The sequence below is a fragment of the Phenylobacterium sp. genome (assembly GCF_036821595.1).
Classification (GTDB): Bacteria; Pseudomonadota; Alphaproteobacteria; order Caulobacterales; family Caulobacteraceae; genus Phenylobacterium.
The window spans coordinates 1-54,636 of sequence record NZ_DAISJG010000004.1 but is presented as its reverse complement, the minus strand read 5'-3'; the positions used below and the strand labels follow the sequence as shown (position 1 = coordinate 54,636).

Annotated in this window: 54 protein-coding genes and 2 tRNA genes (1 of these 56 only partly in view); 34 read left to right on the top strand and 22 right to left on the bottom strand. The window is 71.9% G+C overall.

The genetic code is table 11. The features are described 5' to 3' along the window. Window positions 1-809 carry the start of a lysine--tRNA ligase gene (locus V7Z97_RS03670; RefSeq protein ID WP_334161503.1) on the bottom strand. Its footprint begins 871 nt before the window's first position, so 809 of the gene's 1,680 nt are visible here — the first part of the coding sequence; the start codon lies at window positions 807-809; its stop codon lies off the left edge, out of view. 106 nt (window positions 810-915) lie between these two features. Here V7Z97_RS03670 and V7Z97_RS03665 point away from each other — a divergent pair, with 106 nt between their 5' ends. Then, a complete protein-coding gene (locus V7Z97_RS03665; RefSeq protein ID WP_334161502.1) occupies window positions 916-1,296 on the top strand; it encodes a hypothetical protein in 381 nt (126 codons plus the stop codon). Between the two features lie 73 nt (window positions 1,297-1,369). Continuing rightward, window positions 1,370-2,365 (top strand): phosphate/phosphite/phosphonate ABC transporter substrate-binding protein, encoded by a 996-nt coding sequence (gene phnD / locus V7Z97_RS03660; protein ID WP_334161500.1) that lies wholly within the window; start codon window positions 1,370-1,372, stop codon window positions 2,363-2,365. Here phnD and V7Z97_RS03655 read toward each other — a convergent pair. Then, window positions 2,362-2,778, bottom strand: coding sequence for a PaaI family thioesterase (locus V7Z97_RS03655; protein WP_334161499.1), 417 nt, complete (start codon window positions 2,776-2,778; stop codon window positions 2,362-2,364). The genes phnD and V7Z97_RS03655 overlap by 4 nt on opposite strands. Continuing rightward, window positions 2,775-3,212: a PaaI family thioesterase gene (locus V7Z97_RS03650; RefSeq protein WP_334161498.1), complete on the bottom strand. Its 438-nt coding sequence runs from the start codon at window positions 3,210-3,212 to the stop codon at window positions 2,775-2,777. The genes V7Z97_RS03655 and V7Z97_RS03650 overlap by 4 nt, the downstream gene beginning before the upstream one ends. A 353-nt stretch (window positions 3,213-3,565) precedes the next feature. Between V7Z97_RS03650 and V7Z97_RS03645 the strand changes: the two genes are divergently transcribed. The 3 genes from V7Z97_RS03645 to V7Z97_RS03635 are packed head-to-tail and all read left to right on the top strand — an operon-like array spanning window position 3,566 to window position 6,498. Then, window positions 3,566-4,576 carry a ligase-associated DNA damage response exonuclease gene (locus V7Z97_RS03645; RefSeq protein ID WP_334161497.1) on the top strand — a complete coding sequence of 337 codons (1,011 nt, stop codon included), beginning with the start codon at window positions 3,566-3,568 and terminating at the stop codon, window positions 4,574-4,576. 48 nt (window positions 4,577-4,624) lie between these two features. After that, the gene (locus V7Z97_RS03640) at window positions 4,625-4,837 is read left to right on the top strand and encodes a hypothetical protein (protein ID WP_334161496.1); all 213 of its coding nucleotides are present in this window, start codon (window positions 4,625-4,627) and stop codon (window positions 4,835-4,837) included. Between the two features lie 38 nt (window positions 4,838-4,875). Next, window positions 4,876-6,498 (top strand): cisplatin damage response ATP-dependent DNA ligase, encoded by a 1,623-nt coding sequence (locus tag V7Z97_RS03635; protein WP_334161495.1) that lies wholly within the window; start codon window positions 4,876-4,878, stop codon window positions 6,496-6,498. A 4-nt stretch (window positions 6,499-6,502) separates the two neighbouring features. Here V7Z97_RS03635 and V7Z97_RS03630 read toward each other — a convergent pair whose 3' ends face one another. Further along, window positions 6,503-7,036, bottom strand: a complete 534-nt coding sequence (locus V7Z97_RS03630) for a D-glycero-alpha-D-manno-heptose-1,7-bisphosphate 7-phosphatase (RefSeq protein WP_334161494.1) — start codon at window positions 7,034-7,036, stop codon at window positions 6,503-6,505. A 95-nt stretch (window positions 7,037-7,131) separates the two neighbouring features. Between V7Z97_RS03630 and V7Z97_RS03625 the strand changes: the two genes are divergently transcribed. From V7Z97_RS03625 to argE, 4 genes are all read left to right on the top strand, one after another. Then, a complete protein-coding gene (locus V7Z97_RS03625) occupies window positions 7,132-8,946 on the top strand; it encodes an ABC transporter ATP-binding protein (protein WP_334161493.1) in 1,815 nt (604 codons plus the stop codon). Window positions 8,947-9,027: 81 nt separating this feature from the next. Continuing rightward, complete coding sequence (locus tag V7Z97_RS03620; RefSeq protein ID WP_334161492.1) at window positions 9,028-10,236, top strand: threonine ammonia-lyase; 1,209 nt, start codon at window positions 9,028-9,030, stop codon at window positions 10,234-10,236. Window positions 10,237-10,239: 3 nt separating this feature from the next. Further along, the gene (locus V7Z97_RS03615; RefSeq protein WP_334161490.1) at window positions 10,240-10,731 is read left to right on the top strand and encodes an FKBP-type peptidyl-prolyl cis-trans isomerase; all 492 of its coding nucleotides are present in this window, start codon (window positions 10,240-10,242) and stop codon (window positions 10,729-10,731) included. A 45-nt stretch (window positions 10,732-10,776) separates the two neighbouring features. After that, entirely contained in the window at window positions 10,777-11,946 is a 1,170-nt protein-coding gene (gene argE / locus V7Z97_RS03610) for an acetylornithine deacetylase (RefSeq protein WP_334161488.1), read from the top strand. Here the strand turns inward: argE and V7Z97_RS03605 are convergent. After that, the gene (locus V7Z97_RS03605; protein WP_334161486.1) at window positions 11,909-12,994 is read right to left on the bottom strand and encodes a glycosyltransferase family 2 protein; all 1,086 of its coding nucleotides are present in this window, start codon (window positions 12,992-12,994) and stop codon (window positions 11,909-11,911) included. The two genes, argE and V7Z97_RS03605, sit on opposite strands and share 38 nt — an antisense overlap. On the opposite strand from V7Z97_RS03605, the gene rfbC reads away from it, so the two are divergent. Then, window positions 12,981-13,535, top strand: coding sequence for a dTDP-4-dehydrorhamnose 3,5-epimerase (gene rfbC / locus V7Z97_RS03600; protein ID WP_334161484.1), 555 nt, complete (start codon window positions 12,981-12,983; stop codon window positions 13,533-13,535). The two genes, V7Z97_RS03605 and rfbC, sit on opposite strands and share 14 nt — an antisense overlap. Here the strand turns inward: rfbC and queG are convergent. From queG to V7Z97_RS03580, 4 genes are all read right to left on the bottom strand, one after another. After that, on the bottom strand, window positions 13,532-14,668 hold the full coding sequence (queG, locus tag V7Z97_RS03595) for a tRNA epoxyqueuosine(34) reductase QueG (RefSeq protein ID WP_334161482.1): 1,137 nt from the start codon (window positions 14,666-14,668) through the stop codon (window positions 13,532-13,534). The genes rfbC and queG overlap by 4 nt on opposite strands. Beyond that, window positions 14,649-15,335: an FtsZ-binding protein FzlA gene (gene fzlA / locus V7Z97_RS03590; protein WP_334161481.1), complete on the bottom strand. Its 687-nt coding sequence runs from the start codon at window positions 15,333-15,335 to the stop codon at window positions 14,649-14,651. Before fzlA ends, queG begins: the two co-directional genes overlap by 20 nt. Window positions 15,336-15,419: 84 nt before the next feature. Continuing rightward, entirely contained in the window at window positions 15,420-16,355 is a 936-nt protein-coding gene (locus V7Z97_RS03585; protein WP_334161479.1) for a cation diffusion facilitator family transporter, read from the bottom strand. A gap of 80 nt (window positions 16,356-16,435) precedes the next feature. Beyond that, on the bottom strand, window positions 16,436-17,515 hold the full coding sequence (locus tag V7Z97_RS03580; protein WP_334161478.1) for a citrate synthase/methylcitrate synthase: 1,080 nt from the start codon (window positions 17,513-17,515) through the stop codon (window positions 16,436-16,438). A gap of 83 nt (window positions 17,516-17,598) precedes the next feature. On the opposite strand from V7Z97_RS03580, the gene V7Z97_RS03575 reads away from it, so the two are divergent. After that, window positions 17,599-18,762 (top strand): citrate synthase, encoded by a 1,164-nt coding sequence (locus tag V7Z97_RS03575; protein WP_334161477.1) that lies wholly within the window; start codon window positions 17,599-17,601, stop codon window positions 18,760-18,762. Here V7Z97_RS03575 and gltB read toward each other — a convergent pair. Together gltB and V7Z97_RS03565 are read right to left on the bottom strand one after the other, a co-directional pair. Next, complete coding sequence (gene gltB, locus V7Z97_RS03570; protein WP_334161476.1) at window positions 18,759-23,300, bottom strand: glutamate synthase large subunit; 4,542 nt, start codon at window positions 23,298-23,300, stop codon at window positions 18,759-18,761. The two genes, V7Z97_RS03575 and gltB, sit on opposite strands and share 4 nt — an antisense overlap. Window positions 23,301-23,305: 5 nt before the next feature. Then, window positions 23,306-24,754: an NAD(P)-dependent oxidoreductase gene (locus tag V7Z97_RS03565; protein ID WP_334161474.1), complete on the bottom strand. Its 1,449-nt coding sequence runs from the start codon at window positions 24,752-24,754 to the stop codon at window positions 23,306-23,308. A gap of 214 nt (window positions 24,755-24,968) precedes the next feature. On the opposite strand from V7Z97_RS03565, the gene V7Z97_RS03560 reads away from it, so the two are divergent. Next, window positions 24,969-25,769 carry an undecaprenyl-diphosphate phosphatase gene (locus V7Z97_RS03560; protein WP_334161473.1) on the top strand — a complete coding sequence of 267 codons (801 nt, stop codon included), beginning with the start codon at window positions 24,969-24,971 and terminating at the stop codon, window positions 25,767-25,769. Here V7Z97_RS03560 and V7Z97_RS03555 read toward each other — a convergent pair. Continuing rightward, the gene (locus V7Z97_RS03555; RefSeq protein ID WP_334161472.1) at window positions 25,766-26,740 is read right to left on the bottom strand and encodes a complex I NDUFA9 subunit family protein; all 975 of its coding nucleotides are present in this window, start codon (window positions 26,738-26,740) and stop codon (window positions 25,766-25,768) included. The two genes, V7Z97_RS03560 and V7Z97_RS03555, sit on opposite strands and share 4 nt — an antisense overlap. A gap of 167 nt (window positions 26,741-26,907) precedes the next feature. Between V7Z97_RS03555 and V7Z97_RS03550 the strand changes: the two genes are divergently transcribed. The 5 genes from V7Z97_RS03550 (at window position 26,908) to lptB (ending at window position 29,621) form a co-directional block, all read left to right on the top strand. Then, a tRNA-Leu gene (locus V7Z97_RS03550) sits at window positions 26,908-26,994 on the top strand. A 27-nt stretch (window positions 26,995-27,021) separates the two neighbouring features. Next, window positions 27,022-27,666, top strand: a complete 645-nt coding sequence (locus V7Z97_RS03545; RefSeq protein ID WP_442958004.1) for a ribonuclease D — start codon at window positions 27,022-27,024, stop codon at window positions 27,664-27,666. A gap of 12 nt (window positions 27,667-27,678) precedes the next feature. Next, window positions 27,679-28,302 carry an LPS export ABC transporter periplasmic protein LptC gene (gene lptC / locus V7Z97_RS03540; RefSeq protein WP_334161470.1) on the top strand — a complete coding sequence of 208 codons (624 nt, stop codon included), beginning with the start codon at window positions 27,679-27,681 and terminating at the stop codon, window positions 28,300-28,302. Between the two features lie 12 nt (window positions 28,303-28,314). Next, the gene (locus V7Z97_RS03535) at window positions 28,315-28,851 is read left to right on the top strand and encodes an LptA/OstA family protein (protein WP_334161469.1); all 537 of its coding nucleotides are present in this window, start codon (window positions 28,315-28,317) and stop codon (window positions 28,849-28,851) included. Between the two features lie 2 nt (window positions 28,852-28,853). Beyond that, a complete protein-coding gene (lptB, locus tag V7Z97_RS03530) occupies window positions 28,854-29,621 on the top strand; it encodes an LPS export ABC transporter ATP-binding protein (protein ID WP_334161467.1) in 768 nt (255 codons plus the stop codon). Here the strand turns inward: lptB and V7Z97_RS03525 are convergent. Beyond that, entirely contained in the window at window positions 29,614-30,330 is a 717-nt protein-coding gene (locus V7Z97_RS03525) for a helix-turn-helix transcriptional regulator (RefSeq protein WP_334161466.1), read from the bottom strand. The two genes, lptB and V7Z97_RS03525, sit on opposite strands and share 8 nt — an antisense overlap. A gap of 90 nt (window positions 30,331-30,420) precedes the next feature. Here V7Z97_RS03525 and V7Z97_RS03520 point away from each other — a divergent pair, with 90 nt between their 5' ends. The 5 genes from V7Z97_RS03520 to ptsN all read left to right on the top strand — a co-directional run bounded on the left by V7Z97_RS03520 (window position 30,421) and on the right by ptsN (window position 34,663). After that, on the top strand, window positions 30,421-31,158 hold the full coding sequence (locus V7Z97_RS03520) for a glutathione S-transferase family protein (RefSeq protein WP_334161465.1): 738 nt from the start codon (window positions 30,421-30,423) through the stop codon (window positions 31,156-31,158). Between the two features lie 87 nt (window positions 31,159-31,245). Further along, on the top strand, window positions 31,246-32,751 hold the full coding sequence (rpoN, locus tag V7Z97_RS03515) for an RNA polymerase factor sigma-54 (protein ID WP_334161463.1): 1,506 nt from the start codon (window positions 31,246-31,248) through the stop codon (window positions 32,749-32,751). 78 nt (window positions 32,752-32,829) lie between these two features. Then, on the top strand, window positions 32,830-33,453 hold the full coding sequence (locus V7Z97_RS03510) for an exopolysaccharide biosynthesis protein (protein ID WP_334161461.1): 624 nt from the start codon (window positions 32,830-32,832) through the stop codon (window positions 33,451-33,453). A gap of 31 nt (window positions 33,454-33,484) precedes the next feature. Continuing rightward, window positions 33,485-34,114 carry a ribosome hibernation-promoting factor, HPF/YfiA family gene (hpf, locus tag V7Z97_RS03505; protein WP_334161460.1) on the top strand — a complete coding sequence of 210 codons (630 nt, stop codon included), beginning with the start codon at window positions 33,485-33,487 and terminating at the stop codon, window positions 34,112-34,114. A 72-nt stretch (window positions 34,115-34,186) separates the two neighbouring features. After that, the gene (gene ptsN, locus V7Z97_RS03500) at window positions 34,187-34,663 is read left to right on the top strand and encodes a PTS IIA-like nitrogen regulatory protein PtsN (protein WP_334161458.1); all 477 of its coding nucleotides are present in this window, start codon (window positions 34,187-34,189) and stop codon (window positions 34,661-34,663) included. An 86-nt stretch (window positions 34,664-34,749) separates the two neighbouring features. On the opposite strand, the gene V7Z97_RS03495 is transcribed toward ptsN, so the two are convergent. Continuing rightward, on the bottom strand, window positions 34,750-35,004 hold the full coding sequence (locus V7Z97_RS03495) for a DUF1150 domain-containing protein (protein WP_325459645.1): 255 nt from the start codon (window positions 35,002-35,004) through the stop codon (window positions 34,750-34,752). 109 nt (window positions 35,005-35,113) lie between these two features. Next, entirely contained in the window at window positions 35,114-35,533 is a 420-nt protein-coding gene (locus V7Z97_RS03490; protein WP_334161456.1) for an Hsp20 family protein, read from the bottom strand. A gap of 186 nt (window positions 35,534-35,719) precedes the next feature. On the opposite strand from V7Z97_RS03490, the gene V7Z97_RS03485 reads away from it, so the two are divergent. Both V7Z97_RS03485 and V7Z97_RS03480 read left to right on the top strand, forming a co-directional pair. Then, entirely contained in the window at window positions 35,720-36,259 is a 540-nt protein-coding gene (locus V7Z97_RS03485; RefSeq protein ID WP_334161454.1) for a hypothetical protein, read from the top strand. 29 nt (window positions 36,260-36,288) lie between these two features. Beyond that, on the top strand, window positions 36,289-37,422 hold the full coding sequence (locus V7Z97_RS03480; protein WP_334161453.1) for a class I SAM-dependent methyltransferase: 1,134 nt from the start codon (window positions 36,289-36,291) through the stop codon (window positions 37,420-37,422). Between the two features lie 50 nt (window positions 37,423-37,472). Here the strand turns inward: V7Z97_RS03480 and V7Z97_RS03475 are convergent. Both V7Z97_RS03475 and V7Z97_RS03470 read right to left on the bottom strand, forming a co-directional pair. After that, window positions 37,473-37,548 (bottom strand) — tRNA-Ala (locus tag V7Z97_RS03475). A 117-nt stretch (window positions 37,549-37,665) separates the two neighbouring features. Further along, window positions 37,666-38,136, bottom strand: a complete 471-nt coding sequence (locus V7Z97_RS03470; RefSeq protein ID WP_334161452.1) for a TIGR02300 family protein — start codon at window positions 38,134-38,136, stop codon at window positions 37,666-37,668. A gap of 123 nt (window positions 38,137-38,259) precedes the next feature. On the opposite strand from V7Z97_RS03470, the gene aroA reads away from it, so the two are divergent. The 5 genes from aroA (at window position 38,260) to mscL (ending at window position 43,084) form a co-directional block, all read left to right on the top strand. Then, window positions 38,260-39,603: a 3-phosphoshikimate 1-carboxyvinyltransferase gene (gene aroA / locus V7Z97_RS03465; protein WP_334161451.1), complete on the top strand. Its 1,344-nt coding sequence runs from the start codon at window positions 38,260-38,262 to the stop codon at window positions 39,601-39,603. Continuing rightward, window positions 39,600-40,253, top strand: a complete 654-nt coding sequence (cmk, locus tag V7Z97_RS03460; protein ID WP_334161449.1) for a (d)CMP kinase — start codon at window positions 39,600-39,602, stop codon at window positions 40,251-40,253. The genes aroA and cmk overlap by 4 nt, the downstream gene beginning before the upstream one ends. 158 nt (window positions 40,254-40,411) lie before the next feature. After that, window positions 40,412-42,121 (top strand): 30S ribosomal protein S1, encoded by a 1,710-nt coding sequence (gene rpsA, locus V7Z97_RS03455; protein ID WP_334161447.1) that lies wholly within the window; start codon window positions 40,412-40,414, stop codon window positions 42,119-42,121. 191 nt (window positions 42,122-42,312) lie between these two features. Continuing rightward, the gene (locus tag V7Z97_RS03450; protein WP_325459100.1) at window positions 42,313-42,600 is read left to right on the top strand and encodes an integration host factor subunit beta; all 288 of its coding nucleotides are present in this window, start codon (window positions 42,313-42,315) and stop codon (window positions 42,598-42,600) included. A 4-nt stretch (window positions 42,601-42,604) separates the two neighbouring features. Further along, the gene (mscL, locus tag V7Z97_RS03445; RefSeq protein WP_334161446.1) at window positions 42,605-43,084 is read left to right on the top strand and encodes a large-conductance mechanosensitive channel protein MscL; all 480 of its coding nucleotides are present in this window, start codon (window positions 42,605-42,607) and stop codon (window positions 43,082-43,084) included. On the opposite strand, the gene V7Z97_RS03440 is transcribed toward mscL, so the two are convergent. Next, complete coding sequence (locus tag V7Z97_RS03440) at window positions 43,081-43,620, bottom strand: hypothetical protein (protein WP_334161444.1); 540 nt, start codon at window positions 43,618-43,620, stop codon at window positions 43,081-43,083. The two genes, mscL and V7Z97_RS03440, sit on opposite strands and share 4 nt — an antisense overlap. Window positions 43,621-43,671: 51 nt before the next feature. Next, window positions 43,672-44,226: a hemerythrin domain-containing protein gene (locus tag V7Z97_RS03435; protein ID WP_334161443.1), complete on the bottom strand. Its 555-nt coding sequence runs from the start codon at window positions 44,224-44,226 to the stop codon at window positions 43,672-43,674. A 77-nt stretch (window positions 44,227-44,303) separates the two neighbouring features. Between V7Z97_RS03435 and V7Z97_RS03430 the strand changes: the two genes are divergently transcribed. Genes V7Z97_RS03430 through V7Z97_RS03410 form a run of 5 tightly spaced genes read left to right on the top strand, consistent with a single transcriptional unit; the run spans window position 44,304 to window position 49,275 of the window. Then, complete coding sequence (locus V7Z97_RS03430; protein ID WP_334161441.1) at window positions 44,304-44,945, top strand: phosphoribosylanthranilate isomerase; 642 nt, start codon at window positions 44,304-44,306, stop codon at window positions 44,943-44,945. Window positions 44,946-44,953: 8 nt separating this feature from the next. After that, window positions 44,954-46,174, top strand: coding sequence for a tryptophan synthase subunit beta (gene trpB / locus V7Z97_RS03425; RefSeq protein ID WP_334161440.1), 1,221 nt, complete (start codon window positions 44,954-44,956; stop codon window positions 46,172-46,174). After that, window positions 46,171-47,007 carry a tryptophan synthase subunit alpha gene (trpA, locus tag V7Z97_RS03420; RefSeq protein WP_334161438.1) on the top strand — a complete coding sequence of 279 codons (837 nt, stop codon included), beginning with the start codon at window positions 46,171-46,173 and terminating at the stop codon, window positions 47,005-47,007. Before trpB ends, trpA begins: the two co-directional genes overlap by 4 nt. Window positions 47,008-47,012: 5 nt before the next feature. After that, window positions 47,013-47,939: an acetyl-CoA carboxylase, carboxyltransferase subunit beta gene (gene accD, locus V7Z97_RS03415; RefSeq protein ID WP_334161436.1), complete on the top strand. Its 927-nt coding sequence runs from the start codon at window positions 47,013-47,015 to the stop codon at window positions 47,937-47,939. A 1-nt stretch (window position 47,940) separates the two neighbouring features. Next, window positions 47,941-49,275, top strand: coding sequence for a bifunctional folylpolyglutamate synthase/dihydrofolate synthase (locus V7Z97_RS03410; RefSeq protein ID WP_334161435.1), 1,335 nt, complete (start codon window positions 47,941-47,943; stop codon window positions 49,273-49,275). Window positions 49,276-49,556: 281 nt separating this feature from the next. Here V7Z97_RS03410 and trxA read toward each other — a convergent pair whose 3' ends face one another. From trxA to V7Z97_RS03395, 3 genes are all read right to left on the bottom strand, one after another. Next, complete coding sequence (trxA, locus tag V7Z97_RS03405) at window positions 49,557-49,886, bottom strand: thioredoxin (protein WP_325459092.1); 330 nt, start codon at window positions 49,884-49,886, stop codon at window positions 49,557-49,559. An 85-nt stretch (window positions 49,887-49,971) separates the two neighbouring features. After that, complete coding sequence (gene addA / locus V7Z97_RS03400) at window positions 49,972-53,436, bottom strand: double-strand break repair helicase AddA (protein ID WP_334161432.1); 3,465 nt, start codon at window positions 53,434-53,436, stop codon at window positions 49,972-49,974. Further along, a partial coding sequence (locus tag V7Z97_RS03395; RefSeq protein ID WP_334161431.1) for a PD-(D/E)XK nuclease family protein occupies window positions 53,433-54,636 on the bottom strand: 1,204 nt, incomplete at its 5' end. The genes addA and V7Z97_RS03395, both read right to left, overlap by 4 nt.

Below are 54,636 nucleotides of genomic sequence, written 5' to 3'. Positions count from 1 at the left end.
CGGGCCGCCCAGTCGGGCCGCCACTGCAGCTTCACGTGGCCGCCGGTCACCGGGACCTCGGTGCGCTCGCCGTCCTCGTCGGCGAAGACGATGGTGCCCTTCTCGACGTTGCGCTCCAGCGTCGGCGCCTGCAGCACGCGGCCGGACTTCGGGCTGATCGGCAGGAAGGGGGAGTAGGTCGCCCGCCGCTCCTCGCCCAGCGTCGGCAGCATGATCGCCATCACCGCGTCGAACCGCTCGAGGATGCGCAGCAGCACCTCGTCGAAGCGGCCGGACCGGTAGGTCTCGGTGGACGACATGAAGGTGTAGTCGAAGCCGAAGCCGTCGAGGAAGGCGCGCAGGCGGGCGTTGTTGTGCGCCCCGAAGCTCTCGTGCTCGCCGAACGGGTCGCGCACGCTGGTGACCGGCTTGTCGCGGTCCTCCTCCAGCATCTCGCGGTTCGGCACGTTGTCCGGAATCTTCCGAAGTCCGTCCATGTCGTCGGAGAAGACGATCAGCTGCGTGGGGATGGCGTCCTCGGTCAGCGCCCGGAAGGCGTTGCGCACCATGGTCGGCCGCGCGGCCTCCCCGAACGTCCCCATGTGCGGCAGACCCGAGGCGCCGTAGCCGCACTGGAAGATCACCGGCTCGGTCAGCGCCGGCAGGGTGCGGACCAACTCGCCGAACTTCCCCTGGGCGATCAGCGTGGCCGCCAGGTCGCGCTCGGAGTCGTCGAGGCGCAGGCGCAGGACGCGGTCCAGCAGGACCCGCGCCTGTTCGAAGGGCCAGCTCTTCGCCTCGCGGGCGGCTTGGGAGAGACCTTGCAGCATGGGCGGCGCAGGTAATCCCCCAAGCGCCGGGTCACAAGGGAATTCGGGAACAAAGCGGCGCCGTAGGCGTCCTAGGGGTTCAGGATCGAACCGGGACCGCACGCCAATGAACCTCCTCGTCGCCAAGCGGGCGCTGGGCCTCCTCTCCATCGGCCTGGGCGTCGTCGCCGTGGCCGCGCCGCGCGGCATGTCGCGGCGCCTCGGCCTGCAGGCGGACGAGCAGGCGGTGAGCGCCTTCGGGGCCCGCGAGATCGCCGCCGGCGCCGGCCTGCTCTCGCCGGTGAAGCCCGGCCCCTGGTTCTGGATGCGCGTGGCCGGCGACGTCATGGACCTCGTGGCCCTGCGCGGCGCCATCGGTCGCGACAATCCGCGCCGCCGGATGGCGATCCTGGCCGGCGCGACCGTGGCGGCCATCACCGTGATCGACATCGTGGTCGCCGTGCAGGCGCTCCGCGACCGGCGCGCCAACGCCCGGGCGGCGGCCTGACACCGGACTGTCACGCGGCCGGGCGACAAGCCGGCCGCCGGGCGGCTAAGCTCCCGGGCCAGGGGAGACCTTCATGATCACGCGCCGCCTCACGCTCGCGCTCTCGCTCGGCCTCGCGCTCGCCGCCTGCGGCCAGGCGGACGATGCGAAGACCGAAAAGACCGTCATCAACTTCTCGATCCTCTCGGCCGAGGCCCGCCAGACCGCCGAGGCCGAATGGACGCCCTTCCTGGCGGACATGGAGAAGGCCACGGGCATGGAGGTCCGGCCGTTCTTCGGGACCAACTACACGGGCCTGATCGAGGCCATGCGCTTCAAGCAGACCGACGTGGGCTGGTTCACCAACCAGTCCGGCCTGGAGGCGGTCCGCCGGGCGAACGCCGAGGTCTTCGCCCGCTCGGTGAACCCCTCGGGCGTCGACGGCTACGAGGCGGTGATCATCGTCCGCAAGGGCTCGGGCCTGACGCTGGAGGACGTGCTGAAGTGCGACCGGACGCTGAACTTCGGCATGGGCGACGCCAAGTCCACCTCGGGCACGCTGGCGCCCATGACCTACCTCTTCGCGCCGCGCGGCATCGATCCGAACACCTGCTTCAAGACGGTGAAGTCGGCCGCCCACGACGCCAACCTGTTCGCGGTCGGCAACAATGTCCTCGACGCGGCGACCAACAACACCGCCTCCATGGAGCGGATGGCGATGCTGGATTCGGACGCCGCCCGCCGGACCCTGGCGAATGTGGAGGTGGTCTGGCGCTCGCCGCGCATCCCCGAGGACCCGATGGTCTGGCGCAAGGACCTCGATCCGGCGCTGAAGAAGAAGATCGCCGACTTCATGTTTTCCTACGGGGTCGGCGACACGCCGGAGGCCGCCCGCCAGCGCGCCATCCTGGTCCGCATCCAGACTCTGCCGTTCAAGCCGGCCGACGACCGCCACCTGATCCCGGTGCGGGAGATGGAGGCCACCGGGGCCATGCTGCAGGCGAAGTCCAAGGGGGACGCCGCGGCCGAAGCCGCCGCCCGGGCAGAACTCGCCAAGATCCAGCAGGAGAAGGCGGCGGCCGGCGGCTAGTCGTCCTGCGCCAGCAGGAAGTGGCCGCGCAGCGCCGCCACCGGATGGCTGCGCGCCTCCTGCCAGGCCTCCACGTGGATGTTCGCGATCCGCCGGCCGACCTTGCGCAGGTCGGCGCGGGCGTAGGTGGTCATGGCCCGGCCCGGGCGCAGGTACTCGATGGTGACGTCGATGGTCTTGGGCGGCTTCTCGGACTTCTGCACGACCGCGAGCTGGGCCAGCGCCGTGGCCTCCAGGAAGGCGCCCAGCACCCCGCCGTGCAGGGCCGGCAGCATGACGTTGCCCACCAGGTGCTCGGCGAACGGCAGCACGGCGGTCATCTCGTCGCCGGCCAGCTCCGCCCGCATGCCCAGGAACCGGATGTAGGGGACCGTCTGGAGGAAGGCCTCCAGCCGCTTCTCGGCCGCGCTCATTTCGTCGCTCCCACGAGGACGAAGGCCGCCTGGGCGGTGGCGATCGGGTCGGCCGGGTCCTCGTCCCAGGCCTGGGCGCGGACGAAGGCGATGGTGCGGGTGACCTTGTAGCAGTGCGCCTCGGCGGTGACGCCGGCCCGCGGCGCGGCGGCGCGCATGTAGTCGATGCGCAGGTCCAGGGTCGCGGTGGGGGTCCGCTCGCCGGCCCGGCTCATGATCGCCAGGCCGCAGACGTGGTCCAGGAGGGTGGTGACCACCCCGCCGGCGATGACCCCGGTCGTGGGATCGCCCACCAGGTCCTCGCGCCAGGGGACGGCGATGGCGCCCCGCGCGGGTTCGACGGAGACCAGGCGGAAGCCGAGGGCCGCGGCCTGGGGGGCGCCTATGGCCATCAGCTCGGCCATCTCGCGCAGGTTCGTGGGGTCGGCGCTCATCCCCTCAAGCGGGTAGGGCCGAGCCGGCCCGCGGTCAATCCGCAGGCCGCAGGCGCGGTCCTAGAGCGCGAGGGAGCCCATCCAGGCGACGACGGCCAGAAGCGGCACGGCGGCCATGGCGATGTTGAAGACGCCGAGAAGCGGAGACATGGAATTCGACATGGTGACCCTCGTGTGTTCTGAGTATTGGCGGAAGCGTCTTGTTCGACGAGGGCGGGTATATGAAAGCGGCGTCTTGAATACACGTTAAGCTTCAGTCATGACGCCGAATTAACAACATGAAGCGCCGGTAATATTCTGATCACCCTGCTGGAGGGATCGCGCCGGCCGCGGCGGCGCTTATATTTCCCGTGATGATCCGGCCCCAGGACCTGCTCTGCCCGAAGCCCGAGGGGCTCTACTGCGCCCCCGGCGACTTCTACATCGACCCGGTGCGCCCGGTGGCGCGCGCGGTGATCACCCACGGCCACGCCGACCACGCCCGCGCCGGCCACGGGGCGGTGCTGGCGACGCCCGAGACCCTCGACATCATGGCCGAGCGCTACGGCCTGGCCTTCGCCGAGGGGAGGCAGGCGGCGGCCTATGGCGAGGTCGTGGCCCGCGACGAGGTGGAGGTGGCCCTGGTCCCCGCCGGCCATGTGCTGGGCTCCGCCCAGGCGGTGGTGCGCTGGAAGGGCCTGACCATGGTGGTCAGCGGCGACTACAAGCGCCGGCGCGATCCCACCTGTCCGGCCTTCGAGCCGGTGCCCTGCGACGTCTTCATCTCGGAGGCGACCTTTGGGCTTCCCGTGTTCCGCCATCCGCCGGACCGGGAGGAGATCGCCCGCCTGCTGCGTTCCGTCGCCCAGTTCCCGGAGCGCGCGCACCTCGTCGGCGCCTATGCGCTCGGCAAGGCTCAGCGCGTGATCCGCCTGCTGCGGGAGGCCGGCTGGGACCGGCCGATCTACGTGCACGGCGCGCTCGAGCGGCTGAACGCCCTCTACGAGAGGCACGGCGTCGACCTCGGGCCGCTGGAGCCCGCCACCACCGGCAAGAAGACCGACTTCGCCGGCCAGATCATCATCGCGCCGCCCTCGGCGACCCAGGACCGCTGGAGCCGCCGCTTCCCCGATCCGGTTTCGGCCTTCGCCTCGGGCTGGATGCAGGTTCGCGCCCGCGCGCGCCAGAGGGGCTGCGAGCTGCCGCTGGTGATCTCCGATCACGCCGACTGGGACGAGCTCACCGCCACCGTCGACGAGATCCGGCCCGGCGAACTCTGGATCACCCACGGCCGCGAGGAGGCGCTGGCCCGCTGGGCCGAGCTCCACGGCGTCCCCGCCCGCGCGCTGGCTCTCGTCGGCTACGAGGAAGAGGGCGACGACTGAACCGACGCCGCCACCGCACGTTCGCCCCTCGAACGGAGGAGCCACGCCATGTCCGAACCCCTGAAGCCCGGCAGCGCCGGCGGAATGACCGGCGGCGACGGCATGGGTGGCCCGGCCTCGCGGCCCGATGGCGACGGCCTGCCGCCGAAGACCGGCACGGGGACCACCCATCCCGGCGGCGACGACATCCCCGACCCCGCCGGCGAGGTGGACGGCGACCGGGGCCGCGACACCGATGGCGGCATGATCGGCGAGGGCTGATTTGAAGCTCGGCCGCGACGCGCCTACGTCTTGAGCCCATGCGCGCCTTCGCCGAGCTCCTGGACCGGCTGTCGCTGACGCCGTCGCGGAACGCCAAGCTCACCCTGGTGCGCGACTACCTGCGCGACACGCCCGACCCCGACCGGGGCTGGGCGCTGGCGGCGCTCACCGGCGACCTCACCTTCGCCGCGGCCAAGCCCACCTTCATCCGCAAGGCGGTGGAGGAGCGCATGGACCCGCAGCTCTTCTGGTGGTCCTACGACTATGTGGGCGACCTCGCCGAGACCGTCGCCCTGGTCTGGCCGCGGCGTCCCGGGGCCAACCGAGAGCCCGAGCTGAACGAGGTCGTCGAGGGCCTGCGCACCGCCACCCGGGCCGAGGTCCAGCGGCGGATCGAGGGCTGGCTCGACGCCATGGACGAGCCCCGCGAGCGCTGGGCCCTGCTGAAGCTGATGACCCGCGAGCTGCGCGTCGGGCTCACCGCGCGGCTGGCCAAGCGCGCCGCCGCGGAGATGGGCGGGGTCGATCCCGCCGAGATCGAGGAGCTGTGGCACGCGCTCCACCCGCCCTACGAGGACCTGTTCGCCTGGCTGGAGGGCCGCTCCGAGAAGCCGTCGGCGGACAACCCCGGCCGCTTCCGGCCGGTGATGCTCGCCCAGGCGATCGACGAGGCGGTGGACTTCGGCAAGCTCGATCCCGCCGACTACGCCGCCGAGTGGAAGTGGGACGGCATTCGCGTCCAGGCCGTCCACGAGGGCGGCGTGCGCCGGCTCTACACCCGCACCGGCGACGACATCTCCCGCACCTTCCCCGACATCCTCGACGCCCTGCGGGACGAAGGCGTGCTCGACGGCGAGCTGCTGGTCATCCGCGATGGCCAGGTGGCGCCCTTCGCCGACCTCCAGCAGCGGCTGAACCGCAAGGTGGTCGACGCAAAGCTGATGGCCGCCTACCCCGCCGCGATCCGCGCCTACGACATCCTGGCCGAGGGCCGCGAGGACACCCGCACCCTGCCGTTCGCCGAGCGCCGCAGGCGGCTGGAGGCCTTCGTCGCCAAGGAGCACAGCCCGCGCATCGACCTGTCGCCCGTGCAGCCGTTCGGGAGCTGGGAGGCGCTCGCCGACCTGCGCGGCCGGCCCCCGCCCGGCGACCCGCAGGTGGCGGAGGGCCTGATGCTGAAGCGCTGGGATTCCATGTACGAGGCCGGCCGGCCCAAGGGCCCATGGTTCAAGTGGAAGCGCGACCCGTTCCTGATCGACGCAGTGCTGATGTACGCCCAGCGCGGCCACGGCAAGCGGTCCAGCTTCTACTCCGACTACACCTTCGGGACCTGGACCGGGGCCCCCGAGGGCGGGCGCATGCTCACCCCGGTCGGCAAGGCCTACTTCGGCTTCACCGACGAGGAGCTGAAGCAGATCGACAAGTTCGTCCGCGACAACACCGTGGAGCGCTTCGGGCCGGTCCGCTCGGTGCGCGCCGAGCCGCACTTCGGCCTGGTGTTCGAGGTGGCCTTCGAAGGCCTCCAGCGCTCCGGCCGCCACAAGTCCGGCGTCGCCATGCGCTTCCCGCGCATCAACCGCATCCGCTGGGACAAGCCCCCCGGCGAGGCCGACGAACTCGCCACCCTCGAGCGCATGCTGGAGAAGATGGAGGGTCGGTGAGCCGCTAGGGCAGCAGCCCCTCGCGGTCCAGGAACGCCCGCAGGTCGCCGCCGGTGAACAGCACGCCGCGCACGCCGGCCCGCAGCGCCGCTTCCAGGTCCGAGGGCTTGTCGCCGACCAGGAAGGACGCCTCGCGGTCGATCGGCCATTCCTGCAGGGCCTTCAGGATCATGCCGGGATTGGGCTTGCGGTCCGGGTGGTCGGGGTGGCGGTAGCGCTCCAGCTTCGATTCCGGATGATGCGGGGCGAAGTAGAAGCCGTCGATGTGGCCGCCGGCCGCCGCCAGCTCCTCCAGCATGCGCGCGTGCAGGGCGTGCATGTCGTCCTCGGTGTAATAGCCGCGGCCGACCCCCGACTGGTTGGTCACCACGATCACCAGCCAGCCGGCGCGGTTGAAGGCCGCCACCGTCTCGCGGGCGCCCTGGATCCACCGGAAATCCTCCCAGCGGGCCACGTAGCCGCGGTCCTCGTTCAGCACCCCGTCGCGGTCGAGGAACAGGGCGGGCTTGAGCGGCTGGTCGGCGTCGTCGCTGGGCACGGCCCGCGGTTACAACAAACCTGTCGTCCGCGCGATTTCAAAAAGCCCCGATCCCGGTCTAGGGTCGGCGTTTCGTTCAGCCCGAGGGCCTCCGCTTGTCCGCTTCCCCGCCCGCCGTCCTGACCCTGGATGACCTGAAGGTCGACTTCGAGACCCACGACGGGACGGTGCGCGCGGTGCGCGGCGTCTCCCTCTCCATCCCCCGCGGCGAGACCCTGGGCGTGGTGGGCGAGAGCGGCTCGGGCAAGAGCCAGACCTTCATGGCGGTGATGGGCCTCCTGGCCCGCAACGGCCGCGCCACCGGCTCGGCGAAGTTCCTCGGCCAGGAGCTGCTGGGCCTGAAGCCCCGGGCGCTCAACCGCATCCGCGGCTCGAAGATGACCATGATCTTCCAGGACCCGCTGACCGCGCTCACCCCGCACGTCCGCATCGGCGAGCAGATCGCCGAGCCGCTGCGCCTCCACGACGGCCTCTCCGACGCCGACGCCAGGGCGCGGGCCCGGGAGTGGCTGGAGCACGTCCGCATCCCCGACGCCGCGCGCCGCATGCGCCAGTACCCGCACGAGCTCTCCGGCGGCATGCGCCAGCGGGTGATGATCGCCGCGGCCATGGCCGGCGGGCCCGAGCTGCTGATCGCCGACGAGCCGACCACCGCGCTCGACGTCACCGTCCAGGCCGAGATCCTCGACCTGATGGCCGAGCTGCAGCGCGAGACCGGCACGGCCATGGTGCTGATCACCCACGACATGGGCGTCATCGCCCGCCTCGCCGACCGCGTCTGCGTGATGAAGGACGGGGCCTATGTGGAGGAGGGCCCGGTGGGCGAGATCTTCTCCAACCCGCAGACCGACTACACGAAGGCCCTGCTGGCCGCCGTGCCCAGGCTCGACCGCTCGGACCGCGGCGGCCGGCCGACGCTCGCGCCGGTGCCGGCGGATGCGCCCGTCGTCGTCGAGGGCCACGACCTGAAGGTCCACTTCCCGATCCACGAGGGCCTGTTCGGCCGCCAGAAGACCCTGCGCGCCGTCGACGGCGTCTCCTTCGCGGTGCGCCAGGGCGAGACCCTCGGCGTCGTGGGCGAGAGCGGCTCGGGCAAGTCCACCCTGGCCCGCGCCGTGCTGAACCTGCTGCCGGCCACCGAGGGCGCGGTCACCCTGCTGGGCCGCGACCTCACCCATGCGGACAGGGAGACCTGGCGGAGCGCGCGCAAGGACCTGCAGATCGTCTTCCAGGACCCGCTGGCCAGCCTCGACCCGCGCATGACCATCGGCGATTCCATCGCCGAGCCGCTGCAGGTCTTCCAGGGGCATCTCGGGCGCGACGCCCGCGAGGCCGAGGTCCGCGCCATGATGGCCCGGGTCGAGCTCGATCCGGCGCTGATCAACCGCTATCCGCACGAGCTCTCCGGCGGCCAGAACCAGCGGGTCGGGATCGCCCGGGCCATGATCCTGAAGCCGCGGCTGGTGATCTGCGACGAGGCGGTCTCGGCCCTCGACGTTTCCATCCGCGCCCAGATCATCGACCTCTTGATCAACCTGCAGAAGGACATGGGCCTGGCGATGATCTTCATCAGCCACGACCTCGCCGTCGTGCGGGAGATCAGCCACCGGGTGCTGGTGCTCTACCTGGGCCGGGTGGTCGAGCTCGCCGACCGCGACCGGCTCTATTCGGCCGCCGAGCACCCCTACACCAGGGCCCTGCTCTCGGCCGCGCCGATCCCCGATCCGGCCATCGAGCGCAACCGCCAGCGCCTGAAGCTCGTGGGCGAGCCGCCCAGCCCCATGGACCCCCGCTCGGCCCTGCGGTTCCTGCCCTCGCGTCTGCCCGCCGACCCCAACGCCCCCATCCTCGCGCCCGAACTCAAGGAGGTCGCCCCCGGCCACCTCGTCGCCGAGTTCGACCCGGCCTGAGCCGGGCTGGAACATGTTGCGTTGCGGTAGAGGCGTGCGGCCGTTAGGTTGCCCGCCTTTCTCCGCCCGGCGTTTCCGACAATGAGCCTTTCCTTCGACGCCATCCTCGCCGCGAAAGAGCGGTTGCAGGGTCACATCGAGCGCACCCCCTGCCGTCACTCGAAGACCCTGTCGGAGATTACGGGCGCCGAGGTGTGGGTGAAGTTCGAGAACCTGCAGTTCACCGCCGCCTACAAGGAGCGGGGCGCGCTCAACAAGCTGCTCCAGCTCACCGAGGCGGAGAAGAAGCGCGGCGTCATCGCCGCGTCCGCCGGCAACCACAGCCAGGGCCTGGCCTACCACGCCGCCCGCCTGGGCATTCCGGTGACCATCGTCATGCCCCGCGGCACCCCCTTCGTGAAGGTGCAGCAGACCCGCGCCCACGGCGCCGAGGTGGTGATCGACGGCGACGGCTACGACGAGGCCTCGGCCTTCGCGCGCCGGCTCTGCGACGAGCGGGACCTGGTCTTCGTCCACCCGTTCAACGACCTGGACGTCATGGCCGGCCAGGGCACCGTGGCGCTGGAGATGCTGGAGGACGTGCCGGACCTCGAGGTCCTGCCGGTCCCGATCGGCGGCGGCGGGCTGATCGCCGGCATGGCGACCGCGGCCAAGCAGGTGAAGCCGGACGTCCGCGTGGTCGGCCTGGAGCCCGCCATGTACCCCTCCTTCACGGCCAAGATGCGCGGCGTGAACGCCGGCGTCGCCACCGGCGGCGCGACCATCGCCGAGGGCATCGCGGTCAAGCAGGTGGGCGACCTGAGCTACGCCGTCGCCCGGCCGCTGATCGATGAGGTGCTGCTGATCGAGGAGCCGTTCTTCGAGCGCGCCGTGGCCCTCTACTGCAACGTCGAGAAGACCGTCACCGAGGGCGCGGGCGCGGCCTCGCTGGCCGCCCTGCTGGCCTATCCGGAGAAGTTCCGCGGCAAGAAGTGCGGCCTCGTCATCACTGGCGGCAACATCGACACCCGGCTGCTGGCCTCCGTGCTGACCCGCGAGCTGGTCCGCGACCAGCGGCTCGTCAGCCTGCGGATCATCGGCGACGACCGGCCGGGCCTGCTCGCCACGGTCTCCGCCGTCATCGGTCAGATGGGGGCCAACATCATCGAGGTGGCGCACAACCGCCTGGCGCTGGACGTGCCGGCCAAGGGCGCCGAATTCGACATCATGATCGAGACGCGCGACGCCCAGCACACCCAGGAGATCATGGATGCGCTGCGCGAGCGCGGCTATCCGCCGAGGGCCGTCTAGACAATGTTCCGTATCCTGATCATCGCCGCCGCGGCCCTGTCGCTGGCCGCCTGCGGCCAGAAGCCGGCCCTGCCCGACCAGGCCGGCCCCTCCAAGGCCTTCATCGAGAAGACCGCCAAGGAGCCCGGCGTCCAGCGCCTGCCGTCCGGCGTGCTCTACAAGGTGGTGAAGCAGGGGCCCGCCACGGGCATCCGGCCGCAGCTCACCGACGAGGTGAAGGTCCACTACGAAGGCAAGCTGATCGACGGCAAGGTCTTCGACTCGTCCTACGAGCGCGGCCAGCCGGCGGCCATGCCGCTGCGCGGGCTGATCCCCGCCTGGCAGGAGGCCCTGCAGCAGATGCGGCCGGGCGACGAGTGGATCCTCTACGTGCCGCCCGAGCAGGGCTACGGCGCCGAGGGCGCCGGCGGCGAGATCCCGCCCAACGCCGCCCTCATCTTCCGCGTCGAACTGATCGCCGTCCTCGAAGGCCCCGGCCGCACCGCGATGGGCTGAGACGGGGGGGTTGGGCTGGCGCCCCGGCCGGTCTACCACTGCCCCATGGCCCGCGACCTCACACCCGCCGCGCTCGGCATCCTCGAGACCCTGGTCGGCTTCGACACCACCTCCCGCGGCTCGAACCTGGAGCTGATCGGCTGGGTCGAGGCCTACCTCGACCGCCACGGCGTGCCGCACCGCCGGGTGCCCAACGCCGAGGGCGACAAGTCCAACCTCCTGGCCACCATCGGCCCGGCCGAGCCGGGCGGCGTCGTCCTCTCCGGCCACACCGACGTGGTGCCGGTGGACGGCCAGCCCTGGAGCACCGACCCCTGGACGCTCACTGAGAAGGGCGGACGGCTCTACGGGCGCGGGACCTGCGACATGAAGGCCTTCCTGGCCCTGGCGCTCGCCGCCGTGCCCGACCTCGTCGCAGCCGGCCCGAAGAAGCCCGTGCACCTCGCCTTTTCCTACGATGAGGAGATCGGCTGCCTGGGCGCGCCGGCGATGATCGAGGTGATCCGCCGCGAGCTGCCGAAGCCCGCGGTCGTGGTGGTCGGCGAGCCCACGGACATGGAGGCGGTGAACGGCCACAAGGGCATCGCCACCTTCCGCGTCACCGTCACCGGCCGCGAGGCCCACTCCAGCCAGACCCACCAGGGCGTCTCGGCGATCATGGAGGCGGTGAAGCTGATGAGCTTCCTGGGCGACCTCGCCCAGCGCCTGGACCGCGAGGCCGACCCCGCCTCGCCGTTCACGCCCAAGGGCGCGACGCTGACCATCGGCCTGGTCGGCGGCGGCACGGCGCACAACATCATCGCCCGCGAGTGCGGCTTCACCTTCGACCTGCGCTGCCCGCCGGGGTTCGAGGTGGAGGACGTCCTCGCCCCCTTCTACGCCGAGGCCCGCGCCCTCGACGCCGCCCTGAAGGCCCGCGCGCCGGAGGCCGGCGTGGTGGTGGAGAAGAAGACCGACGTCCCGCCCTTCGCCCCCGAGCCCGGCGGGGCGGCCGAGGCCTTCGCCCGCCGGCTCACCGGCGACAACGGCCCGCCGCGCGTGGTGGCCTTCGCCGCCGAGGCCGGCCAGTTCCAGCGCGGCGGCTTCTCCACGGTGATCTGCGGGCCGGGCTCCATCGCCCAGGCTCACCAGCCCGACGAGTTCCTCGAGATGAGCCAGCTGGAGCGCGGCGCGGCCTTCATGCGCCGCCTGGCGGAGTGGGCCGCAGAGGCCTGATCACCGGCCGGCGTCCTGTGAGGTCCCGCGGGTCCCAGGTCATGGCCCGGGCGATCCGCCAGGCCGACACCCGCCGGCCCTTCTGCACCCGCGCCCGGCTGCGCATCACCTGCGGAAGCCCCTTCATCGCCGCCAGGAAGGCCCGCCAGACGAGGCCGGCGTGGGGCCGGTTCGGTCGCCGGAGCGAGATGTAGACCACCGCCGCCAGGTGCAGCGGCACGACCAGCGGCAGGAGCAGGGCCGGCGTGTCCTTGGCCACCACCCAGAAGCGGTTGCGGGTGCCGTGGAAGACGGCGAACTCCGACTTGCGGCCCCCCGACGACGCCGAGCCCACGTGGCGCACCACGGCGCGGGGGACCACCACCGTGGGCTCGCCGGCGAGTTGCAGGCGGTAGCCCAGGTCCACGTCCTCCCCGTAGCAGAAGAACTGCTCGTCGAAGCCGCCCAGGTCCAGGAACAGCGCCCGGTCGATCATCATCGCCGCCCCGCACGGCGAGAACACCTCGCCCTCGGCGGTGTCGCCGGGGTCCGGGCCGAGGTAGCCCCCGCGGTAGGGGATGCCATAGCCGCTCATCACGTCGCCCAGGCCGTCCAGCACGCCCGGCTGGTCGGCCATCAGCTGGCGGGAGGTGAAGGCCTTCACGCCCGGGTGCCGCCGCGACGCCGCCACCAGCTCCGCCAGCCAGTCGGGGTCGGCGTCGGCGTCGGGGTTCAGCAGCACGAACCACCGGCCGCGGGCCAGCCGCGCCGCCTGGTTGCCCGCGCCCGCGAAGCCCAGGTTGGCTTGGTTGCGCACCAGCCGTACGCCGGGGAACTCCGCGGCGATCGCCGCGTCGCCCGCGTCCGGCGAGGCGTTGTCGATCACCAGGGTCTCGAAGTCGGTGAAGGTCTGGGCCGCCAGGCTCGCCAGGCAGGCCCTGAGCGTCGGGCCGGAGTTGTAGGCGATCACGCAGACGCTCAAGCCCGGCGCTTGCGTCTTGTCTTCCGGCGCGGGCTCGTCCATGCGGTGGCGGTTTTCCAGTCCCTCAGGCGCCATGACCACGATCACGCCGCTCTCGCTTCCCGAGCTCCTGCTTATCACGCCCAAGCGCCATGGCGATGCGCGCGGCTGGTTCTCCGAGACCTGGAGCCGCCGGGCCTTCGAGTCAGCCGGCCTCTCGGTGGACTTCGTGCAGGACAACCAGGCCTTCAGCGCGCGGAAGGGCACCATCCGCGGCCTGCACTTCCAGGCCGCGCCCCACGCCCAGGCCAAGCTGGTCCGCGTGCTGAAGGGCGCGATCTTCGACGTCGCGGTGGACGTGCGGCCGGGCTCGCCGACCTACGGCCAGTGGGCCGGCGCCACCCTCACCGCCGAGGTCGGCGAGCAGCTCTTCGTGCCCCGCGGCTTCGCCCACGGCTACTGCACCCTCACCGACGACACGGAGCTCTTCTACAAGGTCGACGGCCTCTATGCGCCGCAGACCGAGGGCGGCCTCCTCTGGAACGACCCGGACCTCGCCATCGCCTGGCCGCTCGACGGCGAGCCGGTGCTCTCCGACAAGGACAGGGTGCTGCCCCGGCTGAAGGACCTCGCCCCGGTCGCCTTCTAGTCGAGGTCCGGCGGGTCGAACCACTCGGCGCGGACCTCCGGGTCCGGCTCGGCGGTCATCCGCTCGGCCCGCAGCCGCTCGAACTCGGCATAGCTGGTGAGCTGCGCCAGCGCCCAGACCGCCGCCCCGCGCACCAGCGGGGAGGGGTCGTCCAGCAGCCGCCGGGCCTCGGCGGCCAGCCCGCGCTCTCCGGAATTGCCGATGGCGTAGAGCACGTTGCGCAGGAACCGGTCGCGGCCCAGCCGCTTGACCGGGCTCTTCGAGAACAGCGCCCGGAAGGCCGGGTCGTCGAGCCGCGCGAGTTCGGCCAGCGAGGGCGCGCGCAGCGCCTCGCGGGCCGCCAGCTTCTGCTCCCGCGCGCCCTGCGCGAACTTGTTCCAGGGACAGACCGCCAGGCAGTCGTCGCAGCCGTAGATCCGGTTGCCCAGCGCCTCGCGGAACTCCAGCGGGATCGGCCCCTTCAGCTCGATGGTCAGGTAGGAGATGCAGCGCCGCGCATCGAGCTGGAACGGCGCCGGGAAGGCGTTGGTCGGGCAGACCTGCAGGCAGGCCGTGCAGGAGCCGCAGCGCATGTCTTCGGCTGCGTCGGGCGCCAGCTCCAGGGTCGTCAGGATCGAGCCCAGGAACAGCCAGGAGCCGAACTCGCGGCTGACCAGGTTGGTGTGCCGGCCCTGCCAGCCGACGCCGGCCCGCTCGGCCAGCGGCTTCTCCATCAGGGGCGCGGTGTCGACGAACACCTTCAGCTCGCCGCCGAACCTCTGCTGCATCCAGCGGCCCAGCGCCTTCAGGCGCGACTTGATCAGGTCGTGGTAGTCGTCGCCCTGGGCGTAGACGCTGATCGCCCCCCGGTCGCGCCGCGTCAGGGTCTCCATCGGGTCGGTGTCGGGTCCGTAGTTGACGCCCAGCACGATGGCCGAACGGGCGTCGGCCCACATGCCGCGGGGATGGCGGCGGCGCTCCAGCGTCTCCGCCATCCAGCCCATCTCGCCGTGGCGGCCGTCCGCCACATAGGCCTCCAGCCGCGCGGCGGCGGGCCAGGCGTCGTCCAGGTCTGTGAAGCGGCAGAGGTCGAAGCCGAGGGCCAGGGCCTCGGCGCGGATCAGGTCTTCGGGTCTAGAAGTCGAGATCGTCATAGTGCCTGGCGGGCGTCAGGCCCGGCCAGCGGTCCAGAAGCAGGGGCCGGAAACACGGCCGGGATTTCAGCTTCATGTACCAGGTCTTCACCGCGGGGAAGTCGGCCCAGGGCACGTCGCCGAAATAGTCGATGACCGACAGATGGGCCGCCGCGGCGAAATCCGCCAGGGACAGGCGCCGGCCGGCCAGCCAGTCGCGGACCTGCAGCAGGCTGTCCAGGTAGTAGAGGTGGGCCTTCACCCCCTCGCGGCCCTGGCGCAGGTTGGCGAGCTCGGGCGCGCCCAGGCCCAGCAGCCGCTTCTCCATCTTCTCGTGCAGGATGTAGCCGCCGGCCTCGAACTCGAACTTGCGGTCGAACCACTGCAGCAGCCGGCGCGCCTCGGCCCGCTCGGCGGCGTCCTGGCCCAGCAGCCCCGGCTCCGGGTGGGCCTCTTCCAGGTACTCGAGGATGGCGCGCGCCTCGCACAGCACCAGCCGCTCGTCGCCGTCGGTGACCACCAGCACGGGGACGACGCCCGACGGGTTGAGCGCCGCCAGCTCCTTCGGCCGTTCCCAGTATTTCACCGTCGCCTCGGCGAACGGCAGCCGCTTCTCGCCCAGCGCCAGGCGCACCTGCCGCGAGGCGGGGTCGAGCGGGAAGTGGTGGAGGGTGCGTTCGACGCTCATGACCGGCTAACGCGCGAGGCGGGCAGGCGATTCAGGAAGAGAATCGCTGGGCTCCAAGTGAGCCTCCACCCCTTAAGGTCGCGTTTACTGTGCCATGGATTCGGCGAAGGCGCCGCCGTGCGGCTCCGCCCGGCCCCGCGGGTCGGCGTGGATGATGATGTCGGCCTGGGGAAACGCGGTCAGCAGCCGCTTCTCCGCCGCCACGATCACCTCGTGCGCGGCCTCCAGGGACAGCTGCGGGTCCAGGTCCACGTGCATCTGGATATGCACATAGGGCCCCGAGGCGCGGGTCCTGAGCTGGTGGACGTCGGTCAGCCGGCCGTCCTGGGTCATCAGTTCGACGATCCGGGCGCGTTGCTCGTCGGGCAGCTCGCGGTCCATCAGCTGGCTGGCGGCCTCGCGGAACACGCCCACCGCGCCCCAGAGCAGCAGGGCGGCGATGACGATCGCCGCCGCGGCGTCCATGCCGTTCACGCCGAGCCAGGCGGAGGCCGCGATGCCGATCAGGGCGATGACGTTGGACGCCAGGTCCGAGGCGTAGTGCGCCCGGTCGCCGGACACTGCCACCGACGACGTCCGCCGCAGCACCCGGGTCTGGGCCATGATCAGCAGGCCGGTCAGCGCCGTGGAGACGATCATCACCGCCACCGCCCAGCCTTCCGCGCGCAGCGGATGCGGGTCCAGCAGGTCGCCCACCGCCTCGCGGGCGATCAGGGCGGCGGAGGCGAACACCAGGCCCGCCTGGACGAGGCTCGCGAACGCCTCCGCCTTGCCGTGGCCGAAGCGGTGTTCGGCGTCCGGCGGGGCGACGGCGTAGCGCACGGCGAAGAAGGTGACGAGGCTGGCCACCAGGTCGAGCCCGGAGTCCGCCGCCGAGGCCAGCAGGGCCGTGGAGCCCGACACCAGCCAGACCCCCGCCTTGAGCGTCACCAGCACGGCCGCCGTCGCCACCGACAGCAGGGTGACCCGCCGCGTCAGGGCCGCCGTCTCGGCGGGGCTCAGGCCGTGGACCGTGTTCATCCGCCGCTAGATAGCGCGCTCCGGCCCGCCGCTGGAGCGCAAACGACTCTCATGTCCTATCCCGCGTCGTGGGAAAGGGCTCACGCCGCCTGCCGGGGCAGGGGGCCCACATAGCGCGACTGCGGGCGGATCAGCCGGCCGCCGGCGAGCTGCTCGCGGGCGTGGGCGATCCAGCCCGTCACCCGGCCCATGGCGAAGACGCAGGTGAAGGCCGACGGCGGCAGGCCCAGGGCCTCCAGCAGCAGCGCCGTGTAGAACTCCACATTGGTGTCCAGCGGCCGGTCCGGCTTCTTCTCGCGCAGGATCGCCAGCGCCGCCTGCTCGACCGCCTCGGCGAATTCCAGCCGGCCGGCGTTGGCCCCCTCGCTCAGCCGCCGCACCGCCCCCTTGAGGGCGTCGGCCCGCGGGTCGCGCACCCGGTAGATCCGGTGCCCGAAGCCCATCAGCCGGTCGCCGCGCGCCACCGCCGCCTCCAGCCAGGCCCGGGCGTTGGCCGGCTCGCCGATGGCGTCCAGCATCTCGATCACCGGGCCCGGCGCGCCGCCGTGCAGCGGCCCCTTGAGCGCGCTGATCCCGCCGAGCACCGCCGAGGTCAGGCCCGCCCGCGTCGAGGCGATCACCCGGGCGGCGAAGGTGGAGGCGTTGAGGCCGTGGTCGCTGACGGTGACGAGGTAGGTGTCGAGGGCGGCGGCCTGGCCGCGCTCCGGCGCCCGGCCGGTGATCATCTGCAGGACGTCGGCGGAATGGCCGAGCGCCGGGTCCGGCCGCACCGGCGCCTCGCCGCCCTGCGCCCGCACCACCGCGGCGGTGAACACCGCCGGCGCCGCCGCCAGCCTGAGCGCGGTCGCCAGGTCGTCGCCGTCGGCCAGCCGGGCGGTGAGCGCCCGCATCGCCTCGACCGGCGTGCGGTCCAGCAGGCCGGTGTCCAGCGCCGCCACCTCGGCGAACACCTCCGCCCGCGCCGCGGCGAGCGGGGCGGTGAGGTCGTCCGGCAGGTCGTCGAAGAAGCCGTCCCACAGGAGGCGCGCCACGTCCTCGAAGCGGGTGCGGCCGGCCAGCTCGTCCAGGGAGCGGCCGCGGATGATCAGGCGGCCGGCGCGGCCGTCCACCTCGGACAGCACGGTTTCGGCGGCGACGACGTCTTCGAGGCCATCGGACATGGCGGATCTCCATCAACTGTCTTGCGGCCCGCAACATTTGCCCGCAAGCTGGAACGGTCAATCTTGATCAACATGATCAACATATGTCGCAACTTGACTGGATCGCCGCCGAGGAAGCCCGCGACCGCCTGGGGGTCCGCCCCCAGACGCTCTACGCCTATGTCAGCCGCGGCCGGGTGCAGGTCCGCCCCGACCCCGGCGACCCGCGCCGCAGCCTCTACCGCGCCGCCGACATCGCCGCCCTCGCCCAGCGCAAGTCGCGCAGCCGCAAGGTGTCCGACGTGGCCGCCGGCGCCATCGCCTGGGGCGAGCCGGTGCTGGCCTCCGAGATCACCACCGTCGCCGGCGGCCGGCTGTTCTACCGCGGCCGCGACGCCATCCGGCTGGCCGAGACCGAGACCCTGGAGGCGGTGGCCCGCCTGCTGCGCGGCGGCCACGGCGCGGCGCTCAAGCGCACCGAGCGGCCGGCCCCGCCGCAGGCCCCGGACATGCGCGCCCGCGCCTTCCTGGCGCTCGCCCTCCGCGCGGGAACCGACCCGCCGGCCCGCGGCCGCCAGCCGCTGGCGCTGGCTGTCGAGGCCGCGACCCTGCTCGACGTGGTCACCGACGCCATCGCCGGCGAGGTGGGCGGCGGGGCGATCCACAACCGGCTGGCCCTGGCCTGGGGGCAGGGGCCCGGGGGCCCCGGCGCCGACCTGATTCGCCGCGTCCTGGTGCTGGTCGCCGACCACGAGCTGAACGCCTCGGCCTTCGCCGCGCGGGTGGCGGCCTCCACCGGCGCCTCGCTGTCGGCCGCGGCGCTCGCGGGATTGTCGACTCTTTCCGGCCCCCGGCATGGCGGCGCGACGGCGGCGGTGCGCACCTTCGCCGCCGAGGCGGCCCGGCTCGGCCCGCGTCAGGCGATCGCCGAGCGGCTGGTGGAGGACCGCGCCCTGCCGGGCTTCGGCCATCCGCTCTATCCGGACGGCGATCCGCGCGCCGCCGCCCTGCTCGACCGCTTCCGGCCGCCGCCGGAGCTGGCGGCCCTGAGCGAGGCGGTGCGCGCGGTGACGGGGCTGGCTCCCAACATCGACTTCGCCCTGGTGGCCGTCTGCGAGGCGCTGCGGCTGCCGCCCGACGCGCCCTTCGCCCTCTTCACCGTCGCCCGCTGCGCCGGCTGGATCGCCCACGCCATTGAGCAGGGCCAGACCGACGCCCTGATCCGGCCCAGGGCGCGCTACGTCGGTCCGGAGCCGGAGTTCGGCTAGGCGCGCCGATGCACGGCCTCCTCGGCCTCGAGGGCGTGGTCGAGGCGGCCGACCATCTCCTTCGGGCAGACCTGCCAGAACCGCGCCCGCGCCCGCTCCCAGTCGCGCAGCAGCGCCTCGGCGAGGCCGGAGCCGGTCTCGCGGGCGTGCTCCTCGACCAGCGCCTTCAGCACGCCTTCCCAGTGGGGGCTGGACACCCGGCAGGTGACCACGCTCTCGCGGTTCAGCGCGGTGTGGAAGCTGTCGTCGGGGTCGTGGACGAAGGCCATGCCGCCCGTCATCCCGGCCGCGAAGTTGAAGCCCACCGGCCCCAGGATCACCGCCGTCCCGCCGGTCATGTACTCCAGCCCGTTGGCGCCGCAGCCCTCGACGACGGTCACGGCGCCGGAGTTGCGCACCGCGAACCGCTCGCCGGCCAGGCCCGCCGCGAACAGCCGGCCCGACGTCGCCCCGTACAGCACGGTGTTGCCGAGGATGGCGTTCTTCTCGGGCCTCGCCAGGTGCGGCGAGGGCCGGATCGCGATGGTCGCGCCCGACAGGCCCTTGCCGACATAGTCGTTGGCCTCGCCGGTCAGCTCGATCCGCAGCCCCTGGACCGCGAAGGCCCCCAGGCTCTGGCCGGCCGAGCCCTTGAGCTGGACCGTCAGGTGCCCGGGCGCGAGCCCGTCCATCCCGAACCTGCGCACGATGTGAGAGCTGGTCCGGGCCCCGATCGAGCGCGCCGTCGACGCCACCGTGTAGGTGAGCTGCATCTTCTCGCCGCGCTCGAACACCGGCGCGGCGTCGCGCACGATCTGGGCGTCCAGGGTGTCGGGCACCTCGTTGCGGCCGACGACCGTGCAGTAGGGCCTGTTCTGGCCCGGGTCGGCCTTCACCAGCAGCGGGTTCAGGTCGAGGTCGTCCAGGTGCTCGCCGCCCCGGCTGACCTGCATCAGGAGGTCCGTGCGCCCGACGATCTCCTGCAGCGACTTGGCGCCCAGCGACGCCAGGATCTCGCGCACCTCCTCGGCGATGAAGGTGAAGAGGTTGATCACCTTGTCCGGCGTGCCGGTGAACTTCGCCCGCAGCGCCTCGTCCTGGGTGCAGACCCCCACCGGGCAGGTGTTGGAGTGGCACTGGCGCACCATGATGCAGCCCATGGCGATCAGGCTGGCCGTGCCGATGCCGAACTCCTCGGCCCCCAGCATGGCGGCGATCACCACGTCGCGGCCCGTGCGGATGCCGCCGTCGGTCCGCAGCCGCACCGAGTGGCGCAGGTTGTTCAGCGTCAGCACCTGGTTGGCCTCGGAGAGGCCCATCTCCCACGGCCCGCCGGCGTACTTGATCGAGGTCTGGGGCGATGCGCCCGTGCCGCCGACGTTGCCGGAGATCAGGATCACGTCGGCCTTGGCCTTGGCGACCCCCGCGGCGATCGCCCCGATCCCGGTCATGGCCACCAGCTTCACGCAGACCCGGGCGTCCGGGTTGATCTGCTTCAGGTCGTAGATGAGCTGGGCCAGGTCCTCGATCGAATAGATGTCGTGGTGCGGCGGCGGGCTGATCAGCATCACGCCGGGCGTCGCGTGGCGCAGCTTCGCGATCAGCTCGGTGACCTTGAAGCCGGGCAGCTGGCCGCCCTCGCCGGGCTTGGCGCCCTGGCTGACCTTGATCTCGATCTCGCGGCACTGGTTCAGGTACTCGGCCGTCACCCCGAACCGGCCCGACGCGATCTGCTTCACCGCCGAGTTCGGGTTGTCGCCGTTCGGCAGCGGCCGGTAGCGCGCGCGGTCCTCGCCGCCCTCGCCGGAGACGCTCTTCGCCCCGATCCGGTTCATGGCGATGTTCAGCGCCCCGTGCGCCTCGGGGCTCAGCGCCCCAAGGCTCATGCCGGGCGTGACGAACCGCTTGCGGATCTCGTTGACGCTCTCGACCTCGTCGATGGCCACCGCCTTGCCGTCCGGCCGGATGTCCAGCAGGTCGCGCAGCTGGATCGCCGGCTGCCTGCGCATCCCCTCCGAGAACCGCCGGTAGACCTGGTAGTCGCCGCGGTCGCAGGCCGTCTGCAGGGTGTGGATCATCCGCGCCTCGAAGGCGTGGGCCTCGCCCGCCCGGCGCGACTTGTAGAAGCCGCCCACCGGCAGGGAGAGCGCCGCCGGGTCCCAGGCGCGGCGGTGCAGCTCCACCGCCTTGGCCTCCAGGCCCGCCAGGCCGATGCCGGAGATGCGCGACGGCATGCCCGGGAAGAACTCGGCCACCAGGCTGCGCGACAGGCCCACGGCCTCGAAGTTCAGCCCGCCGCGGTAGGACGAGATCACCGAGATGCCCATCTTGGCGATGATCTTCAGCAGGCCGCCCTCGATGGCCTTCTTGTAGTTCAGGCACAGCTCGCGCAGCGTCAGCTCGCCGGTCAGGCCGCGGTCCTGCCGGTCCAGGAAGGTCTCCTGCGCCAGGTAGGCGTTCACCGCCGTCGCTCCGCAGCCCACCAGGACCGCGAAGTAGTGGGTGTCCAGGCACTCGGCCGAGCGCACCACGATGGAGACGTAGGACCGCAGCCCCTTCGCCACCAGCCAGGCGTGCACCCCGCCCGTCGCCAGGATCATCGGCAGGGCGACCCGGTCGGGGCCGGTCTCCAGGTCCGACAGCACGATGGTCGAGCAGCCGCGCAGCGCCGCGTCCTCGGCCTCCAGGCGGATCCGCTCGAGGTTGGCGCGGAGCGCGTCTCCGGGCCGGGACTCGCCGGCCGGCAGCGGCATGGTGCAGTCGACCACCGCCACGTTCTTCCCGCCGATCGCCTCGACAAGGCGCGCGTACATGCCGGTGGTCAGCACCGGGCTGTCCAGCACGAAGACGTCGGTCTGGGTCTCGTCCTCGGCCAGGATGTTGCCGAGGTTCTTGAACCGGGTCTTGAGGCTCATCACCGCCGTCTCGCGCAGCGAGTCGATCGGGGGGTTGGTCACCTGGCTGAAGTTCTGCCGGAAGAAGTGGCTGAGCGGCCGGTACTCGCTGGACAGCACCGCCAGCGGGGTGTCGTCGCCCATGGAGCCCACCGCCTCCTTGGCCTCCTCCACCATGGGGGCGAGGATCAGCTCCAGGTCCTCCAGGCTCATGCCGGCGGCGGCCTGCCGGCGGACCAGGGCCTCGCGGCTGAACAGGCGCTCTTCCGCGCCGGGGCCGATCTTCTCCTCCAGCTCGACCATGTTGCCGAGCCAGCGGTCGTAGGGATGCTGGGCGGCCAGGCGGTCGATGATCGCCTCCTCGCCGTAGAGCCGGCCCTCGGTGAGGTCGACGGCCAGCATCCGGCCCGGCGCGATGTGCGACTTCCGGGTGATCCGCGCCTCCTCGATCCGGCACATGCCGGCCTCGGAACCCACGATCAGCAGGCCGTCGTCGGTCTCGGTGACCCGCAGCGGCCGAAGACCGTTCCGGTCCTTGCCGGCGACCACCCAGCGGCCGTCCGTGGCGCAGACCGCCGCCGGCCCGTCCCAGGGCTCCATCACCGCGTTGGCGTAGGCGTAGAGCGCCCGGTGCGCCGGCTTGATCTGGTCTTCGGTCCGAGCGTTCCACGCCTCTGGGATCAGCAGGGTCTTGGCCATCGGCGCGTCGCGCCCGGCGCGGACCAGCACCTCGAAGGTGTTGTCCAGCGCCGCGCTGTCCGATCCGCCCGGCTGGATCACCGGCTTCACGTCCTCCTGGTAGTCGCCGAAGGCGCCGGCGGCCATGCGGATCTCGTGGCTCCGCATCCAGTTGCGGTTGCCCTTGAGCGTGTTGATCTCGCCGTTGTGCGCCAGCATCCGGAACGGCTGGGCCAGCCGCCATTCCGGGAAGGTGTTGGTCGAATAGCGCTGGTGGAAGATCGCCACCGCCGCCTGGAAGCGCGGGTCGGTGAGGTCCGGGTAGAACTCGTCGATGTGCTCGGCGAGGAACATCCCCTTGTAGATCAGCGACCTGGCCGACAGGGAGCAGATGTAGAAGTGCTGGATGTTGGCCTGGGCGACCTGCTTCTCGATCCGCTTGCGGCACAGGTAGAGCGCGCGCTCCAGCGCCTCGCCCTCCAGCCCCGCGGGCGGCGAGAGCATGATCTGCTCGATCTCGGGCCGGGTGGCGTTGGCCTTCTCGCCGATCACCGAGGTGTCGGTCGGCACCTGCCGCCAGCCGTAGATGTAGAAGCCGAAACGCAGGGCCTCCGCCTCGACGATGGTCCGGCAGGTCTCCTGGGCGGCGAGGTCGGTGCGGGGCAGGAAGACCTGGCCCACGGCGATGGGACCCGGACGCACCTTGTGGCCGATCCGCTCCACGTGGGCGGCGAAGAAGTCGCGCGGCACCGAGACCAGCACGCCCGCGCCGTCGCCGGTCTTGCCGTCGGCGTCCACCGCGCCGCGGTGCCAGACCGCCTTCAGCGCCCGGATCGCCAGCTCCACCACCTCGCGCCGCGGCCGGCCGTCGATGGCGCAGACCAGGCCCACGCCGCAGGCGTCGTGCTGCTCGGTGATGTCGTAGCCGCCGTTGGCCTCCAGCAGCCGCCCGCGCTCGGACAGGTAGTGTTCCACATAGTCGGTCATGGCGGTCACTCCGCGGCCAGGAGCGCCCCGGCGCTCCGCTGGGCGGCCAGGTGGCGGTGGATGGCGTCGGCGGCGTCGCGGCCGTCGCGGATGGCCCAGACGACCAGGCTCGCGCCGCGCACGATGTCCCCGGCGGCGAACACGCCGGGGATCGAGGTCGCCATGGTCCGGAAGTCGGCCTTCAGCGTGCCCCAGCGGGTGGTGGCCAGCTCCGGCGCGTCGAAGGCGGCGGGCAGGTTCTCGGGGTCGAAGCCCAGCGCCTTGATCACCAGGTCGGCCCTCAGGTCGAAGTCCGCGCCCTCGACCTCCTCCGGGCTCTGGCGGCCGGAGGCGTCGGGCGGGCCCAGCCGCATGCGCGCGGCGCGCACCCCGGCGGCCTGCATCGCCTCGCCGGTGACCGCGCGCGGCGCGGCCAGCCATTCGAAGATCACGCCCTCCTCCTCGGCGTTCATCACCTCCCGCACCGAGCCCGGCATGTTGGCCCGGTCGCGGCGGTAGAGGCAGGTCACCGAGGCCGCGCCCTGGCGGATGGCCGTGCGCACGCAGTCCATGGCGGTGTCGCCGCCGCCCACCACCACGACGTTCCGGCCCGCCGCGTCCAGCCGCCCGTCGGCCAGCTCCGGGACCTCGTCGCCCAGGTCGCGGCGGTTCTCGGCGATCAGGTAGTCCAGGGCGGCGACCACGCCTTGCGACCCCGCGCCGGGGGTCGCCAGGTCGCGGGCCTTGTAGACCCCGGTCGCCACCAGAACCGCGTCGTGGCGTTCGCGCAGCTCGGCCAGGGTGGCGTCGCGGCCGACCTCGAAGCCCAGGCGGAATTCGATTCCGCCGTCGGCCAGCCGCTGCGTGCGGCGGGCGACCACGTCCTTCTCCAGCTTGAAGCCGGGGATGCCGTAGATCAGGAGGCCGCCCGGCCGGTCGTGGCGGTCGTAGACGGTGACGGCGTAGCCCTGTTCGCGCAGGCGCTCCGCCGCCGCCAGGCCCGCGGGGCCCGCGCCGATCACGCCCACCGACTGGCCGCGGTCCGGGCCGGCGACCAGCGGCTGCACCCAGCCCTGCTCCCAGGCCTTGTCGGTCAGGTACTTCTCCACCGCCCCGATGGTGACGGTGCCGTGCCCCGACTGCTCGATGACGCAGTTGCCCTCGCACAGCCGGTCCTGCGGGCAGATCCGGCCGCAGATCTCCGGCATGGAATTGGTCGCCTGGGAGAGCGCATAGGCCTCCTGCAGCCGGCCCTCGGCGGTCATCCGCAGCCAGTCGGGGATGTTGTTATGCAGCGGGCAGTGGGTCTGGCAGAACGGCACCCCGCACTGCGAGCAGCGCGAGGCCTGCTCGGCCGCCTTGGCGTCGATGAACTCCGCATAGATCTCGTGGAAGTCGCCCGTGCGTGCGGCCGCGTCCCGCTTCGGCGGGGTCGCCCGGGGCGTGGTCGTGAACTTCAGCATGCGCTCGGCCATGGGCGATCGCTCCTTCCAGAACGGCCCACATAGGCGACGGCGCGGCCGTGGAAAACCCGGTCATCCAGAAATTGGACCATGTTCCCGCGTCAGCTCGCGCGCCGGTCGTCTCCTGAGACCATCTCGCACCCAGATAGTCCAATTTTGAGATGAACCCGATGTTCACCATAGTGCCGCCCCTTTCGGCCACCTGCCGTTTTCCGTGGAGTCCGCCGTGCCCGAGTGGGTCAAAGCCATCATCCTGGGCGTCGTCGAGGGGCTGACGGAGTTCATCCCGGTCTCGTCCACGGGCCACATCCTGCTGCTGGGCCACTTCCTGGGGTTCGATTCCACCGGCAAGACCTTCGAGGTGATGATCCAGCTCGGCGCGATCCTGGCGGTGATCACCGTCTACTTCGCCCGGCTCTGGAACGTGGCGACCAACCTGCACCGCGACCCCGGCGCCCGGCGGTTCGTGCTCTCGATCGTGCTGGCCTTCCTGCCCGCGGGCTTCCTCGGCTTCCTGCTGCACGACTACATCAAGGAGGTGCTCTTCGAGACGCCGGCGGTAATCTGCGTGAGCCTGATCCTCGGGGGCTTCGCCCTGCTCGCCGTGGACCGCATCCCGCGCGCGCCCGTCCACACCGACGCCGGCGCCTTCCCGCTGAAGACCGCCCTGGCGATCGGCTTCTTCCAGTGCCTCGCCCTCGTCCCCGGGGTCTCCCGCTCAGGGGCCACCGTCGCCGGCGCGCTCATCATGCGCTGCGAGAAGAAGGCGGCGGCGGAGTTCTCGTTCTTCCTCGCCATGCCGACCATGGCCGGCGCCTTCACCGTCGACTTCGCGAAGAACTACAGGCTGCTGAGCCCGGACGACGCCGGGATCATCGCGCTCGGCTTCGTCTGCGCCCTGGTGGCGGCGATCATCACCGTGCGCAAGGTCGTGGACTTCGTGGGGCGGCACGGGTTCGCCCCCTTCGCCTACTGGCGGATCGCGGTCGGGCTCGCGGGCCTGGCCGGGCTGGCGGCCTTCGGCTAGCGGACCGCCGCGAACGCCCGCTCGTCCTGGTCGGCGTACTGGCCGCCCCGGCGGTAGCGGTAGAGGTAGGTCGGCAGCACGGCTTCGAGGGTGGTGGGGGTGATCCCCAGTTCCTCGAGGCCCGGATAGGCGCCGCTCACCACATTGTCGGTCTTCAGCAGCTTCGCCTGGTCGGCGGTGATCGGCGGCGGCACGATCCCCTTCACCAGGTCGAACGCCGAGCCCAGCAGGCCCGCCGCGAAGCCCGGCAGCGGCAGCAGGATGCGCCGGCGGCCGGTCTCGGCCAGGATCATCGCCATCAGCTCGCGGAAGGTGAACACCGCCGGCCCGCCCAGCTCGTAGGTCTGGGCCGCGCATTCCTCCAGCGTGACCATCCTGGCCAGCGCCTTGCCCACGTCGCCCACGAACACCGGCTGGAAGCTGTTGGTCCCGCCGCCGAACAGCGGCAGCGCCGGGCTGAAGCCGGCCATGGCGGCGAAGCGGTTGAAGAAGTCGTCGTCCTGGCCGAACACGATCGAGGGCCGGGCCACCACCGCGTCCGGATAGATCTCGCGCACCGCGCGCTCGCCCTCGGCCTTGGTGCGGGCGTACTTCGACTCCGAGGCCTCGTCGGCGCCGAGCGCCGACATCTGCACCACGCGCGTCACGCCCTCGGCCCGGGCCGCCTCGGCGACGTTGCGGGCGCCCATCACATGGACGGCCTGGAAGCCCTGCCGTCCGGTCTCGTAGAGCACGCCCACCAGGTTCAGCGAGGCGGTGGCGCCGTCCAGCGCGCGGCGGATGGAGTCCGGGTTGCGGATGTTGGCCTGGACCACGTCGATCTGGCCCACGTCGCCGTGCAGGCGCATGGCGTAGCCGAGGCTCGGGTTGCGCACCGCCACCCGGATCCGCCAGCCGGCCTTGGCCAGCTGCCGCACGGCCTGGGTCCCGATGAAGCCCGATCCGCCGAAGACGGTGACTAGGTTCTGCATGGCCGCGCGCGTTCTTCCGGAGAGCTCGAAACTGCGCCTGCGGATAGACGATGCGGCCCTCCGCCGCAATGCGACGGTGAGGCGGGTTTCGCAAACCTGCTGCGGCGCCGTTGACCCGGCCCGGCCGGCGCCCTAAGGAACCGCCCTCGCGCGATCCGGTGGGTCGGGCCCAGGTGGCGGAATTGGTAGACGCGCTGGCTTCAGGTGCCAGTGGCTTAACGGCCGTGAAGGTTCGAGTCCTTTCCTGGGCACCATCCCTCTCTCTATAGTGGAGAGCCGGGATGGATCGCCGGAGCGAGCGCTTTTCAGTGACGACCTATACGCACAGGGGCGACCTGCCCGCAGACGCCCTTGCTGGCGCTTCGGCCGTCGCCATCGATTCGGAGACCATGGGCCTGCGGCTCGGCCGCGACCCGCTGTGCGTGGTGCAGCTCTCCGACGGCGGGGGCGACGCCCACGTCGTGCAGCTTGACCGCGCGACCTACGACGCCCCCAACCTCAAGCGCCTGCTGACCGATCCCGGCGTGCTGAAGCTCTTCCACTTCGGCCGCTTCGATATCGCCATGTTCTGGCTTCATCTGGGGGTGGTGACCGCTCCCGTGTACTGCACCAAGATCGCCTCGAAGCTCGCGCGGACCTACACCGACCGCCACGGCCTCAAGGACGTGACCAAGGAACTGCTGAACGTCGACCTCTCCAAGGTCCAGCAGAGCTCCGACTGGGGCGCGGCCGACCTCTCGGAGGAGCAGGTGGCCTACGCCGCCTCCGACGTCATGCACCTGCACGCCCTGCGCCAGCGCCTGGACCAGATGCTGGTCCGCGAGGGCCGCGACGGCCTGGCCAGGGCCTGCTTCGAGTTCCTGCCCCATCGCGCCCTTCTCGACGTCGCCGGCTGGGAAGACGTCGACATCTTCGCGCATTCGTAAGGGGGAGCGGGCATGGCGGCGGCCGACCCCTCCACCATGGCGACGCCCAGCCGGCGTCCCGAGATCGTGCGCTGGCGCCGCCGTTCGCGGGTCCTGCGCCTGCTCAGGCTCGGCCTGCCGGCGGCCATCGTGCTGATCCTCGCGGTCATGGCCGGGTCCGTGGCGTGGAACGCGCTGCGCGCCAAGCCGACCGAGGCCGGCGACCCCGACGCCCCGATCCGCCTGGTGAACCCCCGCTTCGTCGGCCGCGACGACAAGGGCCGCGCCTTCGTGCTCACCGCCGCCTCGGCCACCCGCGACCAGGCCGACTACCAGCGGGTGATCCTGGACAAGCCGGCGCTGGTGATGGACGAGGAGGGGCCGGACCCCCTGCGGATCTCCGGCGGCGCCGGCGTCTACCACGAGGGGAACCGCAAGCTGCAGCTCTCCGGCGGCGTGCGCCTTTCCGGCGCGCGGCAGGCGTTCGAGACCGCCAGTTCCATGTTCGACACCAAGACCGGGGAACTGGTGGGTTCAGGTCCTATTCAGGGGTCCGGGTCCCTTGGAGAAATCAGCGCGAAGTCCTATGCCGTCTACGGCAGAGGCGAGCGGATGGTGTTCAAGGGCGGCGTGCGGACGCGGCTCCAGACGAAGTAGCAGGCGATGCGGATGAAGCTCCTTTCGACGATCACGGCGGCGGCCCTGGCCCTCGCGGCCGTCCCGGCCGTGGCCCAGCTCGCCCAGGACACCAGCGCCCCGGTGGACATCACCGCCGACGAGCTGGAGGTGATCAACACCGAGTGCGTCTCCATCTGGCGCGGCTCCGCCGAGGCCCTGCAGGCCGACGCGCGCCTGCGCGCCAATGTCCTCACGGCCCGCTTCCAGACCCGGGGCGCCACCACCGCCGGCGCGGGCGACTGCGGCGACCTCGTGCGCATGGAGGCCCAGGGGCAGGTCTACTACGCCACGCCGCAGCAGCGGGTGCGGGCCGACAACGCCGTTTACGAGGCCACTGGCGAGACCCTCACCATGACCGGCGACGTGGTCGCCGTTCAGGGCCAGAACGTGCTGCGCGGCACGCGCATGGTGATCAACACCCGGACCGGGCAGGGGACGATGCAGGGCGCCGCCACCGGCCGCAATCAGACGGGCCGCGTGCGCGGGGTGTTCTACCCCAGCCAGCAGTCCGCTCCGGCGCGTCCCTAGCCGTGGCGCTCAAGCAGAACCAGGTCGCAACGACCCTCCCGGACCTCGCGGGCGAGGGGCTGGTCGTCGACAACATCGGCAAGTCCTATCGCGGGCGGCCGGTGGTGAAGGGCGTCTCGCTGCGGCTGGCCCGCGGCGAGGTGGCGGGCCTGCTCGGCCCCAACGGGGCGGGCAAGACCACCTGCTTCTACATGATCACCGGCCTGATCCCGGCCGACTACGGCGCCATCTACCTGGACGGCGAGAACATCACCGCCCAGCCGATGTACCAGCGCGCCCGCATGGGCCTGGGCTACCTGCCGCAGGAAACCTCGATCTTCCGTGGCATGACCGTGGGCGAGAACGTCATGGCCGTGGTCGAGCTGCGCGAGCGCGACCGCAAGAAGGCCCGCGCCATGGTCACCGAGCTCCTCGAGGAGCTGCACATCGAGCACCTGCGCAACGCCCCGGCCATCTCGCTCTCGGGCGGGGAGCGCCGCCGGGTGGAGATCGCCCGGGCGCTGGCCTCCGAGCCGTCCTTCATGCTGCTGGACGAGCCGTTCGCCGGCATCGACCCGCTGGCCATCGCCGACATCCGCGAGGTGATCAGCTACCTGAAGAAGCGCGGCATCGGCATCCTGATCACCGACCACAACGTGCGCGAGACGCTCGACATCATCGACCGCGCCTCGATCATCCACGCCGGCGAGGTGCTCTTCGAGGGCAGTCCGGACGAGATCGTCGACGATCCGGAAGTGCGCCGGGTCTACCTGGGCGACCGCTTCAACTAGCCTCCCGCATGGCCCGCATCCGCAGGCCTTCCTCCGCGCAGTACTTCCGCCAGCGCGCGCGCAGCGCCGCCGGCCGCTCCGGATAGCGGTCCTCCAGGAACTCGGCCTCCGAGACCCGGTCGGTGCGGAAGCTGCGGAAGTCGCTGCGCAGTTCGCACCACGCCACCAGCAGCCGCACGGTCTCGTGGTAGCCCACGGCGAAGGGCCAGATGATGCGCTGCGTCTCGCGGTCCTGCTCGTCGCGATAGGCCAGCCGGATCTTGCGGCCGGCGTGGATGGCGCGCCGCGCCTGGCCCATGTCGATCCGGTCGGGCAGGGCGTTCCAGTTGGGCGCCGCCCGCGTCGCCGGCTCCAGCACCAGCGGGCGCAGCCGCTCGGGCACCGCCACCCCGATCTTGGCGATCAGGTCCATGGCCGCGCGGGCCAGCTCCGGGTCCCCCCGGCGGGCCACCCACTGCGCGCCCAGCACCGCCGCCTCGATCTCGTCCGGCGTCAGCATCAGCGGCGGCAGGTCGTACCCGCCCTCGAGCACATAGCCGACCCCCGCCTCGCCGCGGATCGGCACCTGCTGGCCGACCAGGTCGGCGATGTCCCGGTAGACGGTGCGCTTGGAGGTCTCCAGCTCCGCGGCGATGGCGTCGGCCGTCACCGGCCCGCGGTTGCGCCGCAGCACCTGGATGATCTGGAACAGCCGGTCCGCCCGCCGCATCGCCTCTCCCGCCAAGCTGCTGACAGAATGATGGCAGCAGGGGGCGCCTAGTCTGCCTGCGTGTCAACTCGCACGGACGGAGAGCTCGCCATGATCATCCTCTACGGCGCCCAGGCGGCCTTCGGCCTGCCGCAGGTCAGCCCCTATGTCACCAAGACCGAGGTGCAGCTGAAGATGGCGGGGCTCGCCTACGAGCCGCGCGACGCCGCTCCGGACGAATCGCCCAAGGGCCAGATCCCGTTCATCGACGACGGCGACGCGCGGGTGGCCGATTCGACCTTCATCCGCCTGCACCTGGAGCGCGCCTACGGGGTCGATTTCGACGAGGGGCTCGGACCCCGACAGCGGGCCGAGGCCTGGGCGGTGGAGCGGATGCTGGAGAATCAGCTCGGCTGGGTGATCGGCTACTTCCGCTGGCTCACGCCCGAGAACTTCGAGAAGGGCCCGGCCCACTTCTTCGACGGCGCGCCCGCCGGGATGCAGGACGCCCTCCGCGCCGAGGTGCTGGCCGAGGTCCGCGCGGCCATGCGCGCCCAGGGCGTGGCGCGCCATTCCGACGCCGAGATCGTCGAGCTCGGCCTGCGGTCTGTCGCCGCACTGTCGGAGATCCTGGGCGACCAGCCCTTCCTGTTCGGCGACCGGCCCTGCGGGACCGACGCCACCGCCCTGGGCATGCTGGCGGCGCTCTACACGCCCTTCTTCCCCTGCGAACTGCGGGACCGGGCGCTCGGATTCGGCAACCTTGTGGCCTACGCCGACCGGCTGATGGCGCTGTTCTACCCGGAATTTCCGTGGGCCGCGCAGGCGCAGGCCCCGCTCGCGGCCTGACCGGGTGATGAATTTCCCGGCCGGTTAACCAATCGGTTGGGAAAGCGCCCCTAGCCTCCAGCAAGAAACAGGCCAGAGGGGGCTTCCTTGGCGCTCGGCGCGCGACTCGAGATCCGGCAGGGACAGGGGCTGGTCATCACGCCCCAGCTGCAGCAGGCGATCAAGCTGCTGCAGCTGTCCAACATGGAGCTGGAGGCGTTCGTCGAGGGCGAACTGGAGCGCAACCCGCTGCTGCAGCGGGAGGACCGCGAGGGCGAGGCCGAGCCCGAGGCCCCGGTCGAGGCGGCCCAGGACGTCTCCGCCGACCGGATCGACGACGCCGGCGCCCGCGCCGAGATGGACGTCAGCCACGACGAGGCCTCCCCCGGCGAGCGCGCCACCGGCGACGCCCCGGACGCTCCCGCGGCGGATGCGGGCGGGGCGATCGACTGGTCCCGCGCCGGCAACGGCGGCTCCACCGGCTTCGACGGCGATCCCGACGCCATGGAGAGCGCGCTCACCCGCGAGAAGACGCTCGCCGAGCACCTCTACGACCAGCTGGCGGTGGCCGGCCTCACGCCCGCCGAGCAGGCGGTGGCCAGCGTCCTGATCGACGCCGTGGACGAGGGCGGCTACCTGCGCGCCGACCTCTGGGAGGTGGCCGAGCGCCTGGGCTGCGACGAGGCCCTCGTGGAGCAGGTTCTGGGCGTGATTCAGGGCTTCGAGCCCACCGGCGTCGCCGCCCGCGACGTGCGCGAATGCCTGATGCTGCAGCTCAAGGACCGCAACCGGTTCGACCCGGCCATGGACGCCCTGCTCGACAACCTGCCGCTGCTCGCCCGGCGCGACATGGCGGCGCTGAAGAAGGCCTGCGGCGTCGACGACGAGGACCTGAAGGAGATGGTCGCCGAGCTGAAGGCGCTGACGCCCCGGCCCGGCGCGGCCTTCGGCGCGGAGCCGGTGCAGCCCGTGGCCCCCGACGTGTTCGTGCGCGAGAGCCTGGGCGGCCTCTGGCACGTGGAGCTCAACTCCGACACCCTGCCCCGGCTGCTGGTCGACCAGCGCTACCACGCCCGCGTGGCCGGGGCGGCTCGCTCCGACCAGGAGAAGACCTTCGTTTCCGACTGCCTGGCCCAGGCCAACTGGCTGGTGAAGAGCCTCGACCAGCGGGCCCGCACCATCCTGAAGGTGTCGTCCGAGATCGTGCGCCAGCAGGACGCCTTCCTCGCCTACGGCGTGGAGCACCTGCGGCCGCTGAACCTGAAGACCGTCGCCGACGCCATCGGCATGCACGAATCGACGGTCAGCCGCGTCACCTCCAACAAGTACATCGCCACCCCGCGCGGCGTGTTCGAGATGAAGTTCTTCTTCACCTCGGCGATCCAGGCCACCGAAGGCGGCGAGGCCCACTCCGCCGAGAGCGTCCGCCACCGCATCCGCCAGCTCATCGACGCGGAGGCCAGCGAGGCCGACGTGCACTCCGACGACCGCATCGTGGAGATCCTCAAGCAGGCCGGCGTGGACATCGCCCGGCGCACCGTCGCCAAGTACCGCGAGGCCATGCGCATCCCCTCGTCGGTCGAGCGGCGCAGGCTCTTGAAGGACGCCGTCTAGCCGCCGGCCCGATTGCGGGCCGGTGTTGCCAAAAAACGCCTTGGCGGGCCGTTCTCAAGACCCCAGATGGAGCTGTCGATGCATGACCGCTCCGAGACCCACCAGTCCCTGTCGGACATCCTGAAGGCCCTCGCCGAACACGAGGAGCCGCAGATCTCCGTCGCCCAGATGGTGGAGCGGTTCGGCGGCCGGGCCCTGGGCGGGCTGCTGCTGATCTTCGGGCTGGCCTGTTCGCTGCCCCTGCCGCCTGGCGGCACCACCATCTTCGGCGCCCCGCTGCTCCTGCTCGCCCCCCAGCTGGTGATCGGCGCGCGCCATCCATGGCTGCCGGCCAAGGTCCGGCGGGGCTCGGTGGCCACCGCCGACCTGCGCAAGGGCCTGCCGCGCATCCTGCCCTGGGTCCGGCGGGTGGAGGCGGTGTCGCGGCCCCGCTTCGCCTTCCTGTTCGGCGGCGTGGGCGAGCGGGTGTTGGGCGTCACCTGCACCCTGCTGGCCGCGATCCTCATCCTGCCGATCCCGCTCGGCAACATGCTGCCCGCCGCGGCCGTCAGCGTGCTGTCGCTGGCGCTGATCCAGCGGGACGGCCTGCTGGCCCTGTTCGGCTATGCGCTGACCGCCGCCAGCTTCGGGGTCCTGGTGCTCGCCGGCAGCCTCCTGACCCACGGATTCCAGCAGCTGCTCGGACTATTTTCGCACGCTTGACACCATCGGGCGCCGCGCGCGTTGATGGGGCATGCAAGTCCAAGTCACCGGCAAACACGTCGATGTCGGCGAGGCTCTGCGCACGCGGGTCTCCGACGAACTCTCCACCAGCATAGGGAAGTATTTCGACCGCGGCGGCGGAGCCGACGTGGTGGTCAGCCGCGAGGGCCAGTCCTTCAAGGTCGACTGCGCCGTCACCCTCGCCTCGGGTCAGCAGCTCACCACCCACGGTGTCGGCGGCGACGCCCACCTGGCCTTCGACGCCGCCCTCGAGAAGATGGACAAGCGCATCCGGCGCTATAAGCGGCGACTCAAGGACCACTCCGCGGCCGCCCAGGCGCGGCAGGCCGAGACGGCCGCCTACTTCGTCATCCAGGCGACCGACGTCGAGGACGTGGAGGAGGACGAGGACCTCGACGATGGCGCGACCGGAGCCTTCCCCGAGCCCATGGTCATCGCCGAGACCGAGAAGCCCGTGCGGACGATGACCGTTTCGGGGGCGGTCATGGAGCTCGACCTGACCGAATCTCAAACAATCGTGTTCCGGAACGCTGCCCACGGCGGATTGTCGGTGGTATATCGCCGCCCCGACGGGAACATCGGCTGGATCGACCCCGAGCGGACCAAGAACGGGAATGGCGACGGAACCGGCGAGGCCTGACCGCGCTTCGCCGTTTCGTCATACGGTTTCGCTAGGGACCGGCCGTGCAGTTGCGGGCGCTTTAGAAGACAGATGCATATCGGCGAATTCCTCGATCGCAGCGCGATCTCCCTGCGCGTGAGCGCGGCCAACAAGCGCCAGGCCCTGGCGGTGGTGGCCGAGATCGCCGCCCGCAACCTCGGCCTCGAGGCCGGCGTGATCCTCGACGCCCTCGCCGAGCGCGAGCAGGCCGGCTCCACCGGCGTGGGCCATGGGGTCGCGGCTCCGCACGCCCGGCTGGAGGGCCTGTCGCGCATGCGCGGCGTCTTCGTGCGCCTGGAGCAGCCGGTGGAGTTCGACGCGGTGGACGACAAGCCCGTCGACCTGATCTTCGCCCTGTTCGCGCCGAAGGAGGCCGGCGCCGAGCACCTGCGCGCGCTCGCCCGGGTCTCGCGCCTGCTGCGCCAGTCGGACCTGCGCGAGCAGCTTCGCCAGGCCCGGACGGCCGACGCCATCCACGCCCTGCTGGTGCAGGACGGCGGGGCCCACCCGCGCTCGTCGGCGGCCTAGGACCCAGGCTTCGGCCATGAAAAAAGCCGGCTTCCGCCGGCTCCACCCTCCCCTGGACCAGGGGAGGGACAACTTCGGCGTGAGGGCTAGTGCACGGAGACCGGCGCCAGCTCGTGGGCCAGGGCCGCGGCCATCGCCGACTCGCGGTCGGTCAGCACGGCCAGCCGCTCGCCGTCGGCGCGGTGCACCGCATAGAGGGTCTGCTCGGGGTCGAGCTCGAACCCCTGGATGCTCGCGCTGGGGACGCTCGCGAGGATCTCGGCCGCCTTCACAGGCCGCACATAGACCAGGCTCGGAGCGCCGAGAGCGGCGAACGCTTCAGTTGTCAATACCGGTGTCATCATGACCACCTCCGAAAACTCAACGCGTCGGAGGGAAGCCGGTTCAGCCGACCTCCGACGTAACAGGCGCCGAACGGCTCGCACGCCTCGATTGTGACCGCCCCGGTCCTCATCCGGCGGTGCGGATCGGGATCTGCTGGATCCGCACTTCCGGCTCGGGCCGGGCCAGGTCGATATGGAGCAGGCCGTGCTCCAGGCTCGCCCCTTCCACCACCATGCCGTCGGCCAGCACGAAGCTCCTCGCGAAGCCCCGGGCGGCGATGCCGCGGTGCAGGTAGGCCTCCTCGGGCCTTGCGCCCCCGTCCCGTTTGCCGGTGACGGTGAGCTGCCGGTCCTCGACGCTGACGCTCAGCTGGTCGGGCGAGAACCCCGCCACCGCCAGGGTGATGCGCAGGCCCCCGTCGCCGCGGTCCTCCACATTGTAGGGCGGATAGCTCTCCGCGGCGGCCTTGGCGGCGCGCTCGATGAGGCTGCGGGTGTGCTCGAAGCCCAGCAGGAACGGGCTGTCGAATAGGATCGACCGGTTCATTCTCGAAGAGTCCTCGATAGAAGCGACTCTCCGGCCGGGCCGCCCGGTAGCGGCGCGGCTCGGCCGGACCTTCCCCATATGGGGTCTGGCGGTTGCCTCCGCAACGCAGGGCGGTTTCATTGGAGCCCTTCGCGGCCGGCCGCCCGCCGGTTCCGCCCGACGCTGCCGTCCCACCCGGAGTTGTTCATGAAGTCCGTTACCTCCGCCTCCGTCGCCGCCCTCGCCGCCCTGGCGCTGGCCGCCTGCGACGAGCCGAAGCCGCGCAACCCGCCGCCCGCCGCGGCCGCCGCGCCGGCCGCCGCCGCCGCCGCGCCCGCGGCGCCCGCCGCGCCGGCCGTCGCCAGCGCGGGCCTGGCCAAGCGCGAGGGCATGGCCGGTTTCTACGTGGACGACATCGGCGGCGCGCACGATCCGCTGAACCGCCAGCCCGCCATCGTGGCGGCCGGCGCGCCGATCGCCGTCTCCGGTTTCGCCTTCGATTCCACCAGCAAGCAGCCGGCCCGCGCGGTCGACGTCGTCGTGGACGGCGTGGCCTATGGCGCGGCCTACGGGTCGCCGCGGGAGGACGTGGCCACCTACAACAAGAACCCGGCCCTGGTGAACGTCGGCTACGCCGTCACCCTGCCGGCCCTCCCCGCCGGCGATCACACCCTGGTCCTGCGGGTCGTCTCCACCGACGGCGGCGGCTATCAGGAATCCGTGCCGGTGACGTTCACGGTGCGCTAGGCCGGCCGGTTCGGGCGCGGGATCCGGCGATGGACGCCAGGGCCGACAAGGTGCTGATCAGCCTCGATCCCCCGTACCGAATCCCGGACGGGACGGCGGACTTCGTCTTCCTGGGCTGGGCCGAGGTGGCGGACCCCGAGGCGCCCGACATCCGCATGACCGTCAACCGCGTGGAGGTCCCGGTCCGGATCGGCGGCCGGCCGGTCGATTTCGACCTCTATCACCCGGGCGTGGAGGCGCTGAACTTCTTCCAGCGCGTGCACCTCGTGGACCTGCTGCGCGCCGCGCCCCCGCCGGCCGAGCCCTTCCTGCTGGAGGTGGCGGTGACCAGCGACGGCCGCGCCCGGACGTTCGAGTACGCCGTCTCCGAGGCCTGGCTGCGCAAGGTCTACGGCCGCCCGCTCCGCGCCCGCGCCATCCCGCCGGAGCCCCTGCAGATCCGCGTCACCGGCGCGGCGGCCGGCGAGTTCCACCGCACCGGCCGGGCGACGGCGGAGCAGATCGCCGGCCTCCTGGCCCGCGGCGGCCGCCCGCTGGCCGAGCACCGGCGCATCCTCGACTTCGGCTGCGGCCCGGGCCGGGTGATCGACTGCATCCACGACCTGCACCCGGCCGCGGAGCTGTCCGGCTGCGACATCGACGCCGAGGCCATCGCCTGGGCCCGGGGCGCGCTCAGCGGCGTCGCCGATTTCCGCGTCAACGGGCTCGAGCCGCCGCTGCCCTTCGACGACGAGAGCTTCGACCTGGTCTACGGCGTCTCGGTCTTCACCCACCTGCCGGAGGACCTGCAGAACGCCTGGCTGTTCGAGCTGCGCCGCGTGCTGAAGCCCGGCGGGACCCTGCTGACCACCAAGCTCGACGCCCTCGACTACGACTATGTGCCCGAGCCCGTGAAGCAGGCCTATGCCCGCGACGGCTTCGTCTTCTGGGGCGAGGCCGACCTCACCGAGGGCCTGCCCGACGTCTACCGGCTGGCCTACCATACCGACGACTACGTCCGCCGCGTCTGGGGCCGCTACTTCGAGGTGCTGCACGTGGGCTCGCACGACCTCAACGCCACCCAGGACGCGGTGCTGATGCGCCGTCCCCGCCATGCGCTCTCCTGGCTGCCGCCGAAGCTGCGCAGGCGCCTGCACGCGCTGAAGGCCCTCGCGCCGGCCTGAGACCCACCCCGGAAAAGGCGAAGGCCCGCCGGGTTACCGGCGGGCCCTCATGGTGGAGCTAAGCGGAGTCGAACCGCTGACCTCTTGAATGCCATTCAAGCGCTCTACCAACTGAGCTATAGCCCCGAGGTCTCGGGTCGCCGGAGGGTGCGCCCCCCGGCGAGGCGCGGAACCTAGTCAAAGCCTTGGCGGCGATCAAGCGGGTCTTTCGACCTTTTTCGCCGCAGGCTTCACCGGTCCCGCCTACCGGTCGTCGACGTCGCCCTCGTCGGGCAGGCCTTCGATCTCGGAATCGTCGAAATCGTCGTCCTCTTCCTCGAGGAACGGCACGTCGGCGTCGTCCTCGACTTCCTCGTCGTCGGAGAATTCGCCGAGGTCGTCGGAGACCGGGCTGACGCCCGGCTCGGCGGCGTCCTCGTCATCGTCACCGGCCAGCGGCGGCTCGTCGACCACCTCGTCCAGTTCCGGCGTGACGACGTCCTCTTCCTCGTCCTCGGCGTCGTCGGTCTTGGCGACGACCTGGTCCTCGGCCTCTTCGTCGGCCTCGGTCTCCGGCACGATGGCGCGCGCGCGGACGCGGCGGTTGCGCACCGCCTCGTCAGGATCGAAGTCGCTGCCGCACTTCGGACAGTGGGCGGGGCGCTTGTTGAGATCGTAGAATTTCGCTTGGCAGGTCGGGCAGATCTGCTTGGTGCCGAGCTCGGGATTGGCCAAAGGAGGCGACCCTCTTTAGACGGGGGGTTCTTGAGAAGCGGGCTCCCTTGCCACGGGGGAAGGCGGCTGTCAAAGCAATCCCCCTCTCGGGAACCCAGGTGTGCGGAGGCGCGGATTTCAGGCATGGCGGCGGCGGGTTTGAGCGCCAGGCGGAGCGGTCCCCTGAAGGGCGTGGTGCGGGCGCCGGGGGACAAGTCGATCTCCCACCGGGCGCTGATCCTGGGGGCGCTCGCCGAGGGGGTCACCGAGATCGAGGGCCTGCTGGAAGGCGACGACGTCAGGCGCACGGCCGCGGCCATGGCCGCCTTCGGGGCCCGCGTCGAGCGCCTGGGGGAAGGCCGCTGGCGGGTCGAGGGGCGCGGCGGCTTCGCCGAGCCGGCCGACGTGGTCGACTGCGGCAACGCCGGCACCGGCGTGCGCCTGATCATGGGCGCTGCCGCGGGCTTCGACCTGGCCGTCACCTTCACCGGCGACGCCTCCCTGCGCGGCCGGCCGATGAACCGGGTGCTGAAGCCGCTGGGCGAGATGGGCGCGGCCTGGATTTGCCGCTCCGGCGGCCGCCTGCCGCTGACGCTGAAGGGCGGCAACCTCAGGCGCATCGCCTACCGCTTGCCCGAACCCTCGGCCCAGGTGAAGTCCGCGGTCCTGCTGGCCGGCCTCAACGCCGACGGCGGCGCCGAGGTCATCGAGCCGGAGGCCACCCGCGACCATACCGAGCGCATGCTGCGCGGCTTCGGCGCCGAGGTGCTGGTGAGCGAGGAGGGCGCCGGCCGCCGCATCGTCCTGCCGCCGGGCCAGCGCCTGCGCGGGACCTCGATCCGCGTGCCGGGCGACCCGTCCTCGGCCGCCTTCCCGCTGGTCGCCGCCCTGGTGACCCCCGGCTCGGAGGTCACCGTCCAGGGCATGCTGCTGAACGCCCTGCGGATCGGGCTGCTGGAGACCCTGGGCGACATGGGCGCCGACCTGGCCGTGACCAACGTCCGCGACGAGGGCGGCGAGACGGTGGCCGACGTCACCGCCCGCCACTCGCAGCTCACGGGCGTCGAGGTGCCGCCCGAGCGGGCGCCCTCGATGATCGACGAATATCCCATCCTCGCGGTCGCCGCCGCCTTCGCCGACGGGCCGACCCGGATGCTGGGCATCGGCGAGATGCGGGTGAAGGAGAGCGACCGGATCGCCCTGATGGCCGCCGGCCTCGCCGCCTGCGGCGTCGGCGTCGAGGAGGAGCCCGAGGCCCTGACGGTCATCGGAACCGGCCGGGGCAACCATCCCGTGGCCGGCGGCGCGCGGGTCACGACCCACGGCGACCATCGCATCGCCATGTCCCACCTGGTCATGGGCCTGGCCTCGGAGCGGCCGGTCGCGGTCGACGAGCCCGGCATGATCGCCACCAGCTTCCCCGGCTTCGTCGAGCTGATGACCGGCCTGGGCGCGAAGATCGGCGAAGACGCCCCGCAGGCCGCGTGAAGCCGCCCTTCGTCATCACCGTCGACGGCCCCGCCGCATCCGGCAAGGGCACGGTCGCCTCGGGGCTCGCGGCCGTCTACGGCCTGCCGATGCTGGATTCCGGCCTGCTCTACCGGGCCGTGGGCGTGCTCGCCGCCCGCGCCGGCCACGACCTGGACGACGCCCCGGCGGCCGCCGCCGTCGCGAAACGCCTGACCGCCGAGGACCTCACCGATCCGGAGTTCCGCACCCGCGGGGCCGGGGAGGCGGCGAGCCGGGTGGCCGTGCACCCCGCCGTGCGCCTGGCGCTCCGCGACCTGCAGCTCGCCTTCGCCCGGCGCCCCGGCGGCGCCGTGCTCGACGGCCGCGACCAGGGCACGGTCATCTGCCCGGAGGCCCCGGCCAAGCTCTACGTGACCGCCACGCCGGAGGTCCGCGCCGAGCGCCGCTGGAAGCAGCTCACCGCCCAGGGCGAGGACGTCACCTACGCCGAGATCCTCGCCGACATCGCCCGGCGGGACGAACGCGACGGCGGCCGGGCCGACTCGCCCATGCGGCCCGCGCCCGACGCCGTCTTGCTGGACACGTCCGAAATGACTATAGAGCAGGCCGCCGATGCGGCCCGCCGCATCGTCGAGGCGGCGCGCGCCCGCTGGGAATCCACTTCCTAGCCGAGCAAATCCAACCGCGCCTTTCCCTCGGTCGCTGCGGGCAAATCTCACTGCACGGGTATGCCCGCGCCTTCGGTCCAACCCTTAACCCGACACGGGGACTCCGTCCGACAGCGTCCGCTGTGGGGCCCTCGCGTCATTCGAGATGAAAGACATTTATGGCTGACGATATGAGCCTGAACCCGACGCGGGACGACTTCTCCGCGCTGCTCGACGAGTCCCTCGGCGGGCGTGACTTCATGGAAGGCCAGGTTGTCCACGGCAAGGTCGTGGCGATCGAGAAGGACTTCGCGATCATCGACGTCGGTCTGAAGACCGAAGGCCGGGTGCTCCTGAAGGAGTTCGCCAACCCCGGCGAGGAGAAGGCCGCCCTGAAGGTCGGCGACACCGTCGAGGTGTTCCTCGAGCGCGTCGAGAACGCCATGGGCGAAGCGGTCATCAGCCGCGACAAGGCCCGCCGCGAGGAAGCCTGGACCCGCCTGGAGGCCGTCTACGAGCGCAACGAGCCGGTGATGGGCGCCATCGTCGGCCGCGTGAAGGGCGGCTTCACCGTCGACCTCGGCGGCGCCTCGGCCTTCCTGCCGGGCAGCCAGGTCGACATCCGCCCGGTGCGCGACGTCGGCCCGCTCATGGGCCGCGAGCAGCCGTTCGCCATCCTCAAGATGGACCGTCCGCGCGGCAACATCGTCGTCTCGCGCCGCGCCATCCTGGAAGAAGCCCGCGCCGAACAGCGCACCGAGCTGGTCAGCCAGCTGCAGGAAGGCGAAGTCCGCGAAGGCGTGGTCAAGAACATCACCGACTACGGCGCGTTCGTGGACCTGGGCGGCATCGACGGCCTGCTGCACGTCACCGACATGAGCTGGAAGCGCGTCAACCACCCGAGCCAGGTCCTGGCGGTGGGCGACACGGTCAAGGTGCAGATCGTCAAGATCAACCCCGAGACCCAGCGCATCTCGCTCGGCATGAAGCAGCTGCAGTCCGACCCGTGGGACGGCGTGGAAGCCAAGTACCCGGTGGGCGCCAAGTTCACCGGCCGCATCACCAACATCACCGACTACGGCGCCTTCGTGGAGCTGGAGCCGGGCGTGGAAGGCCTGGTGCACGTCTCCGAGATGTCCTGGACCAAGAAGAACGTCCACCCGGGCAAGATCGTCTCCACCTCGCAGGAAGTGGAAGTGGTCGTCCTGGACGTCGATCCGTCCAAGCGCCGCGTGTCGCTCGGCCTCAAGCAGGCCATGGCCAACCCCTGGGACGCCTTCCTCGAGGCGCACCCGGTCGGCTCGACCGTGGAAGGCGAGGTCAAGAACGCCACCGAGTTCGGCCTGTTCATCGGCCTCGACAACGACATCGACGGCATGGTGCACCTGTCCGACCTGGACTGGGCGGTCTCCGGCGAGGAAGCCATCGCCAAGTACAACAAGGGCGACGTGGTGAAGGCCCGCGTGCTCGACGTCGACGTGGAGAAGGAACGCATCTCCCTCGGCATCAAGCAGCTGGCCGGCGACCCGATGCAGGGCGACAGCTTCCGCAAGGGCCAGACCGTCACCGCGACCGTCACCGAGGTCACCTCGGGCGGCATCGAGGTCCGGTTCGGCGAGGACGACGCGCCGATGTCGGCCTTCATCCGCAAGTCGGACCTGTCGCGCGACCGCGCCGACCAGCGCCCCGAGCGCTTCGCCGTGGGCGACCGCGTCGACGCCCAGATCACCAACGTGGACAAGGCCGCCCGCCGCGTCTCGCTGTCGATCAAGGCGCTCGAGATGGTCGAGGAGAAGGAAGCCATCGAGAAGTTCGGCTCCTCCGACTCCGGCGCCTCGCTGGGCGACATCCTGGGCGCGGCTCTCCGCGAGAAGGCCCAGAAGGAATAGGTCCAGCCTCCGGGTTGAACATGAGCGGCGGCCCGGGAGACCGGGCCGCCGTTTTCATTTGATGGACCGTGCGGCGCGCGCCACCGTCGCGCCCAAGCTTGGCCATATGGGGCCGTAAACCGTCTTTCCGCCTTGAATCCACAGGCGGAGTCTTCCATGGTCGCGCCGCTCCCCACTCCCCGAAGGGCCGCATGATCAAGTCCGAGCTCATCGCCAAGCTTGCGGAAGAGAATCCGCACCTGACGCAGCGCGACATCGAGCGCGTGGTCGGCGTGATCCTCGAGCGGATGATCCTGGCCCTGGAGGACGGCGGCCGGGTCGAGCTGCGCGGCTTCGGCGCGCTCTCCGTGCGCTCGCGCGACGCCCGCGCCGGCCGCAACCCCCGCACCGGCGAGCCGGTGGACGTGCGCGCAAAGCACGTGCCCTTCTTCAAGAGCGGCAAGGAGCTGCGCGAGCGGCTCAACGCCGTGGACGAGTAGGCCGGTGGCCGCCCCCTCGGACCCGCCCGGGGCTCTCCGGCGCCGCGTCGGGGTGATCCAGGAATTCCGGGAGTTCATCGCCCGCGGCAGCGTCATCGACCTGGCGGTCGGCGTGATCATCGGCGCGGCCTTCAACGACATCGTCAAGACCCTGGTCGACCAGGTGGTGATGCCGCCGATCGGCCTGCTCTTGTCGGGGATCGACTTCTCGCACCTCGCCTGGGTGCTGAAGGCGGACAACCCGGCCACCGCCGTGGACGAGCGCGTCGCCGTCCACTACGGGGCGCTGATCAACGCCGGCATCAAGTTCCTGATCGTCGCCTGGGCGGTGTTCCTGCTGGTGAAGATGATCAACGTCATCCGCCGGCGCGAGGCCGAGGAGGGGCCGCCGACCCCGCCCGCCCCGACGCCGCAGGAATCCCTGCTGATCGAGATCCGCGACCTCCTGAAGGCCCAGGCCGGGCGCGACGGGACCGGGTCCTAGGCCCCGAGGGGCGCCTCGATCAGGGCGTCCGCGCCCTCCGCCTCGCCGGCGTCCGGCAGCAGGTCGAGCTCGATCATGGTCAGCTCGGTCACCACCACCATCTGCCGCGCGCGCCAGGCGGCCATCATGATCCAGCCGATCCAGGCGAGACCCGCACCGGCGAAGAAGATGTCGACGGCGTCCCATTCGAGGCGGGCCAGCACCTGCGGCGCGAGCTGGTTCAGGACCAGGGCCGCGGACGCCGGCACGGTGACGAAGGCCACCCCGCTCCAGCGGGCCACCGACTCCAGCCGGCGGTGGTTGATCGCGGCGATGGCGTGCAGGCGGCGCTGGTCGGCGGGCGCCAGCCCGCGGACGATGTCGGCCACCCTGAGGCTCGAACGGTTGCGGCGCAGGCCGCTGACGTAGTCCACGCCCCACTGGCTCCAGGCGCTGCGCCCGAAGATGCTGTCCCAGACGAGCCCGCGCACGGTCATGGCGCGCACCATCTCGCGCCAGACGCGCCAGAGGCCTTCGCTGTCCAGCCGCTCGGCCATGTCCTGCGCTCCCAACCCGGAGCGCAGCTTGGCGGCGATCGGGCCTGCGGTCTAGGCGACCTTGAAGCCTTCCCAGTTCAGCATCTTGAACAGCTTGGCGTTCTCCTCCGGCGGCAGGGCGTCGCGGAAGGCCGGGAAGATCTCGTCCTCCTCCTCGCGCATGTGCTCCTGAAGCTGGGTCCAGAAGGCGCGCGCCTTGATCAGCCAGCGCGGGTCGGTGGAGGACGTGCGCCGCAGGTCGTAGATGAAGGTCTTCACCTCGGCGTGGTCCTCGGTCAGGTGGTGCGACTGGTCGGTCCGGGCGTTCTCGGCCAGGGCCGGATAGATCACGTTCTCCTCCTCGATCGCGTGCTTGGTCAGCGCATAGGCGATCTTGGTCAGCAGCATCTCGCGCTTCAGCATCTCGTCGTCGCGGGTCTTGAGGAGCTGCTCGAACATCTTCTCCACCATCCGGTGCTCGGCGGTGAGCGCCGCCACCCAGTCCCCGGCGGCGAGCGAGGGGCCCTGCATCACCGCCTTGCGGGCGTGGGGGATGGCGAGGCCGGCCATCAGGCCGAGCGCCGCGCCGGTGGCGAGACGGCCGAGGTTTCCGGACGTGTGGGGCATTGTGGTTCTCCCTGGAGTCAGGGCTGAGAACGGGCCGCCCCTTGCCCCCGTTCCGCTTCATCCCCTAATCCCCGCGCATGAGCGTGAGCACGAAGATCTGCGGGGTCTCGACGCCCGAGGCGGTGCGCGCCGCCCTGGACGGCGGCGCGGGCTTCCTGGGCTTCGTCTTCTTCCCGAAGAGCCCGCGCAACCTGGCGATCGACGCCGCCCGCCGGCTGGCCGAGCCGGCGCGCAACCGGACCAAGGTCGTGGCCCTGCTGGTCGATCCCTCCGACGCCCAGGTGGACGAGGTGGCCAGGGGCCTCGCCCCCGACCTGATCCAGCTGCACGGCGCCGAGACGCCCGCCCGGGTGCGCGAGATCGGCGCCCGCGCCGGGACCGGCATCGTCAAGGCCCTGGCCATCGGGGACGCCGCCGACCTCGCTCCCGCCGCCGACTACGAGACCGTGGCCGAGCACCTGATGTTCGACACCAAGCCCCCGAAGGACGCCACCCGCCCCGGCGGCACCGGCCACAGCTTCGACTGGACCCTGGTGTCGGGGCGCCGTTTCCGGCGGCCCTGGTTCCTGGCCGGCGGGCTCGATCCCTGGAACGTGGCCGACGCCGTGCAGCAGTCCGGCGCCCCCATGGTGGACGTTTCCTCTGGCGTGGAGCGCGGTCCCGGCCTAAAGGACCCGGCCTTGATCACGGCGTTCCTGGACGCCGCCAGACGAGCCTGAACCGCCTCGTGAACGCGCCCGCCAGACCCAACGACTATTCGGCCTATCCCGACGCCGCCGGCCGGTTCGGCGAGTTCGGCGGCCGCTACGTGCCCGAGACCCTGATGCCGCTGGTCCACGAGCTGGACGCCGCCTACGCCGCGGCCAAGGCCGACCCGGCGTTCCAGGCCGAGCTCGACGGCTTCCTGAAGCACTATGTCGGCCGGCCCAGCCCGCTCTACTTCGCCGAGCGGCTCACCGCCCACTACGGCGGCGCGAAGATCTACCTGAAGCGCGAGGAGCTGAATCACACCGGCTCGCACAAGATCAACAACTGCATGGGCCAGATCCTGCTGGCCATGCGGATGGGCAAGACCCGGATCATCGCCGAGACCGGCGCCGGCCAGCACGGCGTGGCGACGGCCACCGTCTGCGCCCGCTTCGGCCTGCCCTGCGTGGTCTACATGGGCGCGGTGGACGTGGAGCGGCAGAAGCCCAACGTCTTCCGCATGAACCTGCTGGGCGCGGACGTGCGGCCGGTGACCTCGGGCTCGGCGACGCTCAAGGACGCCATGAACGAGGCCCTGCGCGACTGGGTCACCAACGTCCACGACACCTACTACCTGATCGGCACCGCCGCCGGCATGCACCCCTATCCGGCCATGGTCCGCGACTTCCAGGCGGTGATCGGCCGCGAGGTGCGCGAGCAGATCCTGGAGCTGGAGGGCCGGCTGCCCGACGCCGTGGTCGCCTGCGTCGGCGGCGGCTCCAACGCCATCGGCATCTTCCACCCCTTCCTGAACGACGCCGAGGTCAAGCTGATCGGCGTCGAGGCGGCGGGCGAGGGGATGGACACCGGCCGCCACGCGGCAGCCATCAACGGCGGCCGCCCCGGCGTGCTGCACGGCAACCTCACCTACCTGCTGCAGGACCGCGAGGGCCAGATCGAGGAGGCCCACTCGATCTCCGCCGGCCTCGACTATCCCGGCATCGGCCCGGAGCATTCCTGGCTGCACGACGTCGGCCGCGCCACCTATCTCACCGCCACCGACGCCGAGTCGCTGGAGGCCTTCATGCTGCTCTCGAAGCTGGAGGGCATCCTGCCGGCCATCGAATCCAGCCACGCGCTCGCCCGCCTGCCCGAGGTGGTGCGCGAGGTCGGCAAGGACGGGATCGTGGTGCTGAACCTCTCCGGCCGCGGCGACAAGGACGTGGGCACGGTGGCCGCCCACCTGGGACGCCAGATTTGACCACCGCCCGTATCGACGCCCGCTTCGCCGCCCTGAAGCAGGAAGGCCGCGCGGCCTTCGTCGCCTACGTGATGGCCGGCGATCCCGACCGCGACACCGCCCTGAAGATCCTGCAGGGCCTGCCCGCCGCCGGCGCCGACCTCATCGAGCTGGGCTTCCCCTTCTCCGACCCCATGGCCGAGGGCCCGCCGATCCAGCGCGCCGCCCAGCGGGCGCTGGCCAACGGCATGACGCTCCGGGGCACGCTGGACCTCGCCCGCGCCTTCCGCGAGGGCGACGACACGACCCCGCTGATCCTCATGGGCTACATGAACCCCCTGCTCACCTGGGGCTTCGCCGCCTTCGCCCGCGACGCGGCCGAGGCGGGGATCGACGGCCTGATCGTCGTCGACTGCCCGCCCGAGGAGGCCGATCCCCTGGCCGACGCCCTGGACGCCGCCGGCGTCTCCCTGATCCGGCTCGCCACCCCCACCAGCGACGACCACCGGCTCCGGACCATCGTCCGGCGCACCTCCGGCTTCGTCTACTACGTCTCCGTGGCCGGGGTGACCGGGGTGAAGGAGGCCGACGCCACGGCCGTGGCGCCCAACGTCGAGCGGGTGCGCCGGGCCTCGGGCCTGCCGGTCGCCGTGGGCTTCGGCATCAAGACTCCGGAAAGGGCCGCTGCGGTAGCACGCGTCGCCGATGCGGTCGTCGTGGGCTCCGCGCTTGTGGATGAAGTCGCCGGAGCGGTGGATAGAAACGAAGACGTGACCCGGCGAGTTCTTTCCAAAGCTGAATCCTTGGCTAAGTCTGTGCGCTTCGCGCGCAACGGCCAAACGACGATGGTCTAGAACCGATGGCGATGGCTGAGCAGAGAAACGACAAGCCCGGACGGACCCAGGGCGGACGCGAGCGTCGCGGCTGGCTGGCCCGGATCGCGCCCGGCGTGCGCAACGCCTTCGCCAAGCGCGAGACGCCCGAGAACCTCTGGGTCAAGTGCCCCGACACCGGGGAGATGATCTACCGGCCCGACCTCGAGGCGGCCCTGTGGGTCACGCCCTCGGGCTTCCACATGCGGATCGGCGCGGCCCAGCGCCTGCGCATCACCTTCGACGACGGGGTGTTCGAGAAGATCGCCTCGCCCGTGGTCGCCGACGATCCCCTGAAGTTCCCCGACGAGCGGCCCTACCACGAGCGGCTGAAGGCGGCCCGCAAGGCCACCGGCGAGCAGGACTCCATGGCCATCGGCTACGGGAACATCCAGGGCCAGCCGGCCGTGGTCGTGGTCCAGGACTTCAGCTTCATGGGCGGCTCGCTCGGCATGGGCGCCGGCGAGACCTTCATCAAGGCCGCGCAGGAAGCCGTGAAGCGCGAGGTCCCGTTCGTGATCTTCACCGCCTCGGGCGGCGCGCGGATGCAGGAGGGCACGCTCTCCCTGATGCAGATGGCCCGCACCACCCTGGCGCTCAACGAGGTGAAGGCCGCGGGCCTGCCCTACGTCGTGGCGCTCACCGACCCCACCACCGGCGGCGTGCTCGCCTCCTACGCCATGCTGGGCGACGTCCACCTGGCCGAGCCCAACGCCACCCTCGGCTTCTCCGGTCGCCGGGTGATCGAGCAGACCATCCGCGAGACCCTGCCGCCGGGCTTCCAGAAGTCCGAGTTCCTGGTGGAGCGCGGCATGGTGGACAAGGTCGTCACCCGCGCCGAGCTTCCTGTGGTGCTGGGCTCGATCCTGAAGACCCTCATGATGGGGCGCGAGCGACTTCCCTCCGCCGCCTGATGTGACCCTTCCCGCGATCGACCACGATCCGATCCGCGCCTCGGACGCGGTGATCCAGCGCCTGCGCGCCAACCATCCGAGCCTCATCGACCTGACCACCGGCCGCGTCGAGCGCCTGCTCGCCGCCCTGGGCCACCCCGAGCGGCGCCTGCCGCCGGTCATCCACGTGGCCGGCACCAACGGCAAGGGTTCGACGGTGGCCTACCTGCGCGCCATCGCCGAGGCGCAAGGGCTGAAGGTCCACGCGCTCACCTCGCCTCACCTCGTGCGCTTCGCCGAGCGGATCCGCGTGGCCGGCGAGCTGATCAGCGACGCGCGGCTCATGGAGCTCACCGACCGCCTGGAGGCCGCCAACGCCGGGGAGCCGATCAGCTTCTTCGAGATCACCACCGTCCTGGCCCTCCAGGCCTTCGCCGACACCCCCGCCGACCTCTGCATCGTGGAGGTGGGGCTGGGCGGCCGGTTCGACGCCACCAACATCTTCGACGCCCCGGCCGTCAGCGTGATCACGCCGGTCGACTACGACCACCTGGAGATGCTGGGGCCCGGCCTCGCCAAGATCGCCTGGGAGAAGGCCGGGATCATCAAGCCCCGCCGCCCGGTGGTGGTCGCCCGCCAGCAGGAGGAGGCGCTCGACATCATCGAGCGCGAGGCCGACGCGCGCATGGCCCCCATGCTGCTCATGGGCCGCGACTTCGACGCCTGGGAGGAGCGCGGCCGCCTGCTGGTGCAGATGCCCGAGCGCCTGCTCGACCTGCCGCCGCCCAGCCTGTTCGGCGGCTACCAGTTCGCCAACGCCGGCCTGGCGGTGGCCGCGGCGCTCACCTTCGACCCCAGCCTCAGCGAGGACGCCATCGGCCAGGGCGTCGCCTCCGCCGTCTGGCCGGCCCGCTTCCAGCGCCTGACCAGGGGCCCGCTCGCCGAGCTCGCCCGCTCGCGCAGCTCCGACCTCTGGCTGGACGGCGGCCACAACCCCCACGCCGGCCGGGCGCTCGCCGAGGCCGCCTCGCGCCTCACCGACCGCGACGGCCGGCCGCTGGCGCTCGTGGTGGGGATGTTCGCCCGCAAGGACGCCCGCGGCTTCTTCCAGCCGTTCGCCGAGATGCACCCGAAGGTCTTCGCCACCACCTTCGATTCGCCCAACGCCGCCCCGGCCGCGGAGATCGCCGAGGCCGCCCGCGCCAACGGCTTGGAAGTGGAGGAGGTGGGGGACGTGGAGGCCGGCGTGCGCCGCGCGCTCTCCGCCGAGGGCCCGCCGCCCCACGTCCTGGTCTGCGGCGGCCTGCACTTCGCCGGCGAGGTCCTGGCCCTGAGCCCCGAGACCTGGCCGACGTGAGTTTCCCTCCCTTGATGGGGAGGGACAGACCGCGAAGCGGTCAGGCTGGGGAAATGTGGGGCCGGACCGCGGCGCGCCCCTGGTTCATGCCCGAGGCTGCTCCCTTCCTCCTCGATGGAGGACGGGCGGGGATGGTGGTGTTTGCAGGGCGACGAGGCGACGGGCGCCGCAGGGCGCAGGCGCCCCCTGGCGCCATCCGCTTCGGCTCAGCGGGTCCACCACCACCCAACCCTCCTCCATCGAGGAGGAGGGCTTGAGCGGCGGGCCCACGCGACGACTGGCTAGGCCGCGACCCCGGCTTCGTTCAGCCACTCCAGGATCTTCTGCTTGGGCATGGCGCCGACCTTCATGGAGGCCATCTGGCCGCCCTTGAAGAGCATCATGGTCGGGATGCCGCGCACGCCATAGCGCGAGGGCGTGGTCGGGCTTTCCTCGATGTTCAGCTTGGCGACGGTGACCTGGCCGCCGAGCTCGTCCGAGATCTGCTCCAGGGCGGGCGCGATCTGCTTGCAGGGGCCGCACCATTCCGCCCAGAAATCGACGAGCACCGGGCGCTCGGCCTGCAGCACGTCCTTCTCGAACGACTCGTCGGTGACCTTCACAGTGGCCATGGGTAGCTCCTTCTGCGTGGGCCCAGGTTGCAAACGCGGCCTCACGCCTCTTGATCCGCCGATGTAGGCGGCGCCTGCCTTCCTATCAACCGCTCCGGCTCAGCTCGGCAAGCGTCCGGGTCAACAGGATTTCTGGGATCGGCATCAGCTTGGGGCCGTCGGTCCACACCAGAGCCGCCTCGATCGCCCGCCCGGGAAAGACCTCGCCCAGCACCGCCGCATAGACCGCCATCTGGCGCAGATAGGCCGGATCGGCGTCCTCGATCCGCGCGGGCGAGGGCCGGTTGGTCTTGAAGTCGGCCACCAGCACCCGGTCGGGCAGCACCACCAGCCGGTCGATCCGGCCGGAGATCCGCAGGCCCGCCGGCAGGGCCGCCGCCGTCCCGGCGATCCCCACCTCCGGACGGCTACCGGGGCCGAACACCTCGGCGAAGCGGGCGTCCTCCAGCACCGACAGCGCCGCGGCGGTCATCTCCGCCCGCTGCGCCTCGGTCAGGTCGGGCTCCCGACCCAGCAGCGCCCGCGCGCCTTCGGCCCGGGCAGACGGCTCCAGGTCGGGCAGGATCTGCAGCAGCCGGTGGATCAGGTCGCCGCGCCGGAAGCGGCCCAGCCCTCCGGCCTCGGCCAGCGGCGAGGGCGCCGGCGCCTTCGCCGCCTCGCCCAGGTCCGACGGCGAGGCATAGCGCGCGAAGGCCTCGGCCTTCGGCGCGACCGTGGCCCAGGCGGGCAGGGCGGCGGGGACCGGCGCCGTGCGGGCGCCCCGGCCCAGGGGGCGTGGATCGTCGCCGTAGCGGAGGGCCTGGAACTCGCCGCACGCCACCTGGCGCACCCGGCCGCGGATCCCCTCGTGCTCGAAGCCGGCGCGGATCGCCGCCCACCAGCCCTTCAGCCCGGATTCCTTGCGGTTGCCCGGCAGCTTGCCGCACAGCACCAGCCGCTCGCGGGCCCGGGTCAGCGCCACATAGAGCAGCCGCAGCGACTCGGCCTCCTCGCGGGCGGCGCGCCGGGCGCGGGCCGCGGCGCTGGGCAGGCAGTCGGCCTTGCCCGACGCGCACCACAGGAAGCCGCCGTCGTCGGTCTCCATCAGCGGCGAGCCGCGGGCCCCCTGCTGGCTGGTGGTCTCCGGCAGGAAGACGATCGGCGCCTCCAGCCCCTTGGCGCCGTGGGCGGTCATCACCCGCACCTCGTCGCGTCCGCCCTCCAGCTCGCGCTTGACCACGATGTCGAGGCTGGCGAAGGCCGCGGCCAGGCCCTCCAGTGTGTGCAGGCCGCGCGTCTCGGCGGCCAGCACCTGGGCCAGGAACTCGTCCAGCGCGTCCTGCGCCTCGCCGCCCAGCCGGCGCAGCAGCCGCGCGCGCATCGACCGCCCGCGTCCGTCCGTCCGGCCCAGAACCGCGTCGTACAGCTCGAAGGGCCGCCGCGTCCCCGCCTCCCCGATCAGCCAGCCGAGCAGGTCGGCCGCCGCCCGCCACTCCGGCGCCTCGTCGGCGCGGGCCTGCAGGACGGCCCACAGCGACGCCTTCCGGCCGTGCGCCAGGCGGTAGAGGCTCTCGTCGTCCACGTCGCAGAACGGGCTGCGCAGCAGGGCGGCCAGCGTCAGGTCGTCGTCGGGGAACAGGGCGAAGCGGGCCAGCGCCAGCAGGTCGTCGAAGATGATGTGGGCCGACAGCGCCAGCCGGTCGGCCCCGGCCACCGGCACGCCGGCGTGCTTCAGGGCCCGCAGGATCTCCTCGAACAGGGGCCCGCGCTTGCGCACCAGGATCAGCACGTCGCCGAAGCTCGCCGGCCGCCAGTCCCCGGCCTCGCCGAGGTCGCGGTCGAACACGGCGTCGCCGCGAGCCACCAGGTCGCGGACCTCGCAGGCCACCGCCGCCGCCAGCCGCTTGGTGGCGCTGGCCTCGCTCTCCACGTCGAGGGGGACGGTCCAGGCTTCCCGCTCTGCCGCCTCGCCTTCCTCGACCAGCGGCCAGAGGTCCACGCAGCCCGGATGGCCCGCGCGCATGGCCGGATGCGACAGCGGGTCGGGCAGGGGCGGCACGCCGGCCTCGAACACCGCGTCCACGAAGCTCAGCACCTCGGCGGTGGAGCGCCAGGAGGCGAGCAGCGGCACCGGCTGGGCCTGCCGCTCGGCGGCCCGGATCTCGGCCACGTAGCGCTCGGTCTCGCTGACCAGCCGCTCGGGATCGGCGCCCTGGAAGGAATAGATCGACTGCTTCTCGTCGCCGACCACGAACAGGGTGCGGTCCAGCGCCCCGCGCCGGTTGCGGCCCTCTCCGGCGAAGAACTCGGCGGTGAGCGCGCGGACGATCTCCCACTGGTCGGGGGCGGTGTCCTGCGCCTCGTCCACCAGGATGTGGTCGATGCCGCCGTCCAGCTTGTAGAGCACCCAGGCCGCCGCCGGCCGGCTGCCCAGCAGGGCGCGGGTCTTCTCGATCAGGTCGGCGAAGTCCAGCGCCCCGGAGAGCCGCTTCTCCAGGCCGTAGGTGGTCAGATAGGCCTGGGCGAGGGTGAGCGCATAGACCGTGTCCTGCGCCACCCGCGCCGCCCGCAGCCGCTCGCGGGCGTCGGCCAGCCGGTCCTGCTCGGCGAGCATCCGGCTGCGCAGCCCCTCGTCGGACTTCAGCCCGGCGGTCTTGGCGATCAGGGTGACCGGCGTGCCCTCGCCGCCCTCGGTGAACAGGGCGGCGAGCTGGTCGGCGAGCGCGGGCTCGGCCAGCTCGGCGACCCGGGCGAGCTTGGCGGCGCACTTCTGGTCGTTGGTCCCGCTGCGGCCCAGCACCTCGGCGGCCGCGCGCCACAGCGCCCGGTCGAGGCCGGCGAGCGCCTGCGCCTCCACCTCGTCGGGACTGGTTCCCGGCGGCAGGCCGCAGGCGGCCCACACCCAGGCCACCGCCCCCGGCAGCCCGCCCCGGGCGGCGAAGAAGTCCTGCAGCGGGCCGCGCCGGGACTCGAAGTCGAGGAACATCTGCTGGAAGCTGGCGAAGTCGAGCGCCACCGACAGCCGCGCATAGGCCTCGGCCACCGGGCCCTGTACCTTCAGCGCGTGGTGGGCGACGTCCGCCCGCGCCGCGGCGGCCACGGCGGCGGAGGCCGCATCGTCCATCACCCGGAAGCCCGGCGAGACCCCGGCCTCGAGCGGGAACCTTCGCAGCAGCTTCTCGCAGAAGGCGTGGATGGTCTGGATCTTCAGCCCGCCGGGCGTCTCGAGCGCGCGGGCGAACAGGGCGCGCGCCTCCGACAGCCGCCGCTGGTCGTAGCCCTCGGCCGGCCGCCCCTCGAGCTCGGCGAGCTGGCGCACCAGGGCCTCGTCGGCCATCACCGACCAGTCGCCGAGCAGCCGGTAGAGCCGGCGCTGCATCTCCGCCGCCGCGGCCTTGGTGTAGGTGACGCACAGGATGGTCTCCGGCGCCGCCCGCTCCAGCAGCAGCCGGGCCACCCGGTCGATCAGGGTCTTGGTCTTGCCGGACCCGGCGTTGGCGCGGACGAAGGCGGAGATGGCCGGGTCGGCGGCGGTCCGCTGCGGGTCGGGCTGGCTCGTGAGGGCGCTCACGCCTCGCCCTCCTCGCCGCTCGTCGCCCACTCGAACACGCGGGCCAGGTGGTCGTAGTCGGAGGCGTACTGCTTCACGAACTGCGGGGCCGTGCGCGACACATAGGGCCGGTCAGGCTCGAAGTAGCGCGCCACGAGATCCTCCAGGCCCTGCAGCGCCTTCAGCGCGGCGGCCTCGCTCTCGTCGCCGGCGGTGGCGCGCACCTCCTCGCGGCCGGCCGGCTTGCGCCCGGTGACCTCCAGGTAGGTGAGCTCGCCGGGCTTCAGCGGGCCGATGTCCGCGAACCCGCCGCGGGCCAGGATGGCGGCGGTGAGGGTGAGCTGCGGCGAGAAGCCGGTGTCGACCATCTTCTGCGACGGGGCGCGGCCGGTCTTGTAGTCGAGGATGTGGCCGAAGCCGTCCGGGTCGGCCTCGATGCGGTCGGCCTTGGCGGTCAGCGTGAACCGGCGTCCCGCGATCTCCAGGGGCAGCTCGCCCGACTTCTCCACGTGGATCGCCCGGCCGTCGGCGCGGCGGCGGGCCTCCAGCCCTGCGACCCAGGCGGCGGCCTCCCGGGCGAGCGCGGTCTCGCGCGCCAGCCCCTCGCGCGGCATGCCGGCGGCCTCCAGGGCGTCGAGGTAGAGCCGGGCGAAGATGTCGGCCGCGTCCGGCGGCAGCTCGCGCGGATGGTCCTTGGCGAACCGCTCGAAGGCCGCGTGGATCGCCTCGCCGCGGGCCCGGGCCTCCACCGGCTCGTCCGGCCGCTTGAGCGGGTAGAGCCGCAGGATGTCGCGCGCCCAGACGGCGTAGGGGTCCCGGGTCAGGGCCTCCACCCGGGTCACCGCCAGCCTCGCCGGCCGGTCGTCGACGGGCGGGCAGGGGGCGGGTCGCCGGGCCGGGGCGTAGCCGTCGGGCGCGTCGAGCCGCCGGGCCCATTCGATCGCCTCCGGCCGGCCGGGGATCTCCACGCCGGCGCCCCGCGCCAGGGTCTCCAGCCGCCAGAGCCAGCGCGACTTCACCGCCGGCGCGCCCTCGCGCCGCTCGGAATGCAGCAGGATCGCCTCGGGCGCGCAGGCCGCCTGGGCGAAGTCGTGGGCCGACAGACCGATCCGCCGCTCCGGGCTGGGCAGGCCCAGCCGTTCGCGCATCGGCCGCGACAGGAAGGGGTCCAGCGGCGCGCCGCGCGGCCAGACGCCCTCCTCCAGCCCCGCCACCACCAGC

What these genes read in the sequence shown, in the direction of transcription:
- V7Z97_RS03640 (WP_334161496.1), top strand. Translation starts at nt 4,625, where the DNA reads ATGTCCGAACCCCTGAAGCCCGGCAGCGCCGGCGGAATGACCGGCGGC.
- V7Z97_RS03665 (WP_334161502.1), top strand. Translation starts at nt 916, where the DNA reads ATGAACCTCCTCGTCGCCAAGCGGGCGCTGGGCCTCCTCTCCATCGGC.
- V7Z97_RS03480 (WP_334161453.1), top strand. Translation starts at nt 36,289, where the DNA reads ATGGACGCCAGGGCCGACAAGGTGCTGATCAGCCTCGATCCCCCGTAC.
- argE (WP_334161488.1), top strand. Translation starts at nt 10,777, where the DNA reads ATGGCCCGCGACCTCACACCCGCCGCGCTCGGCATCCTCGAGACCCTG.
- V7Z97_RS03510 (WP_334161461.1), top strand. Translation starts at nt 32,830, where the DNA reads ATGCATGACCGCTCCGAGACCCACCAGTCCCTGTCGGACATCCTGAAG.
- V7Z97_RS03555 (WP_334161472.1), bottom strand. Translation starts at nt 26,740, where the DNA reads ATGCAGAACCTAGTCACCGTCTTCGGCGGATCGGGCTTCATCGGGACC.
- rpsA (WP_334161447.1), top strand. Translation starts at nt 40,412, where the DNA reads ATGGCTGACGATATGAGCCTGAACCCGACGCGGGACGACTTCTCCGCG.
- accD (WP_334161436.1), top strand. Translation starts at nt 47,013, where the DNA reads ATGGCGATGGCTGAGCAGAGAAACGACAAGCCCGGACGGACCCAGGGC.
- V7Z97_RS03525 (WP_334161466.1), bottom strand. Translation starts at nt 30,330, where the DNA reads ATGCGGCGGGCGGACCGGCTGTTCCAGATCATCCAGGTGCTGCGGCGC.
- V7Z97_RS03655 (WP_334161499.1), bottom strand. Translation starts at nt 2,778, where the DNA reads ATGAGCGCGGCCGAGAAGCGGCTGGAGGCCTTCCTCCAGACGGTCCCC.
- V7Z97_RS03635 (WP_334161495.1), top strand. Translation starts at nt 4,876, where the DNA reads ATGCGCGCCTTCGCCGAGCTCCTGGACCGGCTGTCGCTGACGCCGTCG.
- hpf (WP_334161460.1), top strand. Translation starts at nt 33,485, where the DNA reads ATGCAAGTCCAAGTCACCGGCAAACACGTCGATGTCGGCGAGGCTCTG.
- trxA (WP_325459092.1), bottom strand. Translation starts at nt 49,886, where the DNA reads ATGGCCACTGTGAAGGTCACCGACGAGTCGTTCGAGAAGGACGTGCTG.
- ptsN (WP_334161458.1), top strand. Translation starts at nt 34,187, where the DNA reads ATGCATATCGGCGAATTCCTCGATCGCAGCGCGATCTCCCTGCGCGTG.
- phnD (WP_334161500.1), top strand. Translation starts at nt 1,370, where the DNA reads ATGATCACGCGCCGCCTCACGCTCGCGCTCTCGCTCGGCCTCGCGCTC.
- V7Z97_RS03450 (WP_325459100.1), top strand. Translation starts at nt 42,313, where the DNA reads ATGATCAAGTCCGAGCTCATCGCCAAGCTTGCGGAAGAGAATCCGCAC.
- V7Z97_RS03650 (WP_334161498.1), bottom strand. Translation starts at nt 3,212, where the DNA reads ATGAGCGCCGACCCCACGAACCTGCGCGAGATGGCCGAGCTGATGGCC.
- V7Z97_RS03430 (WP_334161441.1), top strand. Translation starts at nt 44,304, where the DNA reads ATGAGCGTGAGCACGAAGATCTGCGGGGTCTCGACGCCCGAGGCGGTG.
- V7Z97_RS03645 (WP_334161497.1), top strand. Translation starts at nt 3,566, where the DNA reads ATGATCCGGCCCCAGGACCTGCTCTGCCCGAAGCCCGAGGGGCTCTAC.
- rfbC (WP_334161484.1), top strand. Translation starts at nt 12,981, where the DNA reads ATGACCACGATCACGCCGCTCTCGCTTCCCGAGCTCCTGCTTATCACG.
- V7Z97_RS03545 (WP_442958004.1), top strand. Translation starts at nt 27,022, where the DNA reads ATGGATCGCCGGAGCGAGCGCTTTTCAGTGACGACCTATACGCACAGG.
- V7Z97_RS03440 (WP_334161444.1), bottom strand. Translation starts at nt 43,620, where the DNA reads ATGGCCGAGCGGCTGGACAGCGAAGGCCTCTGGCGCGTCTGGCGCGAG.
- V7Z97_RS03580 (WP_334161478.1), bottom strand. Translation starts at nt 17,515, where the DNA reads ATGTCCGATGGCCTCGAAGACGTCGTCGCCGCCGAAACCGTGCTGTCC.
- V7Z97_RS03435 (WP_334161443.1), bottom strand. Translation starts at nt 44,226, where the DNA reads ATGCCCCACACGTCCGGAAACCTCGGCCGTCTCGCCACCGGCGCGGCG.
- lptC (WP_334161470.1), top strand. Translation starts at nt 27,679, where the DNA reads ATGGCGGCGGCCGACCCCTCCACCATGGCGACGCCCAGCCGGCGTCCC.
- fzlA (WP_334161481.1), bottom strand. Translation starts at nt 15,335, where the DNA reads ATGAGCGTCGAACGCACCCTCCACCACTTCCCGCTCGACCCCGCCTCG.
- V7Z97_RS03490 (WP_334161456.1), bottom strand. Translation starts at nt 35,533, where the DNA reads ATGAACCGGTCGATCCTATTCGACAGCCCGTTCCTGCTGGGCTTCGAG.
- queG (WP_334161482.1), bottom strand. Translation starts at nt 14,668, where the DNA reads ATGACGATCTCGACTTCTAGACCCGAAGACCTGATCCGCGCCGAGGCC.
- V7Z97_RS03585 (WP_334161479.1), bottom strand. Translation starts at nt 16,355, where the DNA reads ATGAACACGGTCCACGGCCTGAGCCCCGCCGAGACGGCGGCCCTGACG.
- V7Z97_RS03485 (WP_334161454.1), top strand. Translation starts at nt 35,720, where the DNA reads ATGAAGTCCGTTACCTCCGCCTCCGTCGCCGCCCTCGCCGCCCTGGCG.
- V7Z97_RS03520 (WP_334161465.1), top strand. Translation starts at nt 30,421, where the DNA reads ATGATCATCCTCTACGGCGCCCAGGCGGCCTTCGGCCTGCCGCAGGTC.
- V7Z97_RS03535 (WP_334161469.1), top strand. Translation starts at nt 28,315, where the DNA reads ATGAAGCTCCTTTCGACGATCACGGCGGCGGCCCTGGCCCTCGCGGCC.
- aroA (WP_334161451.1), top strand. Translation starts at nt 38,260, where the DNA reads ATGGCGGCGGCGGGTTTGAGCGCCAGGCGGAGCGGTCCCCTGAAGGGC.
- V7Z97_RS03495 (WP_325459645.1), bottom strand. Translation starts at nt 35,004, where the DNA reads ATGACACCGGTATTGACAACTGAAGCGTTCGCCGCTCTCGGCGCTCCG.
- V7Z97_RS03620 (WP_334161492.1), top strand. Translation starts at nt 9,028, where the DNA reads ATGAGCCTTTCCTTCGACGCCATCCTCGCCGCGAAAGAGCGGTTGCAG.
- V7Z97_RS03575 (WP_334161477.1), top strand. Translation starts at nt 17,599, where the DNA reads ATGTCGCAACTTGACTGGATCGCCGCCGAGGAAGCCCGCGACCGCCTG.
- gltB (WP_334161476.1), bottom strand. Translation starts at nt 23,300, where the DNA reads ATGACCGACTATGTGGAACACTACCTGTCCGAGCGCGGGCGGCTGCTG.
- V7Z97_RS03565 (WP_334161474.1), bottom strand. Translation starts at nt 24,754, where the DNA reads ATGGCCGAGCGCATGCTGAAGTTCACGACCACGCCCCGGGCGACCCCG.
- V7Z97_RS03615 (WP_334161490.1), top strand. Translation starts at nt 10,240, where the DNA reads ATGTTCCGTATCCTGATCATCGCCGCCGCGGCCCTGTCGCTGGCCGCC.